The organism is Amnibacterium flavum, from assembly GCF_003097495.1.
GTDB lineage: Bacteria > Actinomycetota > Actinomycetes > Actinomycetales > Microbacteriaceae > Naasia > Naasia flava.
In genome coordinates, this window is the sequence record NZ_QEOP01000001.1 from 567,889 (window position 1) to 624,548 (window position 56,660).

The 56,660-nt window shown below is 68.8% G+C and carries 55 protein-coding genes and 1 tRNA gene (2 of these 56 only partly in view); 15 read left to right on the top strand and 41 right to left on the bottom strand.

Annotated features, from left to right (window positions below; translation table 11 throughout):
* Positions 1-3,456 carry the 5' portion of a hypothetical protein gene (locus tag DDQ50_RS02655; protein WP_116755167.1) on the bottom strand. The gene continues 6,183 nt to the left of window position 1, outside the view, so the window shows 3,456 of its 9,639 coding nt (coding positions 1-3,456); its start codon is at positions 3,454-3,456; its stop codon lies off the left edge, out of view.
* Positions 3,457-3,800: 344 nt separating this feature from the next.
* Between DDQ50_RS02655 and DDQ50_RS02660 the strand changes: the two genes are divergently transcribed.
* The gene (locus DDQ50_RS02660) at positions 3,801-5,171 is read left to right on the top strand and encodes an MFS transporter (protein ID WP_116755168.1); all 1,371 of its coding nucleotides are present in this window, start codon (positions 3,801-3,803) and stop codon (positions 5,169-5,171) included.
* A gap of 102 nt (positions 5,172-5,273) precedes the next feature.
* Here the strand turns inward: DDQ50_RS02660 and DDQ50_RS02665 are convergent, their stop codons facing one another.
* From DDQ50_RS02665 to DDQ50_RS02695, 8 genes are all read right to left on the bottom strand, one after another.
* Positions 5,274-11,375: a fibronectin type III domain-containing protein gene (locus tag DDQ50_RS02665; RefSeq protein ID WP_165829668.1), complete on the bottom strand. Its 6,102-nt coding sequence runs from the start codon at positions 11,373-11,375 to the stop codon at positions 5,274-5,276.
* A gap of 196 nt (positions 11,376-11,571) precedes the next feature.
* A complete protein-coding gene (locus DDQ50_RS02670; protein ID WP_133245889.1) occupies positions 11,572-11,916 on the bottom strand; it encodes a hypothetical protein in 345 nt (114 codons plus the stop codon).
* A 203-nt stretch (positions 11,917-12,119) separates the two neighbouring features.
* The gene (locus DDQ50_RS02675) at positions 12,120-12,977 is read right to left on the bottom strand and encodes a prenyltransferase (RefSeq protein WP_116755171.1); all 858 of its coding nucleotides are present in this window, start codon (positions 12,975-12,977) and stop codon (positions 12,120-12,122) included.
* Positions 12,974-13,288, bottom strand: coding sequence for a lycopene cyclase domain-containing protein (locus tag DDQ50_RS02680; RefSeq protein ID WP_116755172.1), 315 nt, complete (start codon positions 13,286-13,288; stop codon positions 12,974-12,976). The genes DDQ50_RS02675 and DDQ50_RS02680 overlap by 4 nt, the downstream gene beginning before the upstream one ends.
* Entirely contained in the window at positions 13,285-13,611 is a 327-nt protein-coding gene (locus DDQ50_RS02685) for a lycopene cyclase domain-containing protein (RefSeq protein ID WP_338065108.1), read from the bottom strand. The genes DDQ50_RS02680 and DDQ50_RS02685 overlap by 4 nt, the downstream gene beginning before the upstream one ends.
* Positions 13,608-15,191 carry a phytoene desaturase family protein gene (gene crtI, locus DDQ50_RS17165; RefSeq protein WP_165829669.1) on the bottom strand — a complete coding sequence of 528 codons (1,584 nt, stop codon included), beginning with the start codon at positions 15,189-15,191 and terminating at the stop codon, positions 13,608-13,610. The genes DDQ50_RS02685 and crtI overlap by 4 nt, the downstream gene beginning before the upstream one ends.
* Complete coding sequence (locus DDQ50_RS17170; protein WP_165829670.1) at positions 15,188-16,060, bottom strand: phytoene/squalene synthase family protein; 873 nt, start codon at positions 16,058-16,060, stop codon at positions 15,188-15,190. The genes crtI and DDQ50_RS17170 overlap by 4 nt, the downstream gene beginning before the upstream one ends.
* On the bottom strand, positions 16,057-17,151 hold the full coding sequence (locus tag DDQ50_RS02695; protein ID WP_240614208.1) for a polyprenyl synthetase family protein: 1,095 nt from the start codon (positions 17,149-17,151) through the stop codon (positions 16,057-16,059). Before DDQ50_RS02695 ends, DDQ50_RS17170 begins: the two co-directional genes overlap by 4 nt.
* 30 nt (positions 17,152-17,181) lie before the next feature.
* On the opposite strand from DDQ50_RS02695, the gene idi reads away from it, so the two are divergent.
* On the top strand, positions 17,182-17,715 hold the full coding sequence (idi, locus tag DDQ50_RS02700) for an isopentenyl-diphosphate Delta-isomerase (protein WP_116755173.1): 534 nt from the start codon (positions 17,182-17,184) through the stop codon (positions 17,713-17,715).
* Between the two features lie 139 nt (positions 17,716-17,854).
* Here idi and dcd read toward each other — a convergent pair whose 3' ends face one another.
* From dcd to DDQ50_RS02715, 3 genes are all read right to left on the bottom strand, one after another.
* Positions 17,855-18,460 (bottom strand): dCTP deaminase, encoded by a 606-nt coding sequence (dcd, locus tag DDQ50_RS02705; RefSeq protein ID WP_116755174.1) that lies wholly within the window; start codon positions 18,458-18,460, stop codon positions 17,855-17,857.
* A gap of 40 nt (positions 18,461-18,500) precedes the next feature.
* Positions 18,501-18,773, bottom strand: a complete 273-nt coding sequence (locus tag DDQ50_RS02710) for a hypothetical protein (protein WP_116755175.1) — start codon at positions 18,771-18,773, stop codon at positions 18,501-18,503.
* Between the two features lie 210 nt (positions 18,774-18,983).
* Positions 18,984-19,057, bottom strand: a tRNA-Gly gene (locus DDQ50_RS02715).
* Between the two features lie 99 nt (positions 19,058-19,156).
* Between DDQ50_RS02715 and DDQ50_RS02720 the strand changes: the two genes are divergently transcribed.
* The 4 genes from DDQ50_RS02720 (at position 19,157) to DDQ50_RS02735 (ending at position 21,328) form a co-directional block, all read left to right on the top strand.
* Entirely contained in the window at positions 19,157-19,420 is a 264-nt protein-coding gene (locus DDQ50_RS02720; RefSeq protein ID WP_116755176.1) for a DUF2470 domain-containing protein, read from the top strand.
* 155 nt (positions 19,421-19,575) lie between these two features.
* Entirely contained in the window at positions 19,576-20,019 is a 444-nt protein-coding gene (locus DDQ50_RS02725; protein ID WP_116755177.1) for a DUF4383 domain-containing protein, read from the top strand.
* An 82-nt stretch (positions 20,020-20,101) separates the two neighbouring features.
* On the top strand, positions 20,102-20,626 hold the full coding sequence (locus tag DDQ50_RS02730) for a hypothetical protein (RefSeq protein ID WP_116755178.1): 525 nt from the start codon (positions 20,102-20,104) through the stop codon (positions 20,624-20,626).
* A gap of 36 nt (positions 20,627-20,662) precedes the next feature.
* Complete coding sequence (locus tag DDQ50_RS02735) at positions 20,663-21,328, top strand: biliverdin-producing heme oxygenase (protein ID WP_116755179.1); 666 nt, start codon at positions 20,663-20,665, stop codon at positions 21,326-21,328.
* Positions 21,329-21,356: 28 nt separating this feature from the next.
* Here DDQ50_RS02735 and DDQ50_RS02740 read toward each other — a convergent pair whose 3' ends face one another.
* Positions 21,357-22,646, bottom strand: coding sequence for an ATP-dependent DNA helicase (locus tag DDQ50_RS02740; protein ID WP_116755180.1), 1,290 nt, complete (start codon positions 22,644-22,646; stop codon positions 21,357-21,359).
* Between the two features lie 41 nt (positions 22,647-22,687).
* Between DDQ50_RS02740 and DDQ50_RS02745 the strand changes: the two genes are divergently transcribed.
* Complete coding sequence (locus tag DDQ50_RS02745) at positions 22,688-23,752, top strand: hypothetical protein (RefSeq protein WP_116755181.1); 1,065 nt, start codon at positions 22,688-22,690, stop codon at positions 23,750-23,752.
* Between the two features lie 3 nt (positions 23,753-23,755).
* Here DDQ50_RS02745 and DDQ50_RS02750 read toward each other — a convergent pair whose 3' ends face one another.
* The 13 genes from DDQ50_RS02750 to DDQ50_RS02810 form a co-directional block, all read right to left on the bottom strand.
* The gene (locus tag DDQ50_RS02750; protein ID WP_205663557.1) at positions 23,756-25,711 is read right to left on the bottom strand and encodes a bifunctional copper resistance protein CopD/cytochrome c oxidase assembly protein; all 1,956 of its coding nucleotides are present in this window, start codon (positions 25,709-25,711) and stop codon (positions 23,756-23,758) included.
* Between the two features lie 146 nt (positions 25,712-25,857).
* Positions 25,858-26,139, bottom strand: coding sequence for an HU family DNA-binding protein (locus tag DDQ50_RS02755; RefSeq protein WP_116755182.1), 282 nt, complete (start codon positions 26,137-26,139; stop codon positions 25,858-25,860).
* Positions 26,140-26,253: 114 nt separating this feature from the next.
* Positions 26,254-26,559, bottom strand: a complete 306-nt coding sequence (rpsN, locus tag DDQ50_RS02760) for a 30S ribosomal protein S14 (protein WP_116755183.1) — start codon at positions 26,557-26,559, stop codon at positions 26,254-26,256.
* Positions 26,560-26,563: 4 nt separating this feature from the next.
* On the bottom strand, positions 26,564-26,731 hold the full coding sequence (rpmG, locus tag DDQ50_RS02765) for a 50S ribosomal protein L33 (RefSeq protein WP_116755184.1): 168 nt from the start codon (positions 26,729-26,731) through the stop codon (positions 26,564-26,566).
* Between the two features lies 1 nt (position 26,732).
* Positions 26,733-26,969, bottom strand: coding sequence for a 50S ribosomal protein L28 (gene rpmB, locus DDQ50_RS02770; RefSeq protein ID WP_116755185.1), 237 nt, complete (start codon positions 26,967-26,969; stop codon positions 26,733-26,735).
* Positions 26,970-27,111: 142 nt separating this feature from the next.
* The gene (locus DDQ50_RS02775) at positions 27,112-27,540 is read right to left on the bottom strand and encodes a Fur family transcriptional regulator (RefSeq protein ID WP_116755186.1); all 429 of its coding nucleotides are present in this window, start codon (positions 27,538-27,540) and stop codon (positions 27,112-27,114) included.
* Positions 27,537-28,418 (bottom strand): metal ABC transporter permease, encoded by an 882-nt coding sequence (locus tag DDQ50_RS02780; protein ID WP_116755187.1) that lies wholly within the window; start codon positions 28,416-28,418, stop codon positions 27,537-27,539. The genes DDQ50_RS02775 and DDQ50_RS02780 overlap by 4 nt, the downstream gene beginning before the upstream one ends.
* Positions 28,415-29,251, bottom strand: coding sequence for a metal ABC transporter ATP-binding protein (locus DDQ50_RS02785; RefSeq protein ID WP_240614209.1), 837 nt, complete (start codon positions 29,249-29,251; stop codon positions 28,415-28,417). Before DDQ50_RS02785 ends, DDQ50_RS02780 begins: the two co-directional genes overlap by 4 nt.
* A 44-nt stretch (positions 29,252-29,295) precedes the next feature.
* Positions 29,296-30,291 carry a metal ABC transporter solute-binding protein, Zn/Mn family gene (locus DDQ50_RS02790; RefSeq protein WP_116755189.1) on the bottom strand — a complete coding sequence of 332 codons (996 nt, stop codon included), beginning with the start codon at positions 30,289-30,291 and terminating at the stop codon, positions 29,296-29,298.
* A gap of 58 nt (positions 30,292-30,349) precedes the next feature.
* A complete protein-coding gene (locus DDQ50_RS02795) occupies positions 30,350-31,654 on the bottom strand; it encodes a dihydrolipoamide acetyltransferase family protein (protein ID WP_116755190.1) in 1,305 nt (434 codons plus the stop codon).
* A gap of 30 nt (positions 31,655-31,684) precedes the next feature.
* Positions 31,685-32,668, bottom strand: coding sequence for an alpha-ketoacid dehydrogenase subunit beta (locus tag DDQ50_RS02800; protein WP_116755191.1), 984 nt, complete (start codon positions 32,666-32,668; stop codon positions 31,685-31,687).
* Positions 32,665-33,819: a thiamine pyrophosphate-dependent dehydrogenase E1 component subunit alpha gene (locus DDQ50_RS02805; RefSeq protein WP_116755192.1), complete on the bottom strand. Its 1,155-nt coding sequence runs from the start codon at positions 33,817-33,819 to the stop codon at positions 32,665-32,667. The genes DDQ50_RS02800 and DDQ50_RS02805 overlap by 4 nt, the downstream gene beginning before the upstream one ends.
* A 94-nt stretch (positions 33,820-33,913) precedes the next feature.
* The gene (locus tag DDQ50_RS02810) at positions 33,914-35,014 is read right to left on the bottom strand and encodes a histidinol-phosphate transaminase (RefSeq protein ID WP_116755193.1); all 1,101 of its coding nucleotides are present in this window, start codon (positions 35,012-35,014) and stop codon (positions 33,914-33,916) included.
* A 90-nt stretch (positions 35,015-35,104) separates the two neighbouring features.
* Between DDQ50_RS02810 and DDQ50_RS02815 the strand changes: the two genes are divergently transcribed.
* Complete coding sequence (locus DDQ50_RS02815) at positions 35,105-35,503, top strand: phage holin family protein (protein ID WP_116755194.1); 399 nt, start codon at positions 35,105-35,107, stop codon at positions 35,501-35,503.
* Here the strand turns inward: DDQ50_RS02815 and DDQ50_RS02820 are convergent.
* Entirely contained in the window at positions 35,460-36,914 is a 1,455-nt protein-coding gene (locus DDQ50_RS02820; protein ID WP_116755195.1) for an alpha/beta hydrolase, read from the bottom strand. The two genes, DDQ50_RS02815 and DDQ50_RS02820, sit on opposite strands and share 44 nt — an antisense overlap.
* A complete protein-coding gene (locus tag DDQ50_RS02825; RefSeq protein ID WP_133245890.1) occupies positions 36,911-37,159 on the bottom strand; it encodes a hypothetical protein in 249 nt (82 codons plus the stop codon). Before DDQ50_RS02825 ends, DDQ50_RS02820 begins: the two co-directional genes overlap by 4 nt.
* 110 nt (positions 37,160-37,269) lie before the next feature.
* On the opposite strand from DDQ50_RS02825, the gene purB reads away from it, so the two are divergent.
* The gene (gene purB / locus DDQ50_RS02830; RefSeq protein ID WP_116755197.1) at positions 37,270-38,718 is read left to right on the top strand and encodes an adenylosuccinate lyase; all 1,449 of its coding nucleotides are present in this window, start codon (positions 37,270-37,272) and stop codon (positions 38,716-38,718) included.
* A gap of 25 nt (positions 38,719-38,743) precedes the next feature.
* On the opposite strand, the gene DDQ50_RS02835 is transcribed toward purB, so the two are convergent.
* The 8 genes from DDQ50_RS02835 to DDQ50_RS02870 all read right to left on the bottom strand — a co-directional run bounded on the left by DDQ50_RS02835 (position 38,744) and on the right by DDQ50_RS02870 (position 45,000).
* On the bottom strand, positions 38,744-39,052 hold the full coding sequence (locus tag DDQ50_RS02835) for a hypothetical protein (protein ID WP_116755198.1): 309 nt from the start codon (positions 39,050-39,052) through the stop codon (positions 38,744-38,746).
* The gene (locus tag DDQ50_RS02840) at positions 39,052-39,639 is read right to left on the bottom strand and encodes a DUF308 domain-containing protein (RefSeq protein ID WP_116755199.1); all 588 of its coding nucleotides are present in this window, start codon (positions 39,637-39,639) and stop codon (positions 39,052-39,054) included. The genes DDQ50_RS02835 and DDQ50_RS02840 overlap by 1 nt, the downstream gene beginning before the upstream one ends.
* Positions 39,640-39,719: 80 nt before the next feature.
* On the bottom strand, positions 39,720-41,099 hold the full coding sequence (gene dnaB, locus DDQ50_RS02845) for a replicative DNA helicase (RefSeq protein ID WP_116755200.1): 1,380 nt from the start codon (positions 41,097-41,099) through the stop codon (positions 39,720-39,722).
* Positions 41,100-41,650: 551 nt separating this feature from the next.
* A complete protein-coding gene (gene rplI, locus DDQ50_RS02850; protein WP_116755201.1) occupies positions 41,651-42,103 on the bottom strand; it encodes a 50S ribosomal protein L9 in 453 nt (150 codons plus the stop codon).
* Positions 42,104-42,111: 8 nt separating this feature from the next.
* Positions 42,112-42,372, bottom strand: coding sequence for a 30S ribosomal protein S18 (gene rpsR, locus DDQ50_RS02855; protein ID WP_116755202.1), 261 nt, complete (start codon positions 42,370-42,372; stop codon positions 42,112-42,114).
* A 51-nt stretch (positions 42,373-42,423) separates the two neighbouring features.
* Positions 42,424-42,972, bottom strand: a complete 549-nt coding sequence (locus DDQ50_RS02860; RefSeq protein ID WP_116755203.1) for a single-stranded DNA-binding protein — start codon at positions 42,970-42,972, stop codon at positions 42,424-42,426.
* 3 nt (positions 42,973-42,975) lie between these two features.
* On the bottom strand, positions 42,976-43,383 hold the full coding sequence (rpsF, locus tag DDQ50_RS02865; protein WP_116755204.1) for a 30S ribosomal protein S6: 408 nt from the start codon (positions 43,381-43,383) through the stop codon (positions 42,976-42,978).
* A gap of 177 nt (positions 43,384-43,560) precedes the next feature.
* A complete protein-coding gene (locus DDQ50_RS02870; RefSeq protein ID WP_116755205.1) occupies positions 43,561-45,000 on the bottom strand; it encodes a CCA tRNA nucleotidyltransferase in 1,440 nt (479 codons plus the stop codon).
* A gap of 110 nt (positions 45,001-45,110) precedes the next feature.
* Here DDQ50_RS02870 and DDQ50_RS02875 point away from each other — a divergent pair, with 110 nt between their 5' ends.
* The 6 genes from DDQ50_RS02875 (at position 45,111) to DDQ50_RS02900 (ending at position 52,692) form a co-directional block, all read left to right on the top strand.
* Entirely contained in the window at positions 45,111-47,183 is a 2,073-nt protein-coding gene (locus tag DDQ50_RS02875) for a DUF6049 family protein (protein ID WP_116755206.1), read from the top strand.
* Positions 47,180-48,775: a murein biosynthesis integral membrane protein MurJ gene (gene murJ, locus DDQ50_RS02880; protein ID WP_116755207.1), complete on the top strand. Its 1,596-nt coding sequence runs from the start codon at positions 47,180-47,182 to the stop codon at positions 48,773-48,775. The genes DDQ50_RS02875 and murJ overlap by 4 nt, the downstream gene beginning before the upstream one ends.
* Before the next feature lie 117 nt (positions 48,776-48,892).
* Positions 48,893-49,927, top strand: a complete 1,035-nt coding sequence (trxB, locus tag DDQ50_RS02885) for a thioredoxin-disulfide reductase (RefSeq protein WP_116755208.1) — start codon at positions 48,893-48,895, stop codon at positions 49,925-49,927.
* A gap of 35 nt (positions 49,928-49,962) precedes the next feature.
* Positions 49,963-50,289: a thioredoxin gene (gene trxA / locus DDQ50_RS02890; RefSeq protein ID WP_116755209.1), complete on the top strand. Its 327-nt coding sequence runs from the start codon at positions 49,963-49,965 to the stop codon at positions 50,287-50,289.
* A 119-nt stretch (positions 50,290-50,408) separates the two neighbouring features.
* Entirely contained in the window at positions 50,409-51,725 is a 1,317-nt protein-coding gene (locus DDQ50_RS02895) for an aminotransferase-like domain-containing protein (protein WP_116755210.1), read from the top strand.
* A gap of 16 nt (positions 51,726-51,741) precedes the next feature.
* On the top strand, positions 51,742-52,692 hold the full coding sequence (locus DDQ50_RS02900) for a D-alanine--D-alanine ligase family protein (protein ID WP_116755211.1): 951 nt from the start codon (positions 51,742-51,744) through the stop codon (positions 52,690-52,692).
* Positions 52,693-52,958: 266 nt separating this feature from the next.
* On the opposite strand, the gene DDQ50_RS02905 is transcribed toward DDQ50_RS02900, so the two are convergent.
* The 5 genes in view from DDQ50_RS02905 to yidC are tightly spaced (at most 45 nt apart) and all read right to left on the bottom strand, a layout consistent with a single transcriptional unit that may run on beyond the window.
* The gene (locus DDQ50_RS02905; RefSeq protein WP_116755212.1) at positions 52,959-53,921 is read right to left on the bottom strand and encodes a ParB/RepB/Spo0J family partition protein; all 963 of its coding nucleotides are present in this window, start codon (positions 53,919-53,921) and stop codon (positions 52,959-52,961) included.
* Complete coding sequence (locus DDQ50_RS02910) at positions 53,921-54,841, bottom strand: ParA family protein (protein WP_116755213.1); 921 nt, start codon at positions 54,839-54,841, stop codon at positions 53,921-53,923. Before DDQ50_RS02910 ends, DDQ50_RS02905 begins: the two co-directional genes overlap by 1 nt.
* A gap of 45 nt (positions 54,842-54,886) precedes the next feature.
* Positions 54,887-55,531, bottom strand: a complete 645-nt coding sequence (gene rsmG, locus DDQ50_RS02915) for a 16S rRNA (guanine(527)-N(7))-methyltransferase RsmG (protein WP_116755214.1) — start codon at positions 55,529-55,531, stop codon at positions 54,887-54,889.
* Position 55,532: 1 nt separating this feature from the next.
* Positions 55,533-56,000 carry a Jag family protein gene (locus DDQ50_RS02920; protein WP_116755215.1) on the bottom strand — a complete coding sequence of 156 codons (468 nt, stop codon included), beginning with the start codon at positions 55,998-56,000 and terminating at the stop codon, positions 55,533-55,535.
* On the bottom strand, positions 55,997-56,660 hold the 3' portion of the coding sequence (yidC, locus tag DDQ50_RS02925) for a membrane protein insertase YidC (RefSeq protein ID WP_116755216.1). Its footprint extends 287 nt past the window's final position; only the last 664 of its 951 coding nucleotides appear in the window; the start codon falls outside the window, past its right edge; it ends in the stop codon at positions 55,997-55,999. Before yidC ends, DDQ50_RS02920 begins: the two co-directional genes overlap by 4 nt.

Here is a 56,660-nt window from a genome sequence, read left to right on the forward strand (position 1 = left end):
CCAGGCTCCCCACGCACCGTTCTCGTAGGACGAGATCTCCCAGCTGAGGGTCGTCGCCGGTGCCGCCGTCGAGGTCGGAGCGGTGTAGGTCACCGAGAAGCCCGTGCTGGTCGTCGCCGGTGTGCCGAGCGACGGGGTCGCGGGCGCGCCGATCGGGCGGGTGTTGAAGGTGCTGGACCATGCGCTCGGTCCGACCGGTCCGTTGGCGCGGACGCGCAGGAAGTACCGGGTGCCGTTGTTGAGACCCGAGAAGCGGTAGACACCGCTCACATAGGTGGGCGACGGTGTGGTCCAGGTCGCACCGTTGTCGGTCGAGATGCCCCAGGAGAGGCTGGTGACCGGTCGGGCCGTCGAGGTGGTGTTCGGCACCGTGACGTCGAAGCCGCCGCTGCGGACCGTTGTCACGCTCGGCGACGGGACGACCGGGACGCCGATAGCGTACTGAACGCTCGTCTGAGCCCATCCGCTGGCACCGGTCGCGTTGACGGCGCGCATCTGGACGCGGTACTGGGTGCCGAGCGCGATACCCGAGGTGAGTGTGAAGTCGGCGCCGTTCCATGCGGAATCGACATCGACCCACGGGCCGGCCGTTCCGCCGTCGGGCTCGGTGCGCACCTGGACCTCGTAGTGGTCGGTAGGCGATGCGTCGGAGTCGGTCTGCGTGACGCTCACCCGGAATCCGCCGTCCACCTGGTACATGAACGCGGTCGGGGTGCCCGGGACGGTGACGGGGCGGACATCGTCGCTCGTGGTCCACGCACTCGTCCCCGTCGCGTCGGTGACGCGGACGCGGAAGCGGTAATCGGTGCCGTTCGTGAGTCCGGCGAGGGTGTAGGGGCCCGTTCCGGTGGCCGTCGTCGCACTCCAGCTCGCACCGCCGTTGCTCGAGCGCTGCCATTCCAGCGTGTGGGGCACGGCTGCCGTGATCGTCTCGAGGGCCGCCGTCGCGGTGCCGTCGCCCGGGGTCAGCGAAGCGAAGACGAGCGCGCTGGGGCCGTTCGACGGGGTGATGACCGCGGTCGTCGACCAGGCACTGGGACCGTTGGCGTTCACGCCCTTGACCCGCAGCACGTACCCGGTGCCGTTCGTCAGTCCGGTCAGCTGGTAGCGGCCGGCGCTCGGCTGGGTGACCGCTGCGGGCATCCAGTCGAGGGATCCGTCGTTGACGGCGTACTCCCAGACGCCGTTGCTCGCGACGCTCGGGCGCAGCGACGACGACGGGAAGCTCGCGCCGACCTCGATCCAGCCGTCTCCGAACGCGGTCGAGCCGAGTACGGGTGCCGCCGGGACCCCGGTGAGCGCCATGTTGTACGACTCGACCCAGGCCGAGGATCCGACCGAGTTGGTGGACTTGAGACGGACACGGTAGGCCGTGCCCTGGGTCAGGCCCGAGAACGTCGCGATGCCGCCGCTGATCGTCGGGGTCGCGGAGGCGTAGGTGCCGACCACGCCGCCGGAGACCGTGGCGATCTGCCACTCGGCCGTGGCCGGACGAGCGGAGGAGCTGGGCAGTGTGAACTCGATCGCGAGGCTGCTGTCGCCCTCCTGGTAGTCGCCGAGACTCGGGTCGAGGGGTGCGGCGATGGGCGTGGCGGGGCCCCGCGTCGCGCTGGTCGTCGAGCCGACGGAATTGCTGGCCGTCGCCCGGAACAGGTAGGCGGTCCCATTCGTGAGACCGGAGACGACGACGGAGTTCGCCGACCCGGGGGTCGTGGTCGCCGTCTGCCAGACCGGATTCGCGCCGTCGACGGCGTACTGCCAGACGAGGGCGCCCACGACCGGAGCGGCAGCGGTGTTCGCGCTCGAGTAGGTCAGGGTGGCCGTTCCGTCGCCGGGGACCACCGAGGTGGCGACGACCGGCGCGGCCGGCGGGGCGATGGGACGGGCGAGCGAGCTCTCCACCCAAGCCGACGGGCCGGTGGCGTTGGTCGCGCTTGCGCGCAGACGGTAGTCGGTGCCGTTGGTGAGGCCGGAGAAGAGGTAGCGCCCCGCGGATGAGGTCGGGGTGACCGTCGTCCATGCACCCTGGACCGACGACGAGTCGAGTGACGCGATCTGCCAGCTGACGCCGGTCGGCTCGGCGCCGGTGCTGGTCGGCAGTGCGAGGTCGACGCTGAGCCCGCCGTTCTGCGGCGTGATGCTCGTGAAGCTCGGATCGGCAGGCGACCCGGTCATTTGGCCGGTGAGGGTGAGCGGAACCCAGGAGCTGGTGCCGGCCTCGTTCTTCGCGCGGGCCCGCACGGAGTAGAACTTACCGGCCTGCAGACCGGTGAACGTGTACCGGCTCCCCGAGACGGACGGCGTGGCTGACGCCCACGTCACCGCGCCGCCCTGGGTCGTCGCGGTGCCGATCTGCCATTCGGCGTCGGCCGCGAGACTCGGCGCGAGGGCGGCGGTCGGGAAGCTCGCGTCGACCGCGAGCGACCTGTTGCCCGCGGCGAGGTTCGTCAGGGTGGGCGCGTTCGGCGGACCGAACGGCGACGCGGTGGCGATCGCGGTCGTCCCGTGCTCGTAGCTCACTCCCCCGACCTTGTTCAGGGTGGTGACGGTGAACTCGTAGGTGGATCCACCCGATACGGTGCCGATGAAGCCGGAAGTCGCGGTGGTGTCGACCGACGACCAAGTGCTCGTGCCCTGCACGCGGTACCGGATGCGGAAGCCCATGTCGGCCGGGTGGTTGGCCGGGATCGTCATGTGCAGCGAGATGTTGTTGTTCGGCAGCGTGATGTAGAAGTTCTCGGGCGCCGGGTAGACCGGCACGATCGCGCCGAACACGGAAGCGCCGCTGTAGATGCGCCCACCCGGCACGTCGGTGCCGTACTGGGCCACGAACGTGTACCCGACGTCGGGACGGAACTGCGAGCGCGGGAGCACGAGCGTGGTCTGGCCGCTCGCGGCAGCAGCCACATTGCCGGTGAAGTCGGGCGAGTCGGTGCCGCGATCGGTGGCGTAGGCCGAGTAGTAGAAGACGGTGTTCGAGCCCGAACTGATCGCCGGGAAGGTGAGGGTCGCACTGCCGTCGGGGTTCTCCACGGCGGTGGGGCTGAACGCGGCGACGTTCTGCACGACGGTCGCCGTGCCGTTGGCGGTCGTCGCCTTGAAGGTGTAGGCGCCCGAGCTGTTCAGCTGCATCGAGACCTTGCACATGGTCAGAGTGCCGCCCGGCGCGCAGGTCACCGTCGTGGTGGCGGCCCCACTGCTGGCGGGAGGCGTCGCGGTGACGGTCAGCGTGGTGAACCCGGCACTGTCGGTCACGGTCACGATCGCCGACTGCGGCCGACTGGTGTCGACCGAGATCGCCACGGTGCCCGCAGCCGCGGCCGGCATGGCCGGGAGCAGCGCTCCGAACAGGGCCATCACGACCGAGATCGCTCCCGTGATGAGAAGGCTGCGCGCGCGAGTGCGCTTCGGCTCGTGCGAGCTGGTGATGCGTGTGGTGTCAGAGACTTCCGACATAGCTTTTTCTTTTCCCCCGGCTTCCGGGGGCGCACCGGATCGTTCCGCGAACGATCCCGGTGAAGCATGCCCCCCGTCATCGGAATCCCCCCGGACCCGACGAACAACCACATTCAATCCTGGCAAAATGCCGACAAAACAGCCCCCGAAGGGGGTCGGCTCTTGCCATACGAGCACGGTTGGCCGATATTGCGGCCCTGGGCGCCGTTCCGGCCCGCGGATCCCCCGCGCATTGGGGGCACCGACTGGGCGGAACAGCCCGCGGTCGCTGGCAACCGGAAGCCCCGGGGCGCGGTCCCCCGTGGTTTACCTGCGCTTCACCCGCGGGGGTCTACCCTGACCGGATGACAGCAGCAGCGGGCAACGGAGCTCCCCCGTCCACATCGCCCGACACACCGGCGAGTTCGGCGAGCGTCTTCGCGACAGGGGGCACCGTTCCGCGGAGCAGGGTGTTCGCCTGGGCGCTCTGGGATTGGGCCACGCAGCCCTTCAACACGGTCATCAACACCTTCGTGTTCACGGCCCTGTACCTGCTCACCGAGGCCTTCACCTCTCCCGGGGTGACGGAGGACGATCTGTCGGCGCAACTCGGGCTCGCGGTCGGACTCGCGGGTGTCGTCGTGGCTCTGCTCGCACCGGTGCTGGGTCGTCGAACCGACGCGTTCGGCAACAGGAAGCGCTGGCTGTTCATCTGGACGATGCTCCTGGCCGCCGCAATGGCCGCGATGTTCTTCGTCGAGGCCTCTCCCTCCTTCTTCCTGCTCGGCGCCATCCTCGTCGCCGTCGCCGGGGTCTTCTCCGAGTTGGCGGCCGTCAACTACAACGCGATGATCGTGCAGGTGTCGACACCGAAGACGCTCGGAAAGGTGAGCGGGCTCGGCTGGGGCTTCGGGTACATCGGCGGCATCGTCACGCTCGTCATCGTGATCGTCGCCCAGCTGTCCGGGTGGTTCGGCATCCCCGACGAGAACGGTCTGCCGCTGCGCATCGTGGCCGTCATGTGCGCTGTCTGGACGGTCGTCTTCTCCATCCCCCTCTTCCTCTCGATCCCCGAGATCCCGCCTGTCCCGGGGGCGATGCGCTCGTCCTTCCTCGGCAGCTACGTCGACCTGGCGCGCGATGTCGTGCGCATCTTCCGTCACGATCGTCCGCTGTTCTGGTTCCTGCTGGCGAGCGCGATCTATCGGGACGGGCTCGCCGCGGTGTTCGCGTTCGGCGGGGCGATCGCGAGCGTCACCTTCGGCTTCGGCTTCCTCGAGGTCGTCCTGTTCGGGGTGGCCGGCAACCTCGTCGCCGGATTCAGCACGATCCTCGCGGGGCGGCTGGACGACCGTTTCGGACCGCGGCTGGTCATCATCGGCTCGATCATCGGTCTCGTCGCCGCCGGCCTCGGGGTGTTCCTGCTCCGCGACCTCGGCACGCTCCCGTTCTGGATCGGCGGACTCCTCCTCTGCCTGTTCGTCGGCCCCGCCCAGGCGGCGAGCCGTTCCTACCTCGCGCGCTCCACTCCCCCGGGTCACGAGGGCGAGCTCTTCGGCCTCTACGCCACCACGGGGCGGGCAGCCAGCTTCATCTCCCCGCTGGCGTTCGCCGGTTTCATCGCCCTGTTTGGGGCCCAGGCGTTCGGAATCCTCGGGATCGTGCTCGTCCTGGCGATCGGCGGCGGTCTGATGTTCCTCATCAAGCCGGAGCGGGGCACAGCCGACCTCAGGTGACGGCGATCGCTCGAGGTGACGAGAGCCGGAGCAACGAGGAAGAGGGCCCGCGCACTGGCGCGGGCCCTCTTCCTCGTTCGTCTACCGGATCGTCGCCGACGGTCAGCTCTCCCGACGTCGGCGCCTGCGCGCCAGCAGGAACCACGCCCCGGCCAGCAGCAGCAGCAGTGAGACGCCGCCGAGCACCAGTTGAGCGGTGAGGTCCGCCGGGGCATCGCTCACCGTCTCGGCCTCGGGCGACGTCGCTGCATCCACGCTGGCCGTGCGGGTGGTGCCGCCCTTCGCCAGCAGGATGTTCTGCGTCGTGCCTTCCGCGGCCGGTGAGCCCGCTGCGAGCGATCCGGACCTCGTCGAGGTCTTCCCCTTCGCTCCCGTCGAGGTCGGGCTCGTGGTGGGCAGGGCGATATCCCGCTCCGGTCCGTTCGGGGTGGAGTCGGACCCGTTGGGGGTGCCGTCGCCGTCCATGTCCGGATCCTGGGCGTTGGGGATCCCGTCGCCGTCGATGTCGCCGTCCTCGTGGTTCGGGGTGCCGTCGCCGTCGATGTCGCCATCGCGGTCGTTCGGGATGCCGTCGCCGTCGATGTCGTCGAGCGAGCCGATCCCGTTCGGAGTCGGGTCGAGAGCGTTCGGCGTTCCGTCGCCGTCGATGTCCGGGTCCGAACCGTTCGGGATGCCGTCGCCGTCCACGTCGGGATCGAAGACGTTGGCGATGCCGTCGCCGTCGATGTCGGGATCGGTGGCGTTGGGGATGCCGTCGCCGTCGATGTCCGGGTCCGAACCGTTCGGGATTCCGTCGCCGTCCACGTCGGGGTCGAGGCCGTTCGGGATTCCGTCGCCGTCCACGTCCGGGTCCTGACCGTTCGGGATGCCGTCGCCGTCCACATCGGGGTCGGATCCGTTGGGGATGCCGTCGCCGTCGGTGTCCGTGACCGTGCCGGGACCCGTGTCACCCGACCCGCTGCCGGGGCCGGCAGGAGTCGTGTCGGTCCCGTTGGGGATCCCGTCGCCGTCGATGTCGCCGTCGCTGGAGTTGTTGCGACCGTCGCCGTCCATATCGGTGTCGTCCCCGTTGGGGATGCCATCGCCGTCGAGGTCCTGCTCGGTGCCGATTCCGTTCGGAGTCGGGTCGCTGGCGTTCGGGATTCCGTCGCCGTCGGCGTCCGGGTCGGAGGCGTTGGGGATCCCATCGCCGTCGACGTCGGGGTCGTAGACGTTGACGATGCCGTCGCCGTCCACGTCGGGGTCCGACCCGTTCGGGATGCCATCGCCGTCCACATCGGGGTCCGACCCGTTCGGGATGCCATCGCCGTCCACATCGGGATCCGACCCGTTCGGAATGCCGTCGCCGTCGATGTCATCGTCCTGACCGTTCGGGATTCCGTCGCCGTCGACGTCGGGATCCGAACCGTTCGGAATGCCATCGCCGTCCACATCGGGATCGGAGCCGTTCGGAATGCCATCGCCGTCCACATCGGGGTCGATCCCGTTCGGAATGCCGTCGCCATCGATGTCGTCGTCGATCTGGTCCGGGATTCCGTCGCCGTCGATGTCGCCGGGGCGACCCGGGCCGGTGCTGCCGGGCTGCGAGCCGGGGCCCGCAGGGGTCGGGTCGGTGGCGTTCGGGATGCCGTCGCCATCGATGTCGGGGTCGAGCACGTTGACGATGCCGTCCCCGTCGATGTCCGGGTCCGACTCGTTCGGGATTCCGTCGCCGTCGATGTCGGTCAGCGTGCCGATGCCCAGGGGCGTGCTGTCGCTGCCGTTGGCGGTTCCGTCGCCGTCCGCGTCGGGATCGGTCCCGTTCGGGGTCCCGTCGCCGTCCACGTCGGGGTCGAACACGTTCGCGATGCCGTCGCCGTCCACATCCGGGTCGATGGCGTTCGGGATCCCGTCGCCGTCGATGTCGGTCAGGTTGCCGGGACCGGTGTCACCGGGCTGCGAGCCGGGGCCCGCAGGAGTCGGGTCGGTCGCGTTCGGGATGCCGTCGCCATCGATGTCCGGATCGAAGACGTTCGCGACACCGTCGCCGTCCATGTCCGGGTCCGACTCGTTCGGGATCCCGTCGCCATCGATATCGGTCAGCGTGCCGATGCCCAGGGGCGTCGGGTCCGACGCGTTCGGAACCCGGTCACCGTCGGCGTCGGAGTCGTTCCCGTTCAGGGTTCCGTCGCCGTCGACATCGGGATCGAACACGTTCGCGATGCCATCGCCGTCCACGTCGGGGTCGATCCCGTTCGGGATCCCATCTCCGTCGAGGTCGTCGTTCCGACCGATGCCCGTGTCGCCGGGCTGCGAGCCGGGGCCGGCAGGGGTCGGGTCGGTGGCGTTCGGGATGCCGTCGCCATCGATGTCGGGGTCGAGCACGTTGACGATGCCGTCCCCGTCGATGTCCGGGTCCGACTCGTTCGGGATTCCGTCGCCGTCGATGTCGGTCAGCGTGCCGATGCCCAGGGGCGTGCTGTCGCTGCCGTTGGCGGTTCCGTCGCCGTCCGCGTCGGGATCGGTCCCGTTCGGGGTCCCGTCGCCGTCCACGTCGGGGTCGAACACGTTCGCGATGCCGTCGCCGTCCACATCCGGGTCGATGGCGTTCGGGATGCCGTCGCCGTCGATGTCGGTCAGGTTGCCGGGACCGGTGTCACCGGGCTGCGAGCCGGGGCCCGCAGGAGTCGGGTCGGTCGCGTTCGGGATGCCGTCGCCATCGATGTCCGGATCGAAGACGTTCGCGACACCGTCGCCGTCCATGTCCGGGTCCGACTCGTTCGGGATCCCGTCGCCATCGATATCGGTCAGCGTGCCGATGCCCAGGGGCGTCGGGTCCGACGCGTTCGGAACCCGGTCACCGTCGGCGTCGGAGTCGTTCCCGTTCAGGGTTCCGTCGCCGTCGACATCGGGATCGAACACGTTCGCGATACCGTCGCCGTCGATGTCGGGGTCTGTCGCGTTCGGGATCCCGTCACCGTCGACATCGGGGTCGTCGATGTTGGGCACGCCGTCGTTGTCGGTGTCCGGAGCCGGAGTTCCGGGTGTCGGGTCCGGGGTCGGAACCTCGCCGGGCACGGAGGTGGCCGCAGGGGTCAGCGTCGTCGACCACGCGGTCCAGGGGCCTGCGCCGCGGACGTTGGCGGCACGGACGCGTACCTGGTAGTCGGTACCGTTCGCCAGGCCCGAGAGCCGGTACGCGTAGCCGACGGTCTCGGCCTGGGCTCCCGATCCGAGCTGCAGCGAATCAAGAGGGCTGACTGCGACGGTGCGCCACTGTCCGGCGGTGGGACCGGTGACCAGTGCCACCTGCCACTCGAGCGAGTCGACCGGGGCGGCGGGCGTCGCGTTGGGGACGAGGGCTGCCGAGATCGCCGAGTTCTGCGCACCGGCGGCGCGGAACACCGGGGCTGCCGGCGAGCCGAACGGGGTCGAGTTCGCCGAGACGCGGGGCTCGCTCGCACCCGAGGTGTTCGAGACGGTGAGGCGCACCCGGTAGCTGGTTCCGTTGTCGAGCCCGTCGATGCGCCACTTGCCGTCGACCAGCGTCGCGGTGGTCGTCGTCCACGCGCCGAGCGACTGCGTCCACCCGTGAGGCGGGACGGCGACGCTGTCGGCGAGCACGGTGCCGGCAGACGGCGGCCCGACCGAGATCTCGTCGTCGCCGTCGTTCGCGGCGAATGTCATGGGAGCGACCTCCCAGGTGAGGGTGGTCGCGGGCGCTGCGGCGCTGTCCGGGATGGTGGCGTCGACGAGGAGCGCGCCGTCCTGAGCCGCGACGGAGTGGATGGTCGGGTCGGCGGGCGCTTCGATGGGCGTCACGTCGGTCGACACGGCGGGCGCACCGGCTCCCGTGGCGTTGACCGCGGTCACGCGGATGCGGAGAGCGACGCCGTTGGTCAGCCCGGAGATCCGGTAGAGCGAGGGCGACACCTGGGTCGCCGTCACGGTGTGCCACACCGTCGGATCGGTGGTCGAGATCTCCCAGATCGCGTCGGCCGGGTCGCTGATCCGCGAGGCGGCGGTGTCGAACGCGGCCGAGATGGTGACGGAGCCGTCCTCGGGGGTCGGCGTGCCGAGCGTCGGGGCGGACGGAACCGCGAGGGGCGTGAAACGAGCGGTCGAGGCCCAGTTGCTGGCACCTGCGGCGTTCAGCGAGCGGCCCTCGATCGTGTAGACCTTGCCGTTCTCGAGGCCGGACGCGGTCACGGCGCCGTCGAGGAGTGTCGGAGTGTTGCCCGCGACGACGGTCGAGACCGTGCTCGAGGTCCACTCGAGCACGCGGAGCTCGGTCTGCGCGGCGGGCGACTCGGTCGTCGACGGCTGCGAGAAGGCCGCGGTCCCCGTTCCGTCGCCGATGCGGACGGCTCCGAACGAGGGAGTCGCCGGCGCGGCGACGGGTGCGACGGCGGCCGATTCAGCCGAGTAGGCGCTGGTGCCGACGTCGTTGACGCCGCGGATGCGCAGGAGATGGGGTGCACCGTTGACGCGGTTCCTGATCTCGAGCTTGCCGCTCACCACGACCGCGGTCACGGTGCTCCAGGTGTCTCCACCATCGGTCGAGGCCTGCACGACGGCCCGCGACAGGTCGCTCGGGCGGGCGTCGGTGGCTCCCAGGTCCACATCGGCGGTGAGGATGGTGTCGCCTGCGGTGACGCTGCGGATTGCGGGGACCGCCGGCACGTCGATGACGCGGACGGTCGCCGACTCGGTCCAGGCGCCGGCACCGGTGGCGTTCACGCTCCGCGTGCGGACGCGGTAGTCGTTCCCCGAGGTCAGGCCGGAGGAGAAGGTGAAGACCCCCGCCGCCTCGGCGGGTGTCGCGGCGACCCAGTCGCCCGCGGCGACGGCACCTCCGACGACGCGGCCGAGCTGCCATTCGGTCGACACGACGGGCGCACCGACGGTAGCCGGGTAACCGGCGGCGACGGTGAACGAACGCACCTTCTGAACCGGTGTGCCCACGAGGGGACCCGCGGGAAGCGCGTAGGGCGTGAACGGGCCTGCCGAGGCTCCTTGAGTGCTTCCCGTGCCGTTCACCGCGCGGACTCGCACGGAGTAGGCCGTGCCGTTGGTGAGCCCACCCAGCGTGTACGGCGCGGATGTCGACGGGGTGCGGACGCTCCACGACGACGTTCCCGCCGGCGCGACCTCCCAGACGGCGCGCGCGGGGTCGCTCGGGGCCGCCGCGGACGACGGGAACGACGCGCTGACGACGAGGGCACCGTCGGCCGAGGCCGCACCGGTGACCGACGGAGCGTCGGGGACCCGCACCGGGGTGGCCTGAAGGGTCTCGGTCGGCAGTTCCTGGCTCGCCCCGTTCAGGGTGAAGACGCGGAACTCGTAGTTGGTGCCGTTGGTCAGGCCGTTGACCGTGTACGACGTGGCGGCGTTCACGGGAACGCTGCTCCAGTTCGCCGCTCCCACGGCGCGGTAGTCGACGCGGTAGGTGGGGCTCGGCGGCGGGTCGAGCGGGGTCGCCCAGCTCAGGTCGACGCGACCGTCGAACGGCGCGACGGCGAAGTTGCTCGGCGCACCGTACGAACGCGACACCTTGGGCTGCACCCAGTACTTCGCGGGGACCATGTTCGGCGCGGTCGGGCCGATGTTGGGCGAGATCGCGATCTCGTAGCGCAGGTGGGTGTCGTAGACGACGCCCGGCGTCATCTGGTCCGCCGGGATGGTGACGGTCGTGACCGACTTGCCGTTCTGGCCGGGGACGTAGCCGAACGGGCCGTTCCCGCTGCTGTCGGTCAGGCCGAAGATGGTGACGAAGTAGGTGTCGTTCTGGTTCGTGGTGTTCGGCGGCGGGAAGGTGGCCGTGAGGGAGCGGTCGGCGTTCTGGACGAAAGTGGGCCGCCAGTCGTCGACCGCGGTGGTCACCGGGGCGGACGGGGCGACGGAGCCGTCGAGGGATGCGACGGAGAAGGTCCAGGTCCCGCCCTTGGTCACGGGGACGAGCTGCTCCGTTCGGGTGGCGGTCTGCGAGATGTCGTCGTAGATCAGCGTCTCGTCGTCGGGGCCGCCCGTTGCGGTGATCCGCAGCTTGCCGCTCGTCGGCGCCGCGGAGGTCGTGACGGTGAACAGCACGGTGAGTCCGAACTGCTTCGCGATGGTCATGGTCGAGGACGCGGCGGCTGCTGCGGGCTCGACGGCCACCAGGGAACCGCCGACGCCGACGACGATCGCCACGACGAGAGCGGTGAGCACTCGACCCGTGCGCATCAGGCGAGGCGGGCGGCCAGGCGTTCGCGACGAGTTCGCTCGGCCTGCGCCGCGGCTCTCATCGATGACTGCGGATTGATCGGACATCTGTGTGTTCCCCCTGATAGATCGGGTGCGCACACGACGAACCGGCCGCCGTCACCGGCGTCAGCTCTCCGAAAAATGCCCCCGACGCTGAACCCCGTTCCCCCGGCTATCAGCGCTTTGACAGTAAAACCGCCGGGCGATCGAGCGACAATCCCCCCTTCAGGGTCCTCCGGGGGAAAGCTTCGCTCTGCGAACACCGCGCACCGTGGACCGGCTCCGGACGGCTCTGGGCGACGGGAAGCGGGTGGTCGGCCGGTGGTCCCGCAGCGGATCGGCGGGCGGCGCGCCATTCGCCCAGGAGGAGCAGGCCGACGCCGATCAGGAGCGAGACGGCGGAGAGGGTCCACAGCAGTGCGACGTCAGCCGGCTCGTCGCCCGTCGCCGTCATGCGGACGGCCACGGCCGGGTCGCCGACGGACGCCAGTGCCGCGGCGAGCGCCGCGTGTGCTGACATCATCTCTCCCCTGGTTCCGGTCCGAGCGCACGCCGAAGGAGCGCCGACGTATCGGCGCTGCGAGCGGTGCGGCCGGTCGATCGCCTCGCGATCCGGAACCGGCTCGAACAGTAAAGCGGCTCCGCTTCCCGACCGCGAACCGATTCCGAGGCGATGGGGCCCGAACGTTCGCGAGGCGAACCAATCAGCCCGGGATCAGGGTCTCAGCGGACGAACGCGTACCAGATCATCAGCATGGTCATGAGGAAACCGGCGAGGAAGTTGACCCAGAGGAAGCGGCGCCACCCGGCATTCGCGCGCTCCGAGTCGGCATCGGTGATCGTGACGAAGGGGAGCACGTTGAGCGCGTAGGGGATGACCACGATCGCCGCGAGCGGCCCCGGCCACTCGGTGAAGAGCAGCAGCACGCCCGCCGCCAGGTAGCCGGCGAGCGAGAAGATCACGGTGCGGCGCGCGCCGATGACGGTTGCGATGGAACCGATGCCACCCGCCCGGTCGGCGGTGACGTCCTGCACGGCTCCGAACGCATGGGAGGCGATGCCCCAGAGGAAGTAGGCGACGAGCAGCGCGACGAGCGGTCCGTCGAACACCGTTCCCGCGAGCACGAGTCCGTACACGGCGGGCGAGACGAAGTGGGTGCTCGAGGTGAGCGAGTCGAGGAAGGGACGCTCTTTGAACCGCAGGCCGGGGGCGCTGTAGGCGATGACCGCGAAGATGCTGATGGCGAGCACCAGCCACGACGCCGGTCCGCCGAGCAGCACGAGCACCACGAGGAAGGGCACGTTGGTGATGACCACGGCCCAGAGCGTCACCCGATGCATGCTGCGGTCGAGCACTGCACCCTCGACCCCGCCCTTGCGCGGATTGCGCAGGTCGCTCTCGTAGTCGAAGACGTCGTTGATGCCGTACATCGCGAGGTTGTACGGAATGAGGAAGTAGATCGTGCCGATGATCAGGGTCGCGTCAATCCGACCGGTCGACAGCAGGTAGGCGGCGGCGAACGGGAACGCGGTGTTGACCCACGACAGCGGACGCGATGAGACGAACAGACCTCGGATCATGCGGTGGCCCTTCTCGCCGGGAGCAGCAGCCAGAGCGCCGGGAGTCCGAGGCCCGCAGCGACGGCGTAGGCGAAGTCCTCGATCGGCGCGAGACCGATCCGGATGCCGCTGACGTGGTCGGAGTCGTACGCGACGATGCCGAGGCCGATGATCACGTTGTCGAACACCGCCGTGGCCAGCACCACTGCCGCCGTGGTGAGAGCGAGCAGCCGGAGTCGACGCGCGCGACCGTCCCGTTCGCGGAGGACCGCCGCGACCGCGACCAGGAGCACGAGCAGGAGGAAGGGCGCGTTGATCAGCAGGTAGGTCACCGCACCGCCCCTTTCCGCGGTGCATTGAGGGCACCGAAGACATCCATCGCCGTGTAGATCAGCAGCGCAAGGAAGACGGGTTCCTCGAGCGGGAGCTCGGGCGCGAGCTGAATGCCGGTCAGAACCGACGTCTCACCCCGGAAGAACACTCCCGTCGCGATGCCGATGAGATCCCAGACGAGGAACAGCACGAGCCCGGCGACGAGGACCACGGCCGCCCGGCGCGCGTCCCGCCAGAAGAACAGGCCGAAGCGGCGGTCGAGGACGACCATTCCGACCAGCGAGACGAGAAGTCCCCCGAGGTAGAGGAATCCCACCGTCACGCCCGCGCGGGTTCGGGCAGCGGGCCGGCGCTGACGTCGCCGCGCACGCGCTTGAGCACGAGCTCGGCACTGATCAGGCACATGGGCAGACCGATGCCGGGGATGGTCGACCCGCCGGCGTAGTAGAGGCCGGTCAGGCGCGAACTCACGTTCTTGGCGCGGAAGAACGCGCTCTGCCGCAGCGTGTGCGCCGGTCCGAGTGCCGATCCCATCCACGCCCCGAGGTCGGCCTCGAGATCTCCGGGGCCGAGCGTGCGCCGCACGACGACGCGCTCGGCGAGATCCGGTATCCCCGCCCACGCGGCCACCTGCGCGATCGCCGCATCGGCCGCGCGTTCGACGAGGTCGGAACCGGCGCCGCCCACGCCTCCACGCCCGATTCCGGGGTCGGGCGGGACGGGAACGAGGATGAAGACGTTCTCGTGCCCTGCCGGTGCGACGCTCGGATCGGTCGCAGACGGCTTGCAGACGTAGATCGATGCCGGATCGGGAATGGACGCGTTCGGGCCGAAGATCGAGTCGAAGTTGCCCTTCCAGTCGTCGACGAAGAAGAGGGTGTGGTGCGGCAGTTCGGGCAGGCTGCCGCGCACTCCGAGGTACACGAGCACTGCGCCGGGTCCGGCCTGCCGCCGATCCCACCAGCGCTGGGGGTAGCTCTGCAGCTTCTCCGGCAGAAGTCCGGTCTCGGCGGCGTGGAGGTCGTTCGTGGCGACGACCGTGCCGGCGGCGTGGACGACTTCGACGCCGTCACGACCCCGGTAGCGGATGCCGATGACGCTGGGTTTGCCGCCTCCGATGGGCTTGGTGACGATCTTGGTGACCGGCGTTCCGCGGTGGATGCGGACGCCGGCGTCTTCTGCGAGGCGTTCGAGGGACTCGATGATCGTGTACATGCCTCCCTGGGGATACAGCACTCCGTCGTCGAGGTCGAGGTGGCTCATCAGGTGGTACATGCTGGGCACCGTGAACGGCGAGCCCCCGAGGAACACGGCCGGATAGCCGAGGAGGCGGCGGATCCTCTCGTCGCCGAAGCTCGAGCGCACGAAACGGTCGAGCGGTTCGAGGAGAAGGCGGACGAGTCGTCCCGTCCGACGGACGACCTCTCTCGAGAAGACGGGGCGGAGGTCGGCGAAGGTGCTGTAGAGGAACCGCTCCTTCGCGAGCTCGTAGGTCTCCCCCGCGGAATCGAGGTAGGACTCGAGTGCCGTACCCGCGCCGGGGTCGAGACTCTCGAACAGCGCGACGTTGCTCTCGCGATCCGCGGCGATCTCGATGCGCTCGCCCACGGCGCCCGGTGCGGTCGGCTCGTAGACCACCGCGTAGCCGGGATCGAGGAGGCGGAGATCGAGCTGCTCCTCCGCACTCGTCCCGAGCAGGCGGTAGAAGTGTTCGAACACCTCGGGCATCAGGTACCAGGACGGGCCCGTGTCGAAGCGGAAGCCCTGGGACTCCCAGCTGCCGGCGCGGCCTCCGACCTCGTCCCGCGCCTCGAACAGGTCGACCTCGTACCCTTCGCGGGCGAGGAGGGCCGCGGTGGCGAGCCCGCTGATGCCTCCGCCGATGATCGCTGCGCGCTTCACTGTCGTCTCCGATCGAGAGCGGCCGAGATGAGCAGCCGGATCTTGATGCTGTTGGGCACGCTCACACGTGTGGTGGCGAGTTCCGCGGCGGGGGTTCGGCGGATACGCGCCGAGAGCTCCGCGAAGAGGCCGTGCGCTGCGGCGACCGCACGGCGACTGCCCCGCGGGAGCGATCCGATCGTCTCCGCCGCGACGCGCAGATCGGCGTCGAGATCATCCGCGAGCCGGTTCTTGGTCGCCTCGTCGAACGCGTCGACGCTGACACCCGGGAAGTAGCTGCGACCGAGCGAGCCGAAGTCGGTCGCGAGGTCGCGGAGGAAGTTGACCTTCTGGAAGGCCGCCCCGAGCGCCCTCGCGCCGCGCACGAACTCCGCGCGCTTTCCCGGTGAGACGCGTCGCCCCGACAGGAATGCGGCGAGGCACATGAGCCCGACCACTTCGGCCGAGCCGTAGACGTACTCCTCGAACGTCTCGGGGGTGTACTCGGTCACCTCGAGGTCGGCGCGCATCGAGCGGAAGAAGGGAGCGGTGAGTTCGTCGCCGAATCCGACGGCGCGGGCCGTCGTCGCGAAGGCGTGCACGACCAGATCGGTGCTGTACCCGGTCTTCAGGGCTCGTTCGACCTCGGCCTCGTAGTCGTCGAGACGTTCACGCGTCTCCGCCCGGTCGATGCCGAGATCTGCGGCGACCCCGTCGACGATCTCATCGGCGACCCGGACGAGGGCGTAGATGTTCGACACGTGGCGGCGCTCGGTCCGGCCGAGCAGCCGGGAGGCGAGCCCGAAGGACGTCGAGTACCGGCCGATGACGACGGAGGAGGCCCGCTCCGCGACTGTGAGGTAGAGCCGGGTCGCCGCGGTCTCGCTCATTTGTCCCGCTCCAGGGCCCTCACCGCGATGGGACGCAGCCGTTCGCCGACTGCGGCGGGGAGCTGTTCGAGTACCGCGATGGCTGCGGCCGCGTGCCGTGAGGCGAGCGCTCGTGTCGCGCTCTCGGCGCCGCAGGCGATGAGCAGGCGACGCGCCTCGTCGGCGTCCTCGGTCGTCAGGTCGGACCGGCCGAAGTAGCGGGCGATCTCGGGCCAGAGCGGTGTCGTCGCGGCATGGGCGACGGGCAGCGTGCTCTTGCCCTCCCGGAGGTCGCCGAGCGTGCTCTTCCCGGTGCGGGCCTCGTCGCCGAAGAGCCCCAGGAGATCGTCGGTGGCCTGGTACGCGATGCCGATCTCCCGCCCGAACTCGCCGAGCAGGTCGCCCGTGCGCTCGTCGGCTCCGGCGAGCACGGCACCCGCTTGGAGAGGGGCCTCGAAGGTGTAGACCGCGGTCTTGAGGCGCGCCATGTCGAGGACTTTGGCGATGCTCGGCACGGACGCCGACATGGAGAAGTCGACATCGGCGAGTTCTCCTGCGGCCGAGGCGAAGAGCGCCCAGTCGACGAGCTGGAGCACCTTCTCGCGCACGACGTCGTCGAGGCGGGCGCTCTCGACGAGGCGGTACACCCCGGCGAGCGCCAGGTCGCCGGCGATGACGGCCGCCGACATGCCCCGGTGCTCGGCGGCGGGGATGGGGATGCCCGCCGTCGTGGCGATGTCGCGGTAGCTTCCGGACACGTTGGGCAGGCCGCGCCGGGTGAAGTCGCGGTCGATGACGTCGTCGTGGACGATCAGGGCGGTGTGCAGCAGTTCGAAGGCCGCCCCGACGCGAGCGGCCTGGGTCTCGTCGGTGCCGCCGAGCCCCTCGTAGGCGGCGAGGACGAGCAGCGGACGGAATCGTTTGCCGCCCGACGCGCTCGATTCGAGGCGGCCCCACAGGCGCTCGTAGCGGTCGTCGATCGATCGCGCGCGTGCCGAGGCTAGGCTGAAGTACTCGCGGAGAACGGCGTCCACGGCACTGCTGCCATCGACGGCGTCGTTCGCCCCACCGAATGAGCCACTGCGGAGTGGCTGAGAGCGGGTGCGGTCCACGAGGGCCAGTGTTCCATAGGCGACAGGATCATGACTGTGAGCGATGAGTCGGTTGTGCTGCTCGATGAGCAGGGCGCACCCATCGGAACCGCCCTCAAGGCAGACGTGCACACGACGGACACTCCCCTGCATCTGGCGTTCTCCTGCCACCTGAGCGACCGCGACGGCCGCCTGCTCGTGACCCGCCGGGCGCTGGGCAAGCGCGCCTGGCCCGGGGTGTGGACCAACTCGTTCTGCGGTCATCCGGCTCCGGGCGAGTCGATGGAGGACGCCGTCCGTCGTCGTGGGCGGTTCGAGCTCGGTGTGGAGCTGACCGATCTGCAGCTCGCTGTCCCCGACTTCCGCTACCGGGCGGTCGATGCCTCGGGCATCGTCGAGAACGAGGTCTGCCCGGTCTACCGCGCGGTGATCGACTCCGAGCTGGCTCCCGATCCGACCGAGGTGATGGAGTGGATGTGGGTCGACGAGTCCGACTTCGCCCGCACGGTCGCCTCGGCACCGTTCGCGTTCAGCCCCTGGCTGGTCCTGCAGCTCCCGGCCCTGGCGCGAACCCCCGCCCACTAGCCCGACCCGGCACGCCGGGTCGAGCAGGCTGGTCGCGCGCCTTCCAAGCCCCAACGATGGGCGTTCCGGGCGAGCGCGCACGTTCCGGCCGGCCCCGCACGCCGCAACGTGCGCGTACCCCCGGTAACTCGGATGACGGTTAGGCCCCGGTGCTGCCCGCGTCGGTGACCGAGACGTCGGTTCGGTGGAACCGCAGGTGCGAGCGGGATGCGGTCGGCCCGCGCTGGGCTTGGTAACGGGATTCGTACGCTTCGGATCCGTACGGGTGCTCGGCCGGCGAGGTCAGCTGGAAGAAGCACAGCTGCCCGATCTTCATGCCGGGCCAGAGCTTGATCGGCAGGGTCGCGACATTGCTGAGCTCGAGGGTCACGTGCCCGGAGAAGCCGGGGTCGATGAATCCTGCCGTCGAGTGGGTCAGCAGCCCGAGCCGGCCGAGCGAGCTCTTCCCCTCGAGGCGCGCGGCGATGTCGTCGGGGAGGGTGATGCGCTCGAAGGTGGACCCGAGGACGAATTCGCCGGGGTGCAGGATGAACGCCTGATCGGGACCGGTCTCGACGAGGCGGGTCAGCTCGGGCTGGTCCTCTGCCGGGTCGATGAACGGGTACTTGTGGTTGTCGAAGAGCCGGAAGTACCGGTCGAGCCGGACGTCGAAGCTCGATGGCTGCAGCAGTTCGGGCGTGTAGGGATCGAGGCCGATGCGACCCGACTCGATCTGGGTGCGGATGTCACGGTCCGAGAGCAGCACGCGCTCATCCTAGGGCTGCCGCCCACGCGGGGGCGATGGGTCAGGCTGTTGCGGAAGGCCCGTGGAAGAGCGACGCAATCGCGTCGCGGCAGGCGGCCACGGCGTCCTCGATGGCGTCGAAGGGACCGATCCGGGGGAACGAGGGGGCCTGCGGGTAGGCGAACGCTCCCACCTCTTCGATGCGGATGAGGCCGATGGTCGTCTCCCCCGCGGGCAGCGTGGCCTGGACCAGGAGTTCGTTCGGGTCATCCGTCGGCGTCACGACGGCGTTCAGGGCGACCGCTTCGGTCGGAGGCTCCATGGTGTCGGTCATGGTGAGCTCGCTCTCATTCAGCCGGGTGGCTGGGGGAAACGATACGCCGATTAGCTCGCCCGTCAAGATACTTCTCGCAAGTTGTTTATTCGCGACCTGCTGGAGGCGGTGACGGCAGTTCTGAAACTGGAGCGGATGACGGGAATCGAACCCCACAGCGGCAGGTCATGCCGATGCAGCGCAAGCCCCGCGACGGGAGACCCGGGAAAGTGGAGCGGATGACGGGAATCGAACCCGCGCTATCAGCTTGGGAAGCTGAAGTTCTGCCATTGAACTACATCCGCGAAGTGCCGCCCGTGAGGACGATCGTGGTTCATTCTACGGGAACCGCAGCTCGCGGCCTTCGGTACTCTCGCCGGGTGGGTGCTTTTGAGGATGATGTGGTGTCGGCGGTGCTGCGCCACATGAACGCGGATCACAACACGGACAGTCTGGTCATCGTGCGAGCCAACGGCGCCCCTTCGGCCTCACGGGCGACGATGACGGGCCTCGACGGCGAGCGCGGCATCTGGCGGGTGGTCGAACCGGAGGGCGAGCGGGAATTGGTGATCCCGTGGTCGCGTCCGATCTCGGAGCGGCCGGAGATCCGGCGGGAGATTGTGGCCCTCCACGAGGATGCTCTGGCGTCGTCGGCGCCCCTCGAATAGGGGTCAAACTCGAGGATCAGCTCGAAGCCGCCTGAATGCTCGCCGGGACCTGTCCCTGAGCGAGCCATGTGAACGCACCAAACCAATAGCGTCTGCTCGTACGAATCCCTTGCCGACCTGGCGTCCTGCCGGATCAGGAACCTGGAGGAAAAATCATGAGCACCGCAACCATTCCGCTCTCGAAGTCACCCAACCGCCTCATCGGCACCATCTTCGGTGCGGTCTACCTGCTGGTCGGCCTTCTCGGCTTCGCCGTCACCGGCGGCGTCGACTTCATCGCACCCGACGGCGGCCTGCTGCTCGGCATCTTCGAGGTGAACCCGCTGCACAACGTGGCTCACCTCCTCATCGGTGCGGCGCTTCTCATCGCGGGCCTGAGCTCGGTTCCCGCCGCGAAGACCGTCAACGGCATCGTCGGCGCGGCTTACCTGCTGCTCGGAATCGTCGGCTTCTTCCTCGCCGCCGACCCGTCCTCGCCGGTCAACTTCCTGGCCCTGAACACCGCCGACCACTTCCTGCACCTGGGCAGCGCGGTCATCCTCGGTGGCGTCGCGATCGGCGCCGACAAGGTCATCCGCGGCTCCTCGGTCACCGCGTGACCTGACGGATCGGGCGCCCCCTCACAGCATCGGGCGCCCGGTCCGTTCTTCCCACCCCACTCGAACCCTCCTGGAGGACATCGTGCGACACCTGGTCCGCATCTGGACGGCGATGGCGGCTTTCGGCGCCGCGCTCATCCACCTCGCCGTCGCAGCGAGCGCGCCGATGCCGCTCCTCATCGCCTTCGCCGTGGCCGGTCTCGCCGAGATCGCCTGGGCGGTCGCGACACTCATCCGGGGTTGCTTCACACTCCCCCGCGTCGTCCCGGTGCTCGCTCTGATTCCGTCCGCCATCTGGGCGATCGGCGTGAGCGCGGGCAACTCGTCGTCCACCCTGCCCTTCCTGGCGCTGGGCGCGGGCACGGCCCTGGGCGTCTTCGTCGCGGTGACCGTCGCGCTCGAGAACCGGCGCGGTCTCGCTCGCGCCGAGACGACGGAACCCGGTGCTGGGCGCAACCTCCTCGGTTTCGTCGCCGGCGCATTCCTGATGGCCGCCGTCGCCCTTCCCGCGCTCGGCCAGACGCAGGCCGGCATCGCCGCGAGCGAAGGACCCCACGCTCATCACTCGGTGGATCTGAACATCGATCTCGACCACGGGGGGCACTGACCCCTAAACTTAGGCTCACCTAACCTGGGGAGCCTCGTGAGCGTCATACCTTTCTCGCAAGCACTGCGCGAGCGCACGCGCACGGACCACTCCTCGAGCGAGGGCGCCGGGTTCATGACCGACCTGATGAGCGGCCGGGGCAGTCGCGACGACTACATCGCCCTCGTCGCACAGCACTACTTCATCTACGCCGCCCTCGAAGCGGCGGCCGAATCCATGCGCGACGACGCCATCGCCCGATGCTTCATCAGCGACGACCTGACCCGTCTCCCGGCGCTCGAGCAGGATCTCGAGTTCCTTCTCGGCGACGACTGGCGCGCGCAGATCGAGCCCCTCCCGACCACGCGGCGCTACGTCGACCGCATCGACGAGGTCGCGGGATCCTGGCCGGGCGGGTTCGTGGCGCACCACTACACGCGCTACCTCGGGGATCTGTCGGGCGGCCAGATCATCCGCACCCTCATGCAGCGCCAGTTCGGCTTCGAGACCAACGGCGTCGGCTTCTACCTGTTCGACCAGATCGCGAAGCCGCGCGAGTTCAAGGACCGCTACCGCGAGCAGCTCGACGGGGTCGGCTGGGATGACGCCGAGCGAGCACGCGTGATCGACGAGGTGGCTCTCGCCTACCGGTTCAACACCGAGCTGTTCGCCGACCTCGCTCACGCTCGCGAGGCGCAGAGCAGCATCTCCGCCGCCGGCTGACCATCCCGACAGGTCGATGCACTCGCCGTCAGGCGGGGGCAGCGGGCTTCTGCAGCGCGATCCTCGGCACCTCGGTGAGGAATCGGATGACGTCCCGGTCGACGATGATGTCGCTCGGACGCAGCGGCCGCGTCAAGTACAGCCCGTCGATGGTCGTCAGCCGTGAGAGCGCCACATAGGTCTGCCCCGCGGTGAAGACCCGGGTGCCGAGATCGACGACCGCCGCGTCGTAGGTCTTGCCCTGCGACTTGTGGATCGTCACCGCCCAGGCCAGCCGCAGCGGGAACTGGGTGAACTCGGCGACGACCTCGCGCTTCAGGGACTTCGTCGCCGACGAGTAGCTGTAGCGGTGCCTCTCCCACGTGGCCGGGAAGACCTCGAACGCTTCGCCGTCGACCTCGACCGAGACGGTGTCCTTGATCCGCCCGACGGTCCCGATCGTGCCGTTCACCCATCGGCCGTCGGGGTCGTTGCGCAGGAACATCACCTGGGCTCCCCGCTTGAGCTCGAGCCGCTCCTCCGCAGGGAAGGTGCGTCCGCCGAAATCGCCGCTGATCTCCGCGCTGGAGGCCTGCACCCGGCCGGGTAGGGCGGCCAGCGATTTCGCGTTGATCCGGTTGACACTGTCGTTGCGGGTCGCGAGGGTGATCGGCGCCTCGTCCGGAACCGGCCTCGCACCCGCAGTGTTGAGGCGGTGCGCGATCTCCGCCGTGACCCGGCCGTGCCGCACCGCGGTGAGCATCGACTTGAACTCGGGATCGCTCTGCCGATGGATGTCGCGCAGCTCGACGACCCCCAGGTCGGTCTCGTTCCAGACCTTCGCGTCGAAGAACCACATCGACCGGTAATGGTCGGCGAAGTAGGCCCGCTCGTCGGGGTCGCCGGGAACGGGCGCCAGCTGGAACGGATCGCCGAACAGCACGACCTGCACTCCCCCGAACGGTTCGGGCCGCGCGCGGGCCTGGCGGAGCGCCCGATCGACCGCGTCGAGAAGGTCGGCGTTCACCATCGAGACCTCGTCGATGACGAGAGTCTCGATCGCACCGAGCAGACGGCGGAGAGCGGGATCCTGGTCGAGGTCGCGGTCGGCGACGACGCCGATCGGGAGCTTGAAGAGCGAATGGATCGTCTGACCGCCGACGTTGAGCGCCGCGACACCCGTCGGCGCGCAGACGACCAGCTGCTTCTCGCTGTGCCAGGCCAGATGGTTGAGGAGCGTCGACTTCCCGGTACCGGCTCGACCCGTCACGAGGACGTGCTGGCGGGTGTTCTCGATGTAGTCGAACACCGCACTCTGTTCGGCGGAGAGGACGGTCACCGCAACAGACTAGTTGGGCATCGCGACCCTAGGATTGCGGCATGACGGTGCCGGACAGCTCTCCCGCAGCCGTCCCGGAAGCCCCCGCCGAGCAGACACCTCGCCGGGCCCGGAGAACGCCCGTCGTCTCGACGGTCCCTCCGTTCTCCCTGTGGCTCGGTGCGGCCGTCGCCACGGTCCTCGTCTTCATCGGCGTCGTCATCGCACTCAATTCGAGCGTCTACAGCGCGTCCGGATTCGTCGAGCGGTACCTCGCCGCGATCGAGCGACGCGATCTGGCCACCCTCGTCGAGACCGCCGGGGTCGAGGTTCCGGCAGGCGCCGATGCCAGTGCACTGACCCGATCCGCGCTCGTCGCGGTGGATGAGGCCCGCGTCGTCGAGCAGACGGATTCCGGTGACGGCACGACGTCCGTCCGCGTCGACTGGCGGGACGGATCGGCGCGGGGCACCCTCCAGTTCGACCTCGTCGCAACCGACCGGCTGGAGGGCCTCTTCACCGACTGGCGCTTCGCGGTCTCGCCCATCACGGCTGTCCCGGTGACCGCGCTGCACGCTCCCGGGGTCAGCGTCAACGGCGTGGCCGTGACCGCGCCTGAGCCCTCGACCACCGACCGCAGCCAGATCTCGGTGGCCGCATTCATGCCCAGCCGTCTGAATCTGGGGTACGACACCCGCGATCTGTCCGCCCAGCCCGTCGTCACGGTCGCAGGCGCCTCGGAGGCGGCGGAGATCTCCGTCGACGTTCAGCCCACCGACCGATTCATCGAAACCGTCCAGACCGAGCTCGACGACTTCCTCGACGCCTGCGCCACCCAGCAGGTGCTCCAGCCGTCCGGCTGCCCCTTCGGCACCTTCATCGAGGATCGCCTGCTCGCTCCCCCGACCTGGTCGATCGTCGCCTATCCCGCTGTCACGATCGTTCCGGGCAGCACCGTGGGCCAGTGGCTCGTGCCCGAGACGCCGGCCACCGCCCATATCGCCGCCGACGTGCTCTCCCTCTTCGACGGCTCCCAGACACGCCTCGACGAGGACGTGCCGTTCACCGTCGACTACCGCATCGAGATCGGCGCCGACGGCGCCCTGCAGATCATCGGCGACGAGTAGCGCTCACCGGCCGGAGAGGCGCCCCAGCATCTCGTTGTAGTTGTTGAGCTCCGCGTCGCCCGTCCGGGCCTCGGAGCGGTCCTTGCGGCGGCTCTCCCGCTCGTCGCTGCGCGACCACTGGATGGCGACCGCGATGGCCAGGATGACCGTCGGGATCTCCCCCACGCTCCAGGCGATGCCTCCGCCCGCCTGCTGGTCCTCGATCGCCGGAGTGGGCCACCCCATCGCGCCGTACCAGTCGGCGAGCAGCAGGCCCGTGCCGGTCATCAGCGAGATCCCGAAGAACGCGTGGAACGCCATCGCCGCCAGCAGCACCAGGAGACGCAGCGGATAGGCGAGCCGCTTCACCGGATCGATGCCGACCATCGACTGGACGAACAGGTATCCGACCAGGACGAAGTGGATGATCATCCACTGGTGCCCGAGGTGGTCGACGGTCGCCCAGCGGAACAGCGGGGTGTAGTAGAACGCCAGGAGGGATCCGACGAACAGCACCGCGGCCACGTAGGGGTTGGCGATGATCTGGCCGAACCTGGAGTGCACGGCATAGAGGATCCACTCGCGCCCGCCGCGGCTGCCGTCGGTGCGACGCGCGATGGCCCGTGCGGCGAGGGTGACCGGCGCTCCGGGGACGAGGAGCAGCGGGACCATCATCCCGAGCGCCATGTGGCCGAGCATGTGGACGCTGAACAGGTACTGCTCGTAGACGTTGATGCCGCCACTCGTCAGCCAGGCGAGGAGGAGCAGCCCCGCGACCCACAGCACGGCACGGTAGATCGGCCAGGTGTCGCCCCTGCGGCGCAACCGGATGACCCCGGCCAGGTAGAAGAAAATGCCGAATCCACAGACGAGGAGCCACAGCAGCTCGGGTCGCCACTCGCTGAGGAGCGTCTCGAACGAGAAGGGCGGCGGCAGGGGCGCGTCGGTGAGGATCTCAGCCGGCGTCGGGGTGCCGGTTGCGAGCGGCTCGTCGGAGACGGGCGACGCGGTCCGTGCCAGCCCGGCGGCGACCCCCGACGCGATCCCCATGAAGGCGAGCTCGACGACGGCGAGCTGCCAGAACCAGCGACTCCCCCGGTCCGCGTCCATGCGCGCGAGCGCGTAACGGCGGTGGAGCGCGCCGATGATGCCGAGCACGACCAGCGCGCCGACCTTCACGAGGACCAGCACGCCGTAGGGGCTCGCAAGGCGATCGAGCGACCCGATCCGCAGCTCGGCGCTCACGTAACCCGAGATCGCCACGACGACGAAGCAGACCAGAGCGACCGACGAATAGCGCGAGACGACGGTGAGCAGCGACTCCTTCATCGGCTGGACTCCGCGCAGGATGACGATGACGACGAGTCCGCCGAGCCATACCGCCGCGAAGACGAGGTGCAGCCAGAGGGCCATGACCGCCGTGTTGTGGTCGGACGCCGTCGCCGCGTGGCCCTGCTCCGCCAGGGGATAGAGGCCCGCGACGGCGATAACGCCCACGAAAATCATCGCGGTCTGATTGCGGACGGCGAAGCAGAGAACGGTGACCGCCGCCGCGGCGAGGGTCGCGAGCACCCAGGAGCTACCCGCGTCGATCTCGGTCAGGAAGTAGCCGAGCTGGTCGCCGAACCGCGAGTCGAAGGTGAGCGGGACGCCCGTCACGCTCAGGAAGGTGAGCAGCGCCGTCGCGGCGCTCACGACCGCCCAGACGCCCGCGGCACCCGCGGCGATGTCGAGGGTGCGCGAATACGCGGGCCGATCCGTCCCGAGGGCGAACAGGGCGAGGAGGATGGCGCCGATGGTGACCGCCGCGCTGAGGTTGACCGCCATCTTCGTCACGGGCAGGCCGAAGCGCACGAGCACTCCGGGGTCGTCGATCGCAGGCGCCGACGCGCCACCGCCGAGGGCCAGCGCGAAGACGAGTGCCAGAAGAGCTGCTGCGATGAGGACCGCGGGGCCGGTGATCTTCAGCGCGCGGGACACCCCGCAAGCCTACGTCTCCGCGGATGTGGGCATGCCCGGCCCGGTTCCGAGGTCCGTCTCGCCGTTCGAGCGGGTGGGTCCTGTCAACAGAAGAAGGGGACGCACGGCGTGAACCGTGCGTCCCCTTCGTCAGGAGAGTGCGAAGACTACTTCGCAGCTGCCTTCAGCTTGCTGCCCGCGCTGATCTTGACGCCCTTGCTCGCGGCGATCTGGATCGGCTCACCCGTCTGGGGGTTACGGCCGGTGCGTGCGGCACGCGAGGTCTGCTCGACGGCGAGCCACCCCGGGATCGTCACCTTGGTTCCCTCGCCGACCGACTTGGCCAGCGTGGAGAAGAGTGCGTCGAGCACTCCGTTGACCGAAGCCTGGCTCTGGCCAGACTCGGCGGCGACGGCAGCGACCAGGTCGGTGCGGTTCAGTGATGCCATTGGTGTCCTCCTCGGACTTTCGCCATCCTCGAAGACGGCCTCAGATAGTTACTTGAGTTTGTCGGTTGCAGGATTCGGGCGCAAACCCCGGAATCCTGCGGAACCGGCAAAAACCTACCAGCTTGACTTCGTGATTCCGGGCAATTCACCGCGATGAGCCATATCGCGGAAGCGCACGCGGGAGATCCCGAACTTCGAGAGGTGGCCGCGGGGACGTCCGTCGACGGCGTCGCGGTTGCGCACGCGCACCGGCGAAGCGTTGCGGGGGAGCTTCTGGAGGCCGACACGGGCGGCCTCACGGGACTCGTCGGTCCCGTTGGGGTCGACGAGCGCCTTCTTCAGCTCGAGGCGCTTGGCGGCGTAGCGGGCTACGACGATCTTGCGCTGGTCGTTACGGGCGATCTTGCTCTTCTTGGCCATGTGCTTACCGCTCCTCGCGGAATTCGACGTGCTTACGGACCACGGGGTCGTACTTCTTGAGCACGATGCGGTCGGGGTTGTTGCGACGGTTCTTGCGGGTCACGTAGGTGTACCCGGTGCCCGCCGTGGAGCGGAGCTTGATGATGGGACGGACGTCCTGCTGCTTTGCCATCTCAGATCTTCTCCCCGCGTGCGAGCAGGTCCTTGACGACGGACTCGATACCCCGTGCGTCGATGACCTTGATGCCCTTGGCGCTCACGTTGATGGTGACGCTGCGACGCAGCGAGGGCACGAAATAGGTGCGCTTCTGCACGTTGGGGTCGAAGCGACGCCTCGTCCTGCGGTGCGAGTGCGAGATGTTGTTCCCGAAACCGGGAACCTTCCCGGTCACTTGGCAAACGGCTGCCATGGTTCTTTCCTCCGATACCGTGACGCCGGACGGCGTCACCCAAGATCTCTTGTCTGCGGAATCCACGTGCGAGGGCACTGCTGCCATCGGGAAACGCGTTTCCGCTGCACACCGGGAGAGGCCCGGCGGCCAGCGGTCTACTTTACGGGGCCGACGGCGTCGGCGCAACCGAGGCCGACGGGGGAGCACCGGCCGAGCAGGCGGGGCAGAGCCCGAAGATGTCGACGATGTGGCGGGGCTGGGTGAATCCGTGCGCCGCGGCGGTACTGGCGGCCCACTGCTCGACGGCATCCGCTGCGATCTCGACCGTGGTGCCGCAGTTGCGGCAGATGAGGTGATGGTGATGCCCGGGGGTGCTGCATGCGCGGTAGAGGCTCTCGCCATCGGCGGAGTGCAGCGAATCAGCGTCGCCCTCCACCGCGAGATCGGCGAGCGCGCGGTAGACCGTCGCTAGGCCGATGGGGGAGCCGCCCTCGCGCAGGCCGGCGTGCAGTTCCTGGGCGCTGACGAAGCCCGGACGCGAGTCGAGTGCCTCGCGAACGGCCTGCCGCTGCCAGGTGTTCCGTTTCACGGAGTCGATTGTAAGGTCCGCGGCGCGACGGCGGCCGCGCGTCCCCGGGAACGCCCGATCAGGCGGCAGACGAGGTAGATCGCGAAGGAGATGGTGGTCACGTACGGGCTGATCGGCACCGACGATCCGAGCGCCAGGAGGATGCCCCCGACGGTCGACACGGTCGCGAATGTCACGCTCAGCGCCACCACGACGACGGGGGAGGCGGCGACGCGCAGGGCGGCCGCCGCGGGAGTGACGAGCAGCGCCAGGACGAGCAGGGCGCCCACGATGTGCAGCGACACCGCGGTCGCGAGGCCGAGGAGCACCATGAACACGATCGACAGCCCGCGAACGGGCACCCCTCGAGCTGCGGCGACGTCCTCGTCGACGCTGGCGAAGAAGAGCGGTCGCCAGACCACGATCAGCGCGATCAGCACGATCGCGGCGACCGCGATGAGCGAGGACAGCTGGGGATTGTCCACAGCGACGATCTGACCCGTGAGGAGGCCGAACTTGTTCGAGCTCCGGCCGGGGTAGAGGGCGAGGAAGAGGATCCCGAGCCCCAGACCGAACGGCATCAGCACACCGATGATGGAGTTGCGGTCGCGCGCGCGGGCGCCGAGCAGCCCGATCACCAGTGCGGCGATCAACGAGCCCGCGATCGACCCCGCCACCACGTTGACACCGAACAGCAGCGCGGCCGAGGCGCCGGCGAAGGAGAGCTCGCTGATGCCGTGCACCGCGAACGCCAGATCCCGCGCCATCACGAAGTATCCGATGACGCCGCCGAGGACGCCGAGGACCGCCCCCGCGAGGATCGAGTTCCAGAGAAGCGCGACGAGAGCGCCGTAATCGCTGAAGTCGAACAGAGTCGACCAGAGCTCATCGAGGTTCATCGGGGGAACGCCCCCTCGTCCTCGTCGTGGAGCTCCTCATCGGACGCGACCACGACCAGACGGCCGTGGATGTCGACGACATCGACGTGGACGCCGTAGAGCTCGGTCAGGACGTCCCCCGTGAGCACCTCTCCCGTCGCGCCGACCCGGTGCCCGCCCGGCGCGAGGTAGAGCACGCGGTCCACCATCCGGAGCAGCGGATTGATGTCGTGGGTGACGAGGACGACCCCGGCGTCAGCGCTGCGGCGGTAGGCGTCGATCGCGTCGAGCACGGCCCTCTGGTGGCCGAGGTCCAGGGAGAGCAGCGGCTCGTCGGCGAGCAGGAGGCGCGGCGACGAGACGAGCGCTTGGGCGATCCGCAGACGCTGCTGCTCGCCGCCCGACAGCGAGCCGACCGGCCGGCGCGAGTACCCGCCCGCCCCGACGAGGTCGAGCGCCTCGTCGATGGCGAGATCGCGTCGGCGTCGGGCGAGGGGCAGGCCGAGCCTCGTTCCGTCGAAACCCAGGCCGACGAGGTCGCGTGCCCGGAGGGGGCTTCCCCGGTCGAAGAGCTGCTGCTGGGGAACGTAGCCGATCCGGTCACCGGCTCTGCCCGGGGCCGCGTCCAGAACGCTCGCGGTGCCGGAGCTCAGAGCGAGCCGACCGAGGAGCACCCGGAGAAGACTGCTCTTTCCCGCGCCGTTGGGCCCGAGCACTGCGACGAACTCACCCGGACGCACGTCGAGATCGAGGCCCGTCCACAGCGCCCGGCCGCCCAGCGTGATCCCGGCACCGACGAGCGAGACCAGCGGCCCGTCGTCGGCGCGCGATGCGGGAGTCGGGGAAGCGGGCACCGACGAATGATAGCCAGTCGTCGGCGAGACGGCGGAGGGCGAGGTCATCCGGCGGCCAGAGCGTCCCGCACTCGTTCGATGTTGCCGCCCATCCAGCTCAGGTAATCCTCGCCCTCCGGCAGCGTCTCGGTGAAGTCGACGACCGGCACCCCCGCGCCCTCCGCCGCCGTGCGGACGATCTCCGTCTGGGCCGTCGCCGACTGGTCGTTGTAGGCCAGCATGCGCACCTCACCCGACTCGAGGGTGGTGAGCAGATCCTGCAGAACGCCTGCCGGGACGTCGCTGTCCTCCTCGACCGCCTCGGAGAACTCGTCCGGGGTCACGTTCTCGAGCCCCATCGCCTCGAACAGCCACAGCGGGACGGGCTCCGTCACGGCGACCTGGGCACCCGAGTCGGCTGCCCCGATCGTGTCGACCGATTCCTGGAGTGCAGCGACCCCCGTCTCGAACTCGTCGAGGCGACCGCCGTATCCGTCGGCGCCGGCCGGATCGAGCTCGCTCAGCTGGTCGGCCACCTCACGGGCCACGGCGACGGCGGTGGGGAGGTCGTACCAGACATGCTCGTTGAACTCCCCGTGCTCGTGCTCGCCCTCGTCGTGCTCGCCTTCGTCGTGCGCAGCCCCGGCCTTCTCGTCGTGATCGTCTTCCGCGAGACCCGAGAGATCCACCGCGTCGATCACCTCGGGATCGGCGTCGGTGGCGGCCAACAGGGTGGTCATGAACTCGTCGTAGCCGCCGCCGTTCTCGATCACGATGTCCGCCCGGGAGACGGCGAGCTGGTCGCGCGCGCTGGCCTCGTACTCGTGCGGGTCCTTGTCGGGGCTGTCGATGATCGAGACGACCTCGACATCCGGACCGGCGATGGCGGAGGCGATATTCCCCCAGACGTCCGTCGAGGCGACGATCCGGATCGACCCGTCGTCGGCGGTCGCCGTGCTGCAGGCGGAGAGCAGCAGTACGGCTGCGGCGGCGAGCGGGAGTGCGGGGTTCTTCACGTGGGGCCTTCGCGTCGGGATCGCGATGGCACCGGGTGATGCCATCGAGACGACGCTATCCCGTATTGATAATCGTTGTCAAAACGGGGGATTGACCCGCATCTCAGTCGAGCAGGAGAGCGGGCTCCTCCATGACCGCGGCCAGGTCGGCGACGAAACGGCTCGCCACGTCGCCGTCCACGACGCGGTGGTCGAAGCTCGCCCCGATCGTGGTCACGTAGCGGACGACGACCTCGCCGTCGACGACCCACGGCTTCTGCTTGATCGCACCCAGGGCGACGATCGCGACCTCGCCGGGGTTGAGGATCGGGGTGCCCGTGTCGACCCCGAAGCTTCCGATGTTGGTGATGGTGATGGTTCCGGACGCCATCTCGGCGGGCTGGGTCTTGCCCTCGCGCGCGCGGATCGTCAGGTTCTCGAGCGAGGTGGCCAGCTCGATGAGCGACTGCGACTGCGCGTCCTTGATGTTGGGCACGATGAGTCCCCGCGGTGTCGCAGCGGCGATGCCGAGGTTCACGTAGTGGTGGACGACGATCTCGGAGTCGGTCCAGCTCGAATTGACGGTCGGATTGCGCCGGACCGCCCACATCAGAGCCTTCGCCATGATCAGCAGCGGCGAGACCTTGACCCCGGCGAAGTCGGGGGAGTTCTTGAGCCGGCGGACGAACTCCATCGAGCGCGTGGCATCGACGTCGACGAACACGCTGACGTGAGGAGCACTGAACGCGCTCGACACCATCGCGGCGGCGATCGCCTTGCGCACACCCTTGACGGGGATGCGGTCCTCGCGATCGCCCGGCCACTCGGGAGTCTCGATGTTCCGGAAGACGCTGACCTGCTGGGCGTGCCGCAGCACATCCTCACGGGTGGCCTCGCCGCGCGCGCCCGTTGGCACGACGGTCGACAGCTCGACGCCGAGTTCCTTCGCGAGGCGACGGACGGGGGGCTTCGCGACGACGCTCGTGCCCTCGGTGGCCCTCGCGGGAGCGCCGCCACCGGTGCGGCGGCCGGTGCGCCGGGTCGACGCGTGCCCGCCCGTGCCGTAGCCGACGAGAACAGTGCCGCCCGCATCGTCGTTGCCTTCGAGCACGGGTTCCTCGACGTGCATCTCGCCGGGGAGCGCCGCCTGGGCGGGAGTCGTCAGCTGGCCGGTGATGTGACTGCCGCCCTGGTCGTCGACCGTGATGATGGGGGAGCCCACCTCGACGGTGTCGCCTTCGGCCACGAGCAGCTCGCCGACGATGCCCGCGTAGGGCGAGGGGAGCTCGACGAGGGATTTCGCCGTCTCGATCTCGACGATGACCTGGTTGACCTCGATGACCTCGCCCGGCTGGACGCGCCAGGAGACGATCTCGGCCTCGGTGAGGCCTTCGCCGACGTCGGGGAGATTGAATCGTGCGGTGCTCATGGCGTCCTCATCATCTCGTCACGGTTCCGGTCAGTAGCCCAGGGAGCGATCGACTGCCTCGAGCACCCGGTCGGCGTCGGGCAGGAAGGTCGATTCCAGTTTCGCGGGCGGGAACGGCGCATCGAAGGCGCCGACCCGGAGAACCGGTGCCTCGAGGGAGAAGAACGCCCGCTCGGTGACCGTCGCCGCGATCTCGGCGGAGACGCTGACGAAGCTCGACGCCTCGGCCGCGACCACCAGGTGTCCGGTCTTCTCGACGGAGGCCAGCAGCGGCCCGTAGTCGATCGGGGAGAGGGAGCGGATGTCGACGACCTCGATGCTCGTGCCCTCGGCCGCGGCGATCTCGGCGGCCTGCAGCGCGACGCTCACCATCGGGCCGTAGGCGGCGACCGTGCACTCCCGACCGCTGCGCACCAGCCGGCTGGCGTGCAGCGGCGATGCGGGTGAGGTCAGGTCGACGTCGCCCTTCGGCCAGTAACGGCTCTTGGGCTCGAAGAACATGACGGGGTCGTCGCTCTCGATCGCCTGCCGGATCATCCAGTAGGCGTCGTTCGGCGTGCTCGGCGACACCACGCGGAGACCCGGGGTGTGGGCGAAGTAGGCCTCGGGGCTCTCCTGGTGGTGCTCGACCGCCCCGATGTGTCCGCCGTAAGGGACGCGGATGACGATCGGGAACGTCGCCGATCCCTCGTGGCGGTTGGTGAGCTTGGCGAGCTGGGAGGTGATCTGGTCGAACGCCGGGTAGATGAACCCGTCGAACTGGATCTCGCACACGGGACGGTAGCCGCGCATGGCGAGTCCGATCGCGGCACCGACGATGCCCGCCTCACCCAGGGGGGTGTCGAGCACGCGGGAACCGCCGAACTCGGCGTGGAGGCCCTCCGTCACGCGGAACACGCCGCCGAGGGGGCCGACGTCCTCGCCCATGACGAGGACCTTGTCGTCCGCCGACATGGCGTCGCGCAGGCCCTGGTTGAGAGCCTTCGCCATGGTCAGCACACCGGGCCCGCTCATGACTCGCCCTCCGTGAAACCGGCTTCGTAGTCGGACAACCAGGCCTTCTGGGCCACAGGCACCGGGTGCTCCTCCGAGTAGACGTGATCGAACATCGTGTCGACGGGCGGCGGCCCGAGCTCGAGCGTGCGGCGCCGGATATCGGCGGCGAAATCGGCCGCCTCCTCATCCACACCGGTGAAGAACGAACCGGCGACGCCCTCGTTCTCGAGGTACTTGCGATAGCGGATCAGGGGGTCGCGCGACTCCCACAGCGCCAGCTCGTCGGCCGCACGGTACCGGGTCGGGTCGTCGGAGGTCGTGTGCGCCCCGATCCGGTAGGTGAGGGCTTCGACGAAGGCGGGACCACCACCCGACCGGGCGTGCTCGAGGTGATAGCGGGTCGCCGCGTAGCTGGCGAGGACGTCGTTGCCGTCGATCTGCGTCGCCGGCATGCCGAATCCGGCTGCACGGTCGACGAGCGGAGTCCGCGACTGCCGACTGACGGGGACCGAGATCGCCCACTGATTGTTCTGGAGGAAGAAGACCTGCGGAGTCTGGTAGCTGGTCGCCCAGATCATGGCCTCGTTGGTGTCGCCCTGCGAGGTCGCCCCGTCGCCGAAGTAGACGAGCACGGCCTCGTCGATCGACGGGTCTCCGGTGGGCGCGCCGTCGAGGCCCACACCCATCGCGTAGCCCGTGGCGTGCAGTGTCTGCGATCCGATCACGAGCGTGTAGAGGCGGAAGTTACCGACCTCGGCCGGGGTCCAGCCGCCGTGCGTGAGGCCGCGCAGCATGCGCAGGACATCGAGCAGATCGACACCGCGGATCCTCGCCACCGCGTGCTCGCGGTAGGACGGGAAGATCGTGTCCTGGGCTCGCGCCGCGCGACCCGAGCCGACCTGAGCCGCCTCCTGCCCGTGGCTCGGCACCCAGAGACCCAGCTGACCCTGCCGCTGCAGGTGTCCCGCTTCGATGTCGAAGCGGCGGACGACCGCCATGTCGCGGTAGAACTCGAGCCGGTCGGCCTCGGTCAGTTCGTCGAGCATCGACGCGAATCGCTCGGCGGCCGGAGTCGGCGCGAACCGGCCGTCCGGGTCGAGGAAGCGGACCGGCTCGGCGAGCGTGGTCGTGTCGACGGTCGAACTCGCGGACTTGGCCACGTGCACCATCCGATCGTGTGGTTCGAGGCGACCCCGGAGCGCCGTCGGCGGCCAGGAAATCGGGAGCTGAGGAACTCGAATGCGAGTTCCGCTCCGTGACAATCTACCGGGCGCTCTGAGCGCTTCCCCGTAGGTTCTGCACAATCTCCTCGCCAGCCCTTAGGAGTTCATCCACTGATTCGGCCTCGCCGATGGAGACTCTGACCCCTTCATCGGCGAAGACGCGTGCGACGATCCCGTGCCGTTCGAAGACCTCGGCCGCCTCCGAGGATCGGTCGCCGAGGCCCAGCCAGACGAAGTTGCCCTGCGCCTCGGGGACCGTGAGACCCGCGGCGCGGAGCCCCGCGAGCACGGCGTCGCGCCGCGTCACGAGATGGTCGACGCGTTCGAAGAGCTGCGCCTCGTGCGCCAGCGCCGCAACCCCCGCGGCCTGCGCCTGACCTGTCACCGACAGGGGGATGGCCGCGGCGCGGGCGGCGTCGAGGACGTGAGCCGGTCCGATGGCGTAGCCGAGGCGGAGCCCCGCGAGGCCCCAGGCCTTCGAGAAGGTGCGGAGGATCACGAGGTTGGGGTAGCGACCGAGGAGTTCGCGCCCGTCGACCGCGTCGGAATCGCGAACGAACTCGATGTACGCCTCGTCGAGGAGCACCAGGAGGTCGCTCGGCACGGCGTCCATGAACCGTTCGAACTCCGTGCGGGTCACCACGACCCCGGTCGGGTTGTTGGGACTGCAGACGATCACGACTCGCGTCGAATCGGTCACGCGCTGAGCCATCGCGACGAGGTCGTGCCCGCCGTCCTCCCGCAACGGCACCCGGACCGATGAGGCCCCCGCGACGGTGACGAGACCCGGGTAGGCCTCGAAGGATCGCCAGGCGTAGACGACCTCGTCGCCGTTCGACGCCGCGGCGTTGATGAACTGCGAGAGGAGGGCGACCGAGCCGGCGCCGACGTGGACCTCGTCGATCCCGACACCGAATCGTTCGGCGAGCGCCGCGCGGACCGCCTGCGATCCGGCCTCGGGGTACCGGTTGATCTCGTCGGCTCCACGGAGGGCGGCGAGGACGCCGGGAAGCGGATCGAACGGGTTCTCGTTGGAGGAGAGCTTGTACCCGCCGTCCGCCGCGGGCTTGCCCTGACGGTAGGCGGGGAGCGATGCGATCTCGGGGCGGAGCCGTACGGGTGCGGGGGTCTGCTCGGTCACCGGCCCATCGTAGCGACGGACCGCGCGGCCCTCCCGTGTGTCCCTGCCCCAGCCGTGGTCCCGGGGCGGCCCGAATGGGATAGTTGTCCCATGCGCAGATTCATCGTCTCGGTGCTCGGCAATGCGGTTGCCCTGTGGCTGACCACTCTCATCGTCGCAGGAGCGAAAGTGGTCGTCTTCGCTCCGGCCGGCGTGCTCGAGACGATCCTCACCTATCTGCTGCTCGGCCTGCTCTTCGGCGTCGTCAACGGTGTGCTCGGAACGGCGATCCGCATTGTGGCGTTCCCCCTCTACATCCTCACCCTCGGCCTGCTGGCGCTCATCGTGAATGGTCTGTTGTTCCTCCTCGTCGGCTGGATCAGTGGACTGATCGGGTTCGGCCTGGTCGTCGACGGCTTCTGGTGGGGCGTGCTCGGCGCTCTCGTTCTCGCGATCTTCAACTGGTTCATCGGACTGCTGCTGCGCCCCCTCGCGGGGCGTCGCCGCTGACCCTGTCGGCCCGCCAGGCCGTCGCAGCTCCCGCACCCGCCGCGCTTCCCGCCCCCGCGACGGCCGCGAGCACGGCCTCGCGCTCCGCGACGAGTCGGGGCTCGGTGTCGGAATCGGCCAGCCGCGCCGTTTCGAGGTAGAGCGGCAGCTGATGGGCAGGCATCGCGCTGCCCGACGACGCCTCCAGCTCAGCCGGCGACAGCTCGCGTCTCACCGTGACCGGCTCGAGGGCGGGAGACCTCGAACCGCCGCTCAGTGAGGGGATGAAGTCGCCCGTGTGCTCGAGCGAGACGACGGGCACGTCGGCCGGCAGTTCGATCCCGGCGCCGGGAGAGCCGACGGTGAGGACCCCTCCGACATTCCAGTCGCCCGATTCGGTGAGGCGCGACGCGACGAGACCGCCCTGCGAATAGCCGACGAGGACGACCGACTCGTCGGGCTGGATGCCCGCCTGCCGCATGGCGTCGCCGGCCGCCCTCACCGATCCTGCGTCGCCACCGCCCATGGCCGAGAGGTTCGAGGCCATGTCCCACGGCTGATCGGGGTCCTCGAGCGTTCCGCCGAGGTAGACGATGGAGCGCGCCTCTCCTGATCCGTCGACGTAGCGTTCGATCCTGATCTGGTCGCGGCCCGTCTGACCATGCGGGACGCGGTTCACCATCTCCGCGAGGCTCGACGGCGCCACGACCGGTTCGGAGCGCATCCGCCGCACGGTGACAGCGCCGTCCGGGAGCAGCCGGGGTCCGCCGGCCACCGTGGCGATCAGAGCGGCGGCGGCGGCGGTTCCGAGCAGATCGGTCGCGTCCTCGTCGAGAGCCGCTGAGAGCTCCGGCGGCAGCTGCAGCGCCCCCCGCATGCCGTCGTCGAGGCCGGCGACCAGCAGTCTGACGAGCTGCGCGGTGAGGGGAGAGGAGAGGATGGCACCGCGGAGAGCGGTCTGCGCCGCCGTCTGCTCTGCGGTGGGCGCGGCACCGGGGGAGTGGCGTGCGAGCAGCGCCGCCGCGACCCCGACGGCGAGCAGCAGTGGAGCCGTCTCGACGATGATGACGGGGAGGGCTCGGCCGACGAGATACCCCGCGGCCTCGACCTGCCGCTCGACCCACTTCGCGATCTCCCACTCGACGCGTGCGTAGGCGTCGATCGCAGCCATCAACGCGTGACCCAGCCAGACCAGCTCGTCTGCGGCTCGGCTCACGGCCGCTGCCGCCGCCTGCGCCTCCATCCCGGCCCCCAGCTCGCCGTTCACCGGCTGCCGGGGGAGATAGGTCGACTCTCCAACCACGCGGCGGGTGCTGCTCGCGAGCTGCTGGAGCCGCAGGCCGGCGCTGCGACAGCCTGCGACGGCGGCCATCATCTCCTCGGTCGCGACGGTGACGACACCGCCGCCCGAGATGATCAGATCGGAGCTCATGCGCCGCGCGCCGCTCTGCCGTAGGCGTCCGCGCTCTCCCGCAACGAGTGGCGCGCTCGATCGAGGTCGATGACGAGCGAGCCGATCGCCGAGCGGAAGAGAGATGCCGCTGCCGAGTTCCATTCGAGGTCAGCCAGACGCGAGACCGCGTGCGTCGCATCGGCGAGCTCGTCGGCGATCGCGTCGATGCGGCCAGCGCGTTCGAGCAGGTGAGCCGTCTCTGCCATGTTCGTCGCGGATTCCATCGCCCCAGAGTGCCGGTGTCCGGGTCCGCCACCTGCTCGAGGGGGCGGCCCTGAGGGCAACCGGGAAGGCGCTTCACATGTGGAGGGGGCCACTGGGCGAGAATGGAGGCATGTCCGACACCCCGACGTCAACGCCGAGCGCCTTCGAACCCGAGGCGAACGACGACCGCCGCCCGCTGGGAGTCCAGCCGCTCAGCCCACTCGACGGGCGCTACCAGCCCGCGGTCCACGAGCTCGGCGACCACCTCTCCGAGGCCGGCCTGAACCGCGCGCGGGTGCATGTCGAGATCGAGTGGCTGCTGTACCTGACCGATCACGGAATGTTCGGCGCGTCCCGCGTCCCCGCCGAGGCGGCACGGCAGCTGCGCGCGAGTGCGCGCGAGTTCGGTCAGGCCGACATCGACGAGCTGGCCCGGCTCGAGGCGACCACCCGGCACGACGTCAAGGCCGTCGAGTACTACATCCGCCGCAGACTCGATGCTCTGGGGCTCAGCAGCCTCGCCGAGCTGACCCACTTCGCCGCCACAAGCGAGGACATCAACAACCTCGCCTACGCGTTGACGGTGCAGCAGGCCGTCCGCGAAGTCTGGCTCCCCAAGCTCAGCGCCGTGGTCGAGAAGCTGCGCAGCATGGCCGTGGACGAGCGCGACGCGGTGATGCTCGCCCGCACCCACGGTCAGCCCGCCACACCCACCACGATGGGCAAGGAGCTCGCTGTCTTCGTGCACCGGCTCGATCGTCTCATCGCGATCCTCGACCGCCAGGAGTACCTCGGCAAGTTCAACGGGGCAACCGGCACCTATGCGGCGCATCTGGCCGCCGCTCCCGACATCGACTGGCAGGCCGTGTCACGTCAGTTCGTGACCTCTCTCGGCCTGGACTGGAATCCGCTGACCACCCAGATCGAGTCCCACGACTGGCAGGCCGAGCTCTACAGCCAGATCGTGCACATCGGGCGAGTGCTGCACAACCTGTGCACCGACATCTGGACGTACATCTCGCTCGGCTATTTCCGCCAGACGCCGGTCGCCGGTGCCACGGGTTCGTCGACGATGCCCCACAAGGTCAATCCGATCCGGTTCGAGAACGCCGAGGCGAACCTCGAACTGTCCGCCGCCGTCCTCGACAGCCTGTCCGCGACCCTGGTGACCTCGCGACTCCAGCGCGACCTCACCGACTCGACGACTCAGCGCAACATCGGCGTCGGGCTCGGCCACTCCCTCCTCGCCCTCGTCAACATCGAGCGCGGACTGGATGAGCTGACCCTCGACAAAGAGCTGCTCCTCGCCGACCTCGACCGCAACTGGGAGGTGCTCGCGGAGGCGATCCAGACCGTCATCCGAGCCGAGGTGGCCGCCGGGTCCAGCTCGATCGCGAACCCGTACGAGCTGCTCAAGGAGCTCACGCGGGGCCGTCGCGTCGACGCCGCCATCATGACCGAGTTCGTCGAGGGGCTCGACCTGAGCGCCGACGCGAAGGCGCGCCTCCGGGCGCTGACGCCGCGGAGCTACGCGGGCATCGCGAGCGACCTCGTCGACCTGGTGGCCCCGCGCCCCTGAGTCGAGCGACCCGGAATAGCTCCGGTCAGGCCGAGGCGCCGGGCGCCGGCGGGTCGCTCTTGGTCGGATCCGTGCCTGCGTCGGCGGGCCCGGCCTGCGGCGCGGTGGGACTCTGCCCGTTGAGGTCGGTCTCGGTGCCGATCGGGCCGGCTGCGAGCGACAGCATGGCCAGCACGACCAGAGCGGCGATGAAGATGACGCCGAGCGAGATCACCGCGAGGATCCACTCGCGCGTCGTGACGATGACGATGACGCCGGTGAACACGGCGAGCAGGCCCGCGAGGCCGACGAGCTCTGCGGGCCGGAAGCGATCGGCCCTGGACGGTGCAGCCATCAGGAACCGACGGGGTTCTGCTCGGTGGACGTGCGGGCCGCATCCCACTTGAGGCTGAACGCGGCGATTCCGAGGTAGACGCCAACGATCGCCGCGTATGCGCCGAACCAGCCGACGACGAACACCGAGTCGCCCATCCCCACGAGCGCGATGACAGCGAGGAGCACGGTCGCCGCGCCGACGAAGATCTGATCCCGTGAGGCGGCGGAGGCCTCGGAGCGGCGCAGTCCGATGACGAGCTCGGCGGCCCCGACGGGCACCGCCCAGATCACGACCGCGAGAACCAGGGCGAGCAGCGACGCCTCGCCGAAGACCAGGACGCTGAGACCGACGGCGCCCACGACGACCGAGACGATTCCCTGAACGACGGTGAGTCCCGTCGCGAATCGGGTGCGGTCGGTCCGCGAGGCGCTCGCGATGGTCACTGCACCCGAGAGGAGGGCGTAGCCGGCGAAGACCGAGAGACCGTACGCGGGGGAGTGGTCGGGGGAGAAGGTGACGGCGATGGCCGCCAGAACCGCGAGACCGGCACCGATGAGCTGTACGGGCCAGTAGCGCGCTCCGAAGCGCACACCGTCCTCGCTCATCCCTGCTCCAACCACATGCAACCCGCCCACCGAGGACGACCAGGCAAGCTTATGCCACGCGTCGCCGGGGATCCTCCGGGTCAGTGGCCCGGGGGCAGGTCCGCGAAGCGCGAGTAGTGGCCGTGGAAACCGACCGTGATGGTGCGGGTGGGACCGTTGCGGTGCTTGGCGACGATGAGGTCCGCCTCGCCCGCGCGGGGGCTGTCCTTCTCGTAGACGCTCTCGCGGTGGAGGAGGATGACCATGTCGGCATCCTGCTCGATCGAGCCCGACTCGCGGAGGTCGGAGATCGCGGGCATCTTGTCGGCGCGAGCCTCGGAACCACGGTTCAGCTGCGACAGGGCGATGACCGGCACCTGCAGCTCCTTGGCGAGCAGCTTGAGCGAGCGGGAGAAGTCGGACACCTCCTGCTGGCGGCTCTCGACCTTCTTGCCTGAGGTCATCAGCTGCAGGTAGTCGATGATGACCATCTTCAGACCGACCTTCTGCTTGAGCCGTCGCGCCTTGGCACGGATCTCGACGAGGGTCATGTTCGGACTGTCGTCGATGTAGAGCGGGGCGTCGTTGATGCGTCCGCGCGTCTGAGCGAGCTTCGTCCAGTCGTCGGTCTGCAGGTTGCCCTTGCGCATGTGGTGCAGGGGGATCGATGCCTCGGCCGACAGGAGGCGCATGGCGATCTCGCTGCGCCCCATCTCGAGGGAGAAGAAGATGCTCGGGGCGTTGTGCTTGATCGACGCAGCTCTGGCGAAGTCGAGCGCGAGTGTCGACTTGCCCATGGCGGGTCGCGCGGCGATGACGATCATCTGGCCGCCGTGAAGCCCGTTGGTGAGCTCGTCGAGCTCGGCGAACCCGGTCGGGACGCCGCTCATGCTGCCGTCCTTGTGCTGCGCGGCCTCGATCTCGTCGATGGCGCTGCCGACCGCGTCGGTGAGGGGGACGTAGTCCTCCGCCTCGTTCTCGCGGGTCACCGCGTAGATCTCGGCCTGCGCGGTGTTGACGAGGTCGGTGACCTCGCCCTCGCTGGCGTACCCCATCTGCACGATGCGGGTGCCCGCCTCGACGAGGCGGCGGAGGACGGCTCGCTCGGCGACGATCTCGGCGTAGTAGCCGGCGTTGGCGGCCGTCGGGACGATGCTGGTGAGCGTGTGCAGGTAGTCGGCGCCGCCCGCCCGGGACAGCTCGCCGCTCTTGGTCAGAGCGTCGGTGACCGTGATGACGTCGGTCGGTTCGCCCATCGCGTAGAGGCCGAGGACGGCCTCGAAGATGACCTCGTGCTTCGGGACGTAGAAGTCGACGCCCTTGACGGTCTCGACGACGTCGGCGACGGCGTCCTTGCTGAGCAGCATTCCACCGAGCGCGCTCTGCTCGGCGAGCAGGTCGTGCGGGGGAGTGCGGCCGGGGCCGCGCGAGTCGCCGTCGTGGCGGGAGTCCCCTGCGATACCGAGATGTGCGATCGACATCTGTTCCCCTTGCCCAGGCGGTGCCCGTTCGTGTTGCAGGAGTGCACTGCGGTTCGAATGCACTCGGGTGTCGGCGCGCCGTCTGTCGCGGCGCACCATCTTCGGCGCGCGCGTCACGGGCTCGTCACTCACCTGTTCGCGCTGTGGCGATGACTTCAGCCAACAGCGCACCGCCGACATCGGCGCCCGGATCCGACAGCCCCCATGACCGACGGCACCGGGCTGATCGGCGCACGGACGACGCTAGCGCTCCGAGAGGTTTTAAGGGTTGTGTACAAATCTGTGGAAACTGTGGAGAACCGCGGCGTGTCGAGGGATCGCACTGTGGGAATCCGGGTGGATTTTCACCCGGTTCTCGCGGCTAATCACCCCTTGATCAGGGATATTTTCTCCACCGAGCCGAGCTGGGGAAAACTGGCTTCAAGCATTGGTCGAGACTTGACACGGCCTGTGGAACACCCTGTCGGCTCCCGCTCGTGCTGTGCCGCCCGGGTACGCGAAAGGGCGGCCCGGATGTACCGGACCGCCCTATCGAGAGGGGTGCTGAGAGGTCAGCGAGCCGCCACGACGGACAGCGTGATCGTCGCCGCCACGTCGTCGCGCAGACGCACGGTGGCCTCGTGAGTTCCCGTGCCCTTGATGGCACTGGTGATCTCGATCTTGCGCTTGTCGATCTCGCCGAGACCCGCAGCCGACACCGCGGAGGCGATGTCGGAGGTCTTGACCGAGCCGAACAGACGTCCACCGTTGCCGGCCTTGACCGTGAGCGGCACGACGGTGCTCTCGAGGCGCGCCTTGAGCTGCTGGGCCTCCTCGAGCGTCGCAAGCTCGCGGGCGGCGCGGGCCGCCTTGATCGACTCGATCTGCTTCTCGCCTCCGCGCGTCCACTGGACGGCGAAGCCGGACGGGATCAGGTAGTTGCGGGCGTAGCCGTTCTTGACGTCGACGACGTCACCGGGGGCCCCCAGTCCTGTCACCTCATGGGTGAGAATGAGCTTCGACATGGGTCCTCCTACCGGCCCGAGCCTGCGTAGGGCAGGAGCGCCATCTCGCGTGCGTTCTTGACCGCACGGGCGATCAGACGCTGCTCCTGCACCGAGACGCCGGTGATGCGACGGGCGCGGATCTTTCCACGCTCCGAGATGAACTTGCGCAGCGTCGCGACGTCTTTGTAGTCGATGACGCCGACGCGAATGGACTTCGCGGGAGCGGCGGTCTTGCCGCCCTTGCCACGAAGAGGCTTGCGGCGGTCGCCGCTTGACTTTCCAGCCATTTTCTTCGTCCTTACTTAGTCAGTGTGAGAGAGAGGGATCCCGGTGCGGGATCAGAAAGGTGTGTCGTCGTCGTAGCTGCCCGGAGTGTTCCAGACATCCCCACCGGCAGGAGCAGCTGCTGCGCCTCCGCCGGAGTTGCCGCCACCGAAGTTGCCGCCGCCGCTGGGAGCGTTGCCCCACGGCTCGTCGGCTCCCTGCGAGACGCCGCGGCCACCGCCGCCACCAGCGGATCCGCCCGCTGCGCGCGTGACCTGAGCGGTCGCGTATCGGAGCGAGGGGCCGATCTCGTCGACCTCGAGTTCGATCGACGTGCGTCGCTCGCCCTCTTTGGTCTCGTAGGAGCGCTGCTTCAGACGACCCGTCGCGATGACGCGGGAGCCCTTGCTGAGCGAACCGGCGACGTGCTCGGCGAACTCGCGCCACACCGAAGCCCGGAGGAACAGCGCGTCGCCGTCCTTCCAGTCATTGGCCTGGCGGTCGAACGTGCGAGGCGTCGACGCGATGGTGAAGTTCGCGACGGCGAGCCCACCCTGCGTGTAACGCAGTTCGGGATCGGCGGTGAGGTTGCCGACGACCGTGATGATCGTTTCGCCGGCCATGACTCAGGCGCCCTCTGAAGCTGCGGGAGCCGCGGGGGCTGCTGCTGCGGGGGCTGCGACCTTCGCCTTGTGCTCGGCCTTCGCCTCGGCTTCGGCCGCGACCGAAGCTGCGCGAGCGGTGGCCTCTTCGGAGCGGAGGACCTTGGTGCGCAGCACTGCCTCGGAGAGGTTGAGCTGGCGGTCGAGCTCCTTGGTGGCCTCGTAAGTCGAGGTGAGGTTCACGACGGCGTAGATGCCTTCGCTCTTCTTCTGGATCTCGTAAGCGAGACGACGACGACCCCAGATGTCGACGTTGTCGACGGTGCCACCGGAACTCCGGATGACGTTGAGGAACTTGTCGAGACTCGGAGCGACGGTGCGCTCATCGATCTCGGGATCGAGGATGACCATGAGTTCGTACTTGTGCGTCACTGACCCACCTCCTTCGGACTAAAGCGGTTGCAGACGGTCTGCAACAGGAGGGTGTGTGCACGTGTCCCGAGAAGGGACAACCGCAACAGCTTAGCCTGCCGGGTGACATCCGCTCAACCACGGCCGAAGCGCCGTTTCGAGAGGTGCAGATGGCGGAGCACTGCCCGGGGGTAGAGGTCAGTCCTTCCCGCCCTCAGCCCACCAGGTGAGAAGGCGTCGAGTGGCCTCCTCCTCGCCGAGCGGGCCCTCGTCGAGGCGCAGCTCGAGGAGGAACCGGTAGGCGCGTCCGACGGCCGGGCCGGGGGAGATGTCGAGTGCGTCCATGATCTGCTCGCCGGTGAGATCGGGGCGGACCGAGTCCATCTCCTCGCGCGCAGCCAGTTCGGCGATCCGCGTCTCGAGGTCGTCGTAGGCATGGGCGAGGCGCTCGGCCTTGCGGCGGTTGCGGGTCGTCACGTCGGCGCGGGTCAGGATGTGCAGGCGCTCGAGCTGATCGCCCGCGTCGCGCACATACCGACGGACCGCGGAGTCGGTCCACCCTCCCTCGGTGTATCCGAAGAATCGCTGGTGCAGCTCGATGAGTGCGCCGACGCTGTCGATGGTCGCGTTGTCGAAGCGCAGCGCGCGCAGTCGCTTCCGTGCGAGCTTGGCGCCGACGACATCGTGGTGGTGGAAGGTGACCGTCCCCCCGCCCTCGAACCTCCGCGTCGCGGGCTTGCCGATGTCGTGCAGGAGGGCGGCCAAGCGGACCACGACATCGGGGGTGCGGTCGGGGTCGTCGCTCCGCGAGCCCTCGAGCTCGATGGCCTGGTCGAGGACCGTCAGCGAGTGCTCGTACACGTCCTTGTGCCGGTGCTCGCCGTCGACCGTGAGGCGCAGCGCGGGTAGCTCCGGCAGAATCCGCTCCGCGATCCCGGTGTCGACGAGCAGTTCGAGCCCCGCGTGCGGTGCGTCCGAGCTGATCAGCTTCACGAGTTCGTCGCGCACCCTCTCGGCCGAGATGATGCCGATGCGCTCCGCCCGTTCCGTCATCGAGACCCGGGCGGCGTCGTCGAGCACGAAGCCGAGGCTCGCCGTGAATCGCGCGGCGCGCATCATCCGCAGGGGATCGTCGTCGAACGAGACATCGGGGTCGGACGCGGTGCGCAGCCGACCGGCCATGAGGTCCTCGAGGCCGCCGGTCGGGTCGACGAGCACCCTCTCGGGGAGCCGGAGCGCCATCGCGTTGACGGTGAAGTCGCGACGCCCCAGATCGCCCTCGAGGCTGTCGCCGAACACGACCTCGGGCTTGCGGGAGTCGGCGTCGTAGCTGTCAGCGCGATAGGTGGTGATCTCGACGGTCTCGCCGGCGACCTTCGCGCCGATCGTGCCGAAGGCACGGCCGATGTCCCAGTGCGCGCTCGCGATGGGACGGACGATCTCGAGGATCCGTTCGGGCGTCGCATCGGTCGTGAAATCGAGATCGGGAGCCGAGCGGCCGAGGAACGCATCGCGCACCGGACCGCCGACGAGAGCGAGTTCCTGCCCTGCCTCCGCGAAGGCCTGCGAGAGCCGGGCGACGGGTCGCGAGGTCGCCACCTCGGTGAGGCGGTCGAGGGCGGCCGCCACGCTGTCCATGGTGCCCAATGGTAGAGGGTGGCGCTTCCTGCATGCCTCCGGGGCAGACGCTGTCTAGAGTTATGGACCATGGAAGCGAGCACGTTGCCGGGCACGCGCCGCCGTCTCGCGTGAGGCGGCTGGCGGGGCTGAGCGCCCTCGCGATCGCCGCGACGACCGTGTTCGCCGGGCTCGTCGGAATGGCTCCGGCCCACGCGGCGGAAGGCGACCTCGAGCTCGTCCTCGCCCCGGAGAACGGAGCTCTCTCACGGCCGGGTGAAGCGCTCACCGTGTCCGGCACCGTCACGAATGTGAGCGGAGCACCGGTTCCCGCCGGCACACTCGATGTCGCCGTCGCGCGCAGCCTGGCCAGTCGTGACGCTCTGAACGAGGCGTTCGCGGATCCTTCCACCGTCTCGGCGTCGGTCGTGGGGACGGTGGACACGCCACCGCTGCCCGTCCTCGGCAGCGCCCAGCTCTCCGTCCAGATCCCCGCCGACGTCCTCGACGGCGCTCTGTCCGGAGGCGGCTGGGGCGCGCACGTCGTCGTGACCACCATGCGCGCCGGCGACGACCTCACGGTGGCGAGCGCGAGCGCCCTCGTCCGACTCGATGGCACCGCGCCGACCACCCTCGATGTCAGCGTGGTCGTGCCCATCACCACTCCCGCGTCCGGCGAGGGACTGATCAGCGCGGAATCCCTGGAGCAGTACACGGCCCCCAGCGGTCTCCTCACCCGCAAGCTCGAGGCGGCATCCAACCCGGCCGCGACGGTCCTGCTCGATCCGCGGATCCTCGCCTCGATCCGCGTGCTGGGGATCAGCGCACCCGAGAGCGCCCTCCAGTGGCTCGAGCAGCTCGAGGCGCTTCCGAATCCCGTCATCCCTCTCCAGTACGCGGACTCCGACATCTCGCTCGAACGGTCCATCGGCGCGTCGATCCCGCTCACCCCGACCTCGTTCCTCGCCGCGCTCGACCCCGACAACTTCCCCGCAACCGAGCCCACCCCGAGTCCCGACGCATCGGCCGCGACGACGAGTCCGACTCCCAGCCCCTCGCCGACCTCGACGGCGACCCAGGAGCCCACCCCGGCCGTCACCCTGCCCACGCTCGAGGAGCTCCTGGCGTTCGACTACAGCGCCACCGATCTCGCCTGGCCCTCGGCGGGACACTCGACGACCGCCGACCTCGACTTCGCGGCGGCCGGCGGTCTGAACCGAGTGCTCGTCGGGGCGGAGGACCTCGACGGGCCGATCACCGGCGACGTCGCGAGCGTCGACTCGCACAACGTGATCGTCGCCGACGCCTCGTCGTCGATCGTCTCCGACGCCGTCTTCGCCGTCGGCTCGACCGACACCCGACTGGCCCAGAGCCGCGCAACCGCGGTCCTCGCCGCCACCGCCACGGACACCGGCAGCTCGCGCCGCTCGGTAGTGGTCGCCCTCGACCGGGCCCGCTCGACCGGCACCGACATGGCGGGACCGCTTCAAGCGCTGACCTCACTGCCCTGGATCTCCGTCGACTCCTTCCCGGCCGCCGACGCCGTGGCCGATGCCGGAGCCCAGTGGGCCACAGCGGCGGACGACCGCGTCGACACCGCCCGCGGGCTCCTCACCGACGAGGAGGCGATCAGCCGCTTCTCCTCGATCCTCGACCAGCCGGAGCTCCTCACCGGTCCGGCCCGCAACGATCTCCTCGCCGGCCTGTCGGCCGGATGGATCGACGACCCCGACGGCTGGCGCGGAGCCGTCGCGGCCACGCGTGCCGACACGGCAGCGACCCTCGCCTCGGTCACGGTGGACGCGAGCAGCCAGATCAACGTCGCGGCATTCACCGCGGAGGCGCCGATCTACGTCAGCAACGCCCTGCCCTACCCCGTGAACGTCGTCGTGACACCGCAGGCCAACAACGGGCGTCTCGTGATCACGGGGGCCACCAGCACCATCCAACCCGCGTCGACGCAGCGCGTCCTCCTCCAGGCCAAGGCGATCGCGAACGGACGCGTCACCGTGACCGTCAACCTGTCGAGCCCGTCCGGGGCGCCGATCGGCACTCCCCGGTACATCCAGCTCGACGTGCAGCCCTTCTGGGAGACGGCGGGCATCGCCGTGATCGGCGCGCTGGTTCTCGCCCTCCTGGGCTTCGGCACCTACCGCAGCATCCGTCGTCGGCGGCGCCTCCGCGCGGAACCGGCTGACGCGTGAGCGGAATCGGACGCGCCAGCGCATTCCTCGCCTCGGGCACGATCGTCTCCCGAGTCCTCGGATTCGTGAAGATCTTCGTGCTCGCGCAGGCGGTCGGCGCGGTCGGGAGCGTGAGCGGCGACGCGTTCGCCTCGGCGACGATGATCCCCAACAGCATCTACGCCATCATCGGCGGCGGCCTGCTGAGCGCCATCCTCGTCCCGCAGATCGTCCGCGCCAGCGGGGGACCGGACGGCGGAAGCGCCTACATCAACAAGCTCGTCACCCTCGCTCTCGTCGCATTCCTCGTCGTCACGGTCGCCGCGACACTCGCCGCGCCCGCCCTCGTCAGCCTGTACGGCCCGAAGAGCGCCGCTCTGGCTACCGCATTCGCGTACTGGTGCATCCCCCAGGTGTTCTTCCTCGGCCTCTACGCCCTGCTGGGGGAGGTGCTCAACGCACGACGGCTGTTCGGGCCGTTCACCTGGGCACCCGTGGCCAACAACATCGTGGGGGTGGCCGCGACCCTCGTGTTCATCGGTGTCTTCGGTGCGGACGCATCGGGGACTCGAACCCCCGCCGACTGGACACCGGGCATGATCGCGCTCCTCGCCGGCGGTGCGACCCTGGGCATCGCGGTGCAGGCCGTGCTGCTGTTCTTCTTCTGGCGTCGGATCGGGCTGACCTATCGGCCAGACTTCGCCTGGCGCGGCGTCGGTCTGGGTGCTGCGGGAACGGCCGCGGGGTGGACGCTCGCGATGCTCGTCGCAACTCAGATCGCCGGCCTCATCGAGACCCGCGTCGCCAACATCGCATCGGGTCAGGGCGCCAGTGTGCTCACCCTGTCGACCGCCTGGCTCATCTTCATGCTGCCGCACTCGATCATCACCGTCTCGGTCGTCACCGCCTTCTACACGCGGATGAGCGAGCACGCCGCCCAGAACGACATGGCGGCTTTCCGGCGCGATATCGCCGCCACCCTCCGCACCGTCTCGCTCCTCCTCGTTCTCGCCTCCGCGGTCATCGCCGTCGTCGCCATCCCGTTCTCCCGCGTCTTCACCCCCGAGTACGCCGACGTGCAGCAGATGGCGGGCGTCGTCATCGCCTACGGCGTCGGACTCGTGCCCTTCTCGCTCCTCTTCGTCGTCCAGCGGGGCTTCTACGCCCTGGGCGACACCCGCACGCCGTTCGTCTTCACGATCGCCCAGGTGGTCATCGTGATCGCGGGCGTCCTCGGCTGCGCCCTCCTGCCGGTCGACATGATCGCCATGGGGATCGCGGCCGTCGTCTCCGGGGCGACCCTCATCCAGCTGCTCATCGCCGCCGTGCTGCTCGCCCGGAAGATCGGCTGGGCGGCCGCCGGACTCCCGAGGTCGCTGTCGACGGACATCGTCGCGACCGTGCCCGCCGCGATCGTGGGCTACTTCGTGCTCCTCGGTCTCGGCGGCCTCACGGCGGGGGGTTTCGCGGTCGACTCCGTCGTCGGCGCCATCGTCTCGATGATCGCCATCGGAGCGGCGATGGGCGTGGTCTACCTGCTCCTGCTCTGGCTGCTCCGATCGCCCGATCTGCGCCTCGCCATCGATATCGTGGCGCGCCGCCGTCGACCCTGAGGCTCACCTGATCCCTGCAGCCGCACGGAATACCCGGTGGCTAGGATTCGTTGAACTGTCCGTGGCCGGAAGGCCCGAGGTCCCGCGCCCGCGGGGGCCTGAACGCAAGGAGTCCGCATGAATCAGATGATCATCATCGGGTCAGGTCCCGCCGGTTACACCGCGGCGATCTACGCGGCACGTGCAGGCCTCGCGCCTCTCGTGATCGCGAGTTCCGTCGAGGTCGGCGGCGAGCTCATGAACACCACCGAGGTCGAGAACTTCCCGGGATTCCCCGAAGGCATCATGGGTCCCGAGCTGATGGAGAAGATGCAGGCGCAGGCGGAGCGCTTCGATGCCACCGTCATCTACGAGGACGTGACGTCGGTCGACCTGTCCGGCGAGGTCAAGAAGGTCACCCTCGGCTCCGGCGAGGTGCACGAGGCGCTCTCCGTGATCGTCGCGACCGGATCCGCGTACCGCAAGCTCGGCATCGAGCACGAGGATCGCCTGAGCGGCTACGGCATCTCCTGGTGCGCCACCTGCGACGGCGCCTTCTTCCGCAAGCACGAGATCGCGGTCGTGGGCGGCGGCGACTCCGCGATGGAGGAGGCCAACTTCCTGACCCGGTTCGCCGACAAGGTGTATCTCATCCACCGTCGCGACACGTTCCGTGCGTCCAAGATCATGCAGGACCGGTCCAAGGAGAACCCGAAGATCGAGATCCTCTACAACAGCGAGGTATCGGCGATCCACGGCGACACCCAGCTCAGCGGCCTGACCCTTCGCGACACGCTGACGGGGGAGGAGCGGGAGCTCGAGGTCACCGGCCTGTTCGTCGCCATCGGCAACGACCCTCGCGTGCACCTCTTCCACGGCCAGCTCGATCTCACCGTCGAAGGCACCATCGCGGTCGACGGCCGATCGTCCAAGACCAACCTCGAGGGCGTCTTCGCCGCGGGTGACGTCATCGATCCGACCTATCGCCAGGCGGTCACCGCTGCGGCCTCCGGAACGGTCGCCGCTCTGGATGCCGAGCACTACCTCGCGTCGCTCCCCGAGGCACTCCTGCAACAGGCCACCGGGGCGGTCGACGAGGGCTCAGCGCCCGCTTCCGGCAGCACGCTCGACCCCGATGGTGAGCTCGTGTCGCTGAGCGATGCCCGCAGCTGACTACAATTACCCCGGTCAACAGGAAAAGAGAAAAAATGTCCAGCCTCAAAGAGGTCACTGACGCGAACTTCGAGCAGGAAGTCCTCAGCTCGGGTAAGACCGTGATCGTCGACTTCTGGGCCGAATGGTGCGGCCCGTGCCGCCGTGTCGGCCCCATCCTCGAGCAGATCGCCGTCGAGAACAGCGACAAGATCGAGGTCGTCAAGCTCAACGTCGACGACAACCCGCAGACCGCGGCGAAATACCACATCACCTCCATCCCCGCGATGAAGGTGTACCAGGGTGGCGAGGTGGTCAAGTCGGTCATCGGCGCCAAGCCCAAGCCTGCACTCGAGTCGGAACTGGCAGCATTCCTGGCCTGACCGACGGTACTTTCAACGGACCCGCTCGGCAGACGCCGAGCGGGTCTTTTCTTTGTCCCCACTACTGTTGAAGCGGCCCTCGACCGCCGCTCGTGAGCCCCCTTCGAAACGAGGAGAACGTGTCCACTCCACCCGCCGGCAGCGGAACCAATCTCGACCCCTGGTACGACCTCTACGCCGAGCGCACCTCGGGTCTGGCCGCATCCGAGGTTCGAGCTCTGTTCGCCGTGGCATCACGTCCCGAGGTCGTCTCGCTCGCGGGGGGCATGCCGTTCGTCTCCGCCCTACCAGAAGACCTGATCAGAGCAGCTTTTTCGGACGTGATGAGCAGTCAGGGGCCGACGGCTCTCCAATACGGATCGGGTCAGGGTGTTCCGGCGCTTCGTGAGCGCATCCTCGATGTCATGGCGGAGGAGAGCATCCACGCGAGCGTCGACGATGTCGTCACCACCACGGGATCGCAGCAGGCCATCGACCTCGTCGCGAAGCTCTTCCTCGACCCCGGCGACGTCGTCCTCGCCGAGGCTCCCAGCTACGTCGGCGCGATCGGCGTCTTCCGCTCGTATCAGGCGCGAACCGTCCACGTTGCGATGGATTCGGATGGCCTCATCCCCGAAGCCCTACGCGAGGCCATCGCCCGGGAGAAGGCGGCCGGCTCCACCATCAAGTTCCTCTACACGGTGCCGAACTTCCACAACCCGGCCGGGGTGACCCTCAGTGCCGACCGCCGTTCCGAGATCCTCGAGATAGCGCGCAGCAACGGCATCCTGGTGATCGAGGACGATCCCTACGGCCTGCTCTACTTCGACGCTCCGCCGCCTCCGCCCATCCGCACGCTCGACGACGAGGGCGTCGTCTACCTGGGCTCGTTCTCCAAGACTCTCGCCCCGGGATTCCGGGTCGGCTGGGCGCTGGCGCCGCATGCGATCCGCGACAAGCTCGTGCTCGCGGCGGAGTCGGCGATCCTCTCGCCCAGTTCGTTCAATCAGATGGTGGTCAACCGGTATCTCGAGACCGCCGACTGGCGCGCTCAGATCGACGTGTTCCGTGGCGTCTATCGCGAGCGGCGCGACGCGATGCTGGAGGCCCTCACCGAGCACCTGCCCGGCCTCACCTGGACCAATCCGAACGGCGGGTTCTACGTCTGGCTGACGCTGCCCGAGGGCCTCGACGCCAAGCAGATGCTGCCCCGTGCCGTCACCGAGCTGGTGGCCTACACACCCGGAACCGCCTTCTACGCCGACGGCGGAGGGCGGAACGAGATGCGCCTGTCCTTCTGCTATCCCACTCCGGAACGCATCGAACTGGGCATCCGTCGCCTCACCACGGTGATCAACGGAGAAGCCGCTCTCCTCGACGCGTTCTCCTCCACCGGGCCGCTGCAGGTGCAGTCGAAGACCCGGCATGTGATGACACCGCCCCCCGACCTCGGTTGACAAGGAACCTTCGACTATGAGCGCTTCAGAACCTTTCGCACTCGTCCTCGCCGGCGGCATCTCGCACGAGCGGGAGATCTCGCTCCGATCGGGGCGTCGAGTGGCCGATGGACTCATCGATGAGGGCTGGCGGGTGGAGATCCGCGAGCCCGATGCCTCGGTGCTCGGTGCGATCGCCGAGAACGGCTACGACGTCGTCTGGCCGGCCCTGCACGGCGCGAGCGGCGAGGACGGCGCGCTCCGCGCTCTGCTCGAGACGACGGGGGTTCCCTTCGTCGGCTCCGACTACCGCGCGTCGCGCCTGGCATGGGACAAGCCCGTCGCCAAGACCCTGGTCGCGAACGCCGGGGGAGTCACTCCGCGCGGGATAGCACTGTCTCGCGACACCTTCCGAGAGCTCGGCGCACCCTCCGTCTTGGCTGTCGTCCGGGATTCGTTCGAGGTTCCCCTCGTCGTGAAGCCGGCTCGCGGTGGATCCGCCCAGGGAGTCAGCATCGTGCGAGAGCCCGACGGACTGTCTCGCGCCATGGTCGAGGCGTACACCTACGGGGATGACGCACTCGTGGAGCATTTCATCGCCGGTACCGAGATCGCCGTAGCGGTCATCGACGAGAGTGGCACTCCCCGCGCACTCCCCGCCGTCGAGATCGAGCCCGTCAGCGGCGATTACGATTTCGAAGCGCGCTACAACGCGGGGGAGACCCGCTTCTACACACCGGCGAGGATCTCCGCCGAGTCGGCGGCCTCTGCGGCCGAACTCGCTCTTCTCGCCCACAGAGCACTAGGGCTCCGCCACTTGTCCCGGGTCGACATGATCGTCGATGAGGCCGGCACGCCGTGGTTCCTCGAGGTGAACGTGCTCCCCGGCCTCACCGAGACCTCGCTTCTTCCCCAGGCTATCCGCGCCGACGGCTCCGAACTCGGCAAGGTCTACGCCCAGCTCGCCCAGACCGCGATCGGCAACTAGCGACGCGACGCTCGCTCCTGGGGTGTTTCACGTGAAACACCTCAGGAGCGGTACGGCCCTCTGCGTGGTGCTCCGCGAGAATCGCAGGGGCGCCGCGGCGCCAAGCAATGGTGGAGACGACCCGATTGTCTCGTCAGACCATGTTGCCGCGGGGGAGTACCGGTCCAGGCTCCCGCCAGCAGGGGCGGGCGGACGAGCCGCGTGTTTCACGTGAAACACCTGACCTCACGCCGCGGGAGAGCGGCTCGCTCAGCTGCCGCAGGGGCTCAGCTGACTCCGTAGCCTTCGTCCCCGATCTCGCCGAGGATGCGGTTGAGGTCGGCGATGGTCGCGAACTCGATCACGATGCTGCCCCTGTTGAGACCCAGCGACACCTTGACCCGGGTGTCCAGGCGGTCTCCGAGACGTTCCGCGATTTCATCGAGCTGCGCGTGGCGTCGGCCCGCTGCTGTCGTGGCCTTCTTCTGCTTTCCGCCGCGCGCGGCACTGGCTTCGGCAGCACGGACGGAGAGATCCTCGTTGACGATCTTCTCAGCGAGCTCCGTCATGGCCTGGTCATCGTTCAGCGACAGGATCGCGCGAGCGTGCCCGGCGGAGAGCACTCCGGCAGCCACGCGCCGCTGCACCGGGTCGGGCAGCTTGAGGAGACGGATCGTGTTGGTGATCTGCGGGCGCGAACGGCCGATCCGCGTGGCGAGCTGATCCTGCGTGATACCGAAGTCGGCGAGCAACTGCTGGTAGGCGGATGCTTCCTCGAGCGGATTCAGCTGTGCGCGGTGGAGGTTCTCGAGAAGGGCATCCTGCAGCATCACGTCATCGGCCGTGTCGCGCACGACCGCGGGTATCGTGCGGAGTCCGGCACGCTTCGAGGCGCGAAGACGTCGTTCGCCCATGACGAGCTCGTACTTGGAGGTGCCCTCGACGCTTGCCCGCACCACGATCGGCTGCAGGACACCGTTCTCGCGGACGGAGACGACGAGCTCCTCGAGAGCTTCTTGATCGAATTCCTTGCGCGGCTGGTGCGCGTTGGGACGGATCTCGTCGACGGGGATGCTCACCAGCCTCGCGCCGGGCACGGCCACCAGATCGTCCTGACGCGGTGCATCTCTCTCAGCACTCGTGTTCGAGTTGGGGAAGAACACGTCGACGGGCCGTGCACGATCGTCTTCGGCGGTCGGGATGAGTGCGCCGATACCACGACCGAGACCGGTGCGCTTGGGTGCTGCCATCAGGCGGGTGCTCCTCGTCGTGCGATTTCGGCTGCGGCCTCGAGGTAGGAGAGCGAGCCGGGGGAGTTGGTGTCGTAGCTGATGACGCTCTGCCCGTAACTCGGGGCCTCCGAGATGCGAACAGATCGGGGGATGAGCGTTGTGAGGGTCTCGCGCGGGAAGTGGTCGCGAACATCCTGCGCCACCTGGTTGGCGAGGTTGGTCCTCGAGTCGTACATCGTGAGGAGGATAGTCGACACCTGGAGTCGTGGATTGAGATGACGCTCGATGAGTTCAATATTGCGCAGGAGCTGGCTGAGACCCTCGAGCGCGTAGTACTCGCACTGGATCGGGATGAGGACTTCGCGAGCGGCGACGAAGGCGTTGATGGTCAGAAGGCCGAGCGAGGGCGGGCAGTCGATGAAGACGTAGTCGTACCCCGCGTCCTCGGCGAGATAGGCATTGAGAGCAGTACGGAGTCGCTGCTCTCGAGCCACCAGGGACACCAGCTCGATCTCCGCACCGGCGAGATGGATCGTCGCGGGGATGCAGTACAGGCCGTCGAACTCGGGGGAGCGCTGAACGACCTCCTTCATCGGGGAGTCGTTGACGATCACGTCGTAGACGCTCACCGTGTCGGCGCGATGCTCCACACCGAGGGCGGTGGACGCATTCCCCTGCGGGTCGAGATCGATCACCAGAACCTTGGCGCCCGAGCGAGCGAGCGCCGCGGCGAGGTTGACGGTCGTTGTGGTCTTACCCACGCCGCCCTTCTGATTCGCGATGGTGAAGATGCGCGTCTCATTGGGCTTGGGCAGGGTGGTGATTTCGAGAGCGTGGCGGCGCCGGGTGATATCGGCGAGCTCGCGTGCCAGCGGAGTGCTGGCATCGAACTCGGCGGGCGCAGCGGAACCGACGGCCCCGGCATCGGATTGTTTCACGTGAAACCTTCTGCAGAGGGGGATGTAGTCGCGACCCCAGGGGGGTCACTCCACTCTAGCTCTGAAGACCCGGGTCGGCTCTGTCGGCATACCGTCGCCGAGCACCTCGACGCGCGCTTCACGAAGTCGGAACCGCGTGACGACCTTCGCAGCCGCGGCGATCTCCGCCTCGACTGTCGCGCCCTTGAGAAGGACCAGCTCGCCACCCGCCGACACGAGGGGGGCAGTGAGCGGAATCAGTTTGCTCAGAGCGCCGACAGCCCGAGCCGTCACCACATCGAAGGACGCCTTCGGCGCCTCTTCGGCGCGGGCGCGGAGCACGGTCACGTTGTCCAGCTCGAGTTCCCGCGCTTGGGAGCTGAGCCAGTCCGTCCTGCGCTCCATCGGCTCGATGAGTGTGAAGGAGACGTCAGGACGAGCGATGGCGAGAACCAGCCCGGGCAGGCCCGCACCGCTTCCCACATCCGCGGTGCGGTCGTGCACCAGCGGCGCCAGCAGAGCGCAGTTCACGATGTGCCTCGTCCACAGACGCGGGAGTTCCAAAGGACCGATAAGGCCGAGTGTTTCGCCTTGGGACGCAAGCAAGGCTGCGAACCTTCGGATGTGCTCGATCTGGGCGCCGAAAAGTTCAGCGGCTAACGCCGGCTCCGGCTCGAGGTCGAACGACTCAGCCGTTTCACGTGGAACCAAATCAGCGGGTGAGAACGATGTGGCGGTCTCGGCCTTCGCCCTCCGACTCGGAGGTCAGGCCGCGTTCGCCGATGAGGTCGTGCACGATCTTGCGCTCGTACGAGGTCATCGGCTCAAAGTCGAATCGCTCGGCACCACCGTCGAGGCGAGAGATGGCCTCGTCGACGATGAGCGACAGCTCCCGGCGGCGCGCTTCTCGGCTGCCGCCGACGTCGAGCACGAGACGGGAGAACTCGCCCGTCCGGTTCTGCACGACGAGCCGGGTCAATTCCTGGAGCGCCGCCACCGTCTCGGGGTTGGACAGGAGCGCGAGGTCGCCTGGATTCTCCGAGTCGACACTGATCGTCGTCCGACCCTCTGTGACCTCGATGTCGATGTCACCGCCGAGGTCGACGATGTCGAGAAGCTCTTCGATGTAGTCCGCGGCGATATCGCCTTCATCGACGGACTGGACAGCGGGATCGCTCACTTCTTGACTCCTGCTTTCTTGGCGCGGTTCTTGCCGACGGGCTGCTGGCGCTGCACGGGCTTGGGTGCCTCCACCGCAGCAGCCTCTTCCTCGGGCGCCGCATTCTTGGGCAGTTTGCCCTTCTTGGCCAGGCGGGCCTCACGAGCCTTCGCCGCATCCGAACCCGGGGTCGGCATGTTGCGGATGACGAGGAACTGCTGGCCCATCGTCCAGAAGTTCGAGGTCAGCCAGTAGAACATGACGCCGAGCGGGAAGGTCACGCCGGAGAAGGCGAAAACGAGGGGGAGCAGGTAGAGGAGAATGCGCTGCTGGCGGTAGGTGGGGCTGTTCTTGGCCTCGGGCGACATGTTCTTCGCCATGATCTGCAGCTGGGTGATGAACTGCGACCCGGTCATGAGGACGACCATCACCGCTGCGATGATCCGCACCGCGGCCGTATCGGTGTTCACGAACGTGTCGTGGAGCGGCGCGATGCCGAACAGCGACGCATTGCCGAACTGCTCGGCCAGCTTCTCGTTGAGGAAGCCGACACCGACCTTGGCGTGCTGGGCGTCGTTCAGGACCGAGAACAGACCGAAGAAGATCGGCATCTGCAGCAGCAGCGGAAGGCAGGACGCGAGGGGGTTGGTACCCGTCCTCTTGTACAGCTCCATCGTCTCG

Coding starts and splice junctions, on each gene's coding strand:
- DDQ50_RS02725 (WP_116755177.1), top strand. CDS start 19,576: ATGAGCACCGCAACCATTCCGCTCTCGAAGTCACCCAACCGCCTCATC.
- DDQ50_RS02805 (WP_116755192.1), bottom strand. CDS start 33,819: ATGGTGCACGTGGCCAAGTCCGCGAGTTCGACCGTCGACACGACCACG.
- DDQ50_RS02755 (WP_116755182.1), bottom strand. CDS start 26,139: ATGGCATCACTGAACCGCACCGACCTGGTCGCTGCCGTCGCCGCCGAG.
- DDQ50_RS02745 (WP_116755181.1), top strand. CDS start 22,688: ATGACGGTGCCGGACAGCTCTCCCGCAGCCGTCCCGGAAGCCCCCGCC.
- DDQ50_RS02780 (WP_116755187.1), bottom strand. CDS start 28,418: ATGAACCTCGATGAGCTCTGGTCGACTCTGTTCGACTTCAGCGATTAC.
- purB (WP_116755197.1), top strand. CDS start 37,270: ATGTCCGACACCCCGACGTCAACGCCGAGCGCCTTCGAACCCGAGGCG.
- DDQ50_RS17170 (WP_165829670.1), bottom strand. CDS start 16,060: ATGAGCGAGACCGCGGCGACCCGGCTCTACCTCACAGTCGCGGAGCGG.
- DDQ50_RS02820 (WP_116755195.1), bottom strand. CDS start 36,914: ATGAGCTCCGATCTGATCATCTCGGGCGGCGGTGTCGTCACCGTCGCG.
- rpmB (WP_116755185.1), bottom strand. CDS start 26,969: ATGGCAGCCGTTTGCCAAGTGACCGGGAAGGTTCCCGGTTTCGGGAAC.
- trxA (WP_116755209.1), top strand. CDS start 49,963: ATGTCCAGCCTCAAAGAGGTCACTGACGCGAACTTCGAGCAGGAAGTC.
- DDQ50_RS02825 (WP_133245890.1), bottom strand. CDS start 37,159: ATGGAATCCGCGACGAACATGGCAGAGACGGCTCACCTGCTCGAACGC.
- DDQ50_RS02905 (WP_116755212.1), bottom strand. CDS start 53,921: ATGGCAGCACCCAAGCGCACCGGTCTCGGTCGTGGTATCGGCGCACTC.
- dnaB (WP_116755200.1), bottom strand. CDS start 41,099: ATGTCGATCGCACATCTCGGTATCGCAGGGGACTCCCGCCACGACGGC.
- DDQ50_RS02675 (WP_116755171.1), bottom strand. CDS start 12,977: ATGATCCGAGGTCTGTTCGTCTCATCGCGTCCGCTGTCGTGGGTCAAC.
- DDQ50_RS02860 (WP_116755203.1), bottom strand. CDS start 42,972: ATGGCCGGCGAAACGATCATCACGGTCGTCGGCAACCTCACCGCCGAT.
- DDQ50_RS02710 (WP_116755175.1), bottom strand. CDS start 18,773: ATGACCGACACCATGGAGCCTCCGACCGAAGCGGTCGCCCTGAACGCC.
- DDQ50_RS02870 (WP_116755205.1), bottom strand. CDS start 45,000: ATGGACAGCGTGGCGGCCGCCCTCGACCGCCTCACCGAGGTGGCGACC.
- DDQ50_RS02815 (WP_116755194.1), top strand. CDS start 35,105: ATGCGCAGATTCATCGTCTCGGTGCTCGGCAATGCGGTTGCCCTGTGG.
- DDQ50_RS02670 (WP_133245889.1), bottom strand. CDS start 11,916: ATGTCAGCACACGCGGCGCTCGCCGCGGCACTGGCGTCCGTCGGCGAC.
- DDQ50_RS02665 (WP_165829668.1), bottom strand. CDS start 11,375: ATGCGCACGGGTCGAGTGCTCACCGCTCTCGTCGTGGCGATCGTCGTC.
- rplI (WP_116755201.1), bottom strand. CDS start 42,103: ATGTCGAAGCTCATTCTCACCCATGAGGTGACAGGACTGGGGGCCCCC.
- rpsR (WP_116755202.1), bottom strand. CDS start 42,372: ATGGCTGGAAAGTCAAGCGGCGACCGCCGCAAGCCTCTTCGTGGCAAG.
- rpsN (WP_116755183.1), bottom strand. CDS start 26,559: ATGGCCAAGAAGAGCAAGATCGCCCGTAACGACCAGCGCAAGATCGTC.
- DDQ50_RS02835 (WP_116755198.1), bottom strand. CDS start 39,052: ATGGCTGCACCGTCCAGGGCCGATCGCTTCCGGCCCGCAGAGCTCGTC.
- DDQ50_RS02900 (WP_116755211.1), top strand. CDS start 51,742: ATGAGCGCTTCAGAACCTTTCGCACTCGTCCTCGCCGGCGGCATCTCG.
- rpmG (WP_116755184.1), bottom strand. CDS start 26,731: ATGGCAAAGCAGCAGGACGTCCGTCCCATCATCAAGCTCCGCTCCACG.
- DDQ50_RS02660 (WP_116755168.1), top strand. CDS start 3,801: ATGACAGCAGCAGCGGGCAACGGAGCTCCCCCGTCCACATCGCCCGAC.
- DDQ50_RS02795 (WP_116755190.1), bottom strand. CDS start 31,654: ATGAGCACCGCACGATTCAATCTCCCCGACGTCGGCGAAGGCCTCACC.
- idi (WP_116755173.1), top strand. CDS start 17,182: ATGACTGTGAGCGATGAGTCGGTTGTGCTGCTCGATGAGCAGGGCGCA.
- DDQ50_RS02840 (WP_116755199.1), bottom strand. CDS start 39,639: ATGAGCGAGGACGGTGTGCGCTTCGGAGCGCGCTACTGGCCCGTACAG.
- DDQ50_RS02800 (WP_116755191.1), bottom strand. CDS start 32,668: ATGAGCGGGCCCGGTGTGCTGACCATGGCGAAGGCTCTCAACCAGGGC.
- trxB (WP_116755208.1), top strand. CDS start 48,893: ATGAATCAGATGATCATCATCGGGTCAGGTCCCGCCGGTTACACCGCG.
- DDQ50_RS02790 (WP_116755189.1), bottom strand. CDS start 30,291: ATGGCATCACCCGGTGCCATCGCGATCCCGACGCGAAGGCCCCACGTG.